General features: G+C 63.8%; 56 protein-coding genes (1 of these 56 cut by a window edge). 28 read left to right on the top strand and 28 right to left on the bottom strand.

Annotation, left to right across the window (positions count from 1 at the left end):
• Positions 1-122: 122 nt before the first annotated feature.
• Together AC0L25_RS12995 and AC0L25_RS13000 are read right to left on the bottom strand one after the other, a co-directional pair.
• Positions 123-578 carry a cyclic nucleotide-binding domain-containing protein gene (locus AC0L25_RS12995; protein WP_473595851.1) on the bottom strand — a complete coding sequence of 152 codons (456 nt, stop codon included), beginning with the start codon at positions 576-578 and terminating at the stop codon, positions 123-125.
• A 221-nt stretch (positions 579-799) separates the two neighbouring features.
• Positions 800-1,483, bottom strand: coding sequence for a response regulator transcription factor (locus AC0L25_RS13000; RefSeq protein ID WP_029349304.1), 684 nt, complete (start codon positions 1,481-1,483; stop codon positions 800-802).
• Between the two features lie 83 nt (positions 1,484-1,566).
• Between AC0L25_RS13000 and AC0L25_RS13005 the strand changes: the two genes are divergently transcribed.
• The gene (locus AC0L25_RS13005) at positions 1,567-2,163 is read left to right on the top strand and encodes a L,D-transpeptidase family protein (RefSeq protein WP_473595852.1); all 597 of its coding nucleotides are present in this window, start codon (positions 1,567-1,569) and stop codon (positions 2,161-2,163) included.
• A 137-nt stretch (positions 2,164-2,300) separates the two neighbouring features.
• Here AC0L25_RS13005 and AC0L25_RS13010 read toward each other — a convergent pair whose 3' ends face one another.
• Positions 2,301-2,552: a hypothetical protein gene (locus AC0L25_RS13010; RefSeq protein WP_473595853.1), complete on the bottom strand. Its 252-nt coding sequence runs from the start codon at positions 2,550-2,552 to the stop codon at positions 2,301-2,303.
• Between the two features lie 163 nt (positions 2,553-2,715).
• Between AC0L25_RS13010 and gcvA the strand changes: the two genes are divergently transcribed.
• A complete protein-coding gene (gene gcvA / locus AC0L25_RS13015) occupies positions 2,716-3,651 on the top strand; it encodes a transcriptional regulator GcvA (protein WP_473595854.1) in 936 nt (311 codons plus the stop codon).
• A gap of 122 nt (positions 3,652-3,773) precedes the next feature.
• Here gcvA and AC0L25_RS13020 read toward each other — a convergent pair whose 3' ends face one another.
• From AC0L25_RS13020 to tsaD, 6 genes are all read right to left on the bottom strand, one after another.
• Positions 3,774-4,196 carry a DUF1761 domain-containing protein gene (locus AC0L25_RS13020; RefSeq protein WP_473595855.1) on the bottom strand — a complete coding sequence of 141 codons (423 nt, stop codon included), beginning with the start codon at positions 4,194-4,196 and terminating at the stop codon, positions 3,774-3,776.
• 134 nt (positions 4,197-4,330) lie between these two features.
• Complete coding sequence (locus AC0L25_RS13025; protein ID WP_473595945.1) at positions 4,331-4,930, bottom strand: class I SAM-dependent methyltransferase; 600 nt, start codon at positions 4,928-4,930, stop codon at positions 4,331-4,333.
• Positions 4,931-4,983: 53 nt separating this feature from the next.
• On the bottom strand, positions 4,984-5,409 hold the full coding sequence (locus AC0L25_RS13030; RefSeq protein WP_473595856.1) for an EVE domain-containing protein: 426 nt from the start codon (positions 5,407-5,409) through the stop codon (positions 4,984-4,986).
• A 182-nt stretch (positions 5,410-5,591) separates the two neighbouring features.
• A complete protein-coding gene (locus AC0L25_RS13035; protein WP_473595857.1) occupies positions 5,592-5,888 on the bottom strand; it encodes a YciI-like protein in 297 nt (98 codons plus the stop codon).
• Positions 5,889-5,913: 25 nt separating this feature from the next.
• Entirely contained in the window at positions 5,914-6,924 is a 1,011-nt protein-coding gene (locus AC0L25_RS13040; RefSeq protein ID WP_473595858.1) for an NAD(P)H-dependent glycerol-3-phosphate dehydrogenase, read from the bottom strand.
• Positions 6,921-8,006, bottom strand: coding sequence for a tRNA (adenosine(37)-N6)-threonylcarbamoyltransferase complex transferase subunit TsaD (gene tsaD, locus AC0L25_RS13045; protein ID WP_473595946.1), 1,086 nt, complete (start codon positions 8,004-8,006; stop codon positions 6,921-6,923). Before tsaD ends, AC0L25_RS13040 begins: the two co-directional genes overlap by 4 nt.
• 105 nt (positions 8,007-8,111) lie before the next feature.
• On the opposite strand from tsaD, the gene hemC reads away from it, so the two are divergent.
• The 6 genes from hemC to AC0L25_RS13075 all read left to right on the top strand — a co-directional run bounded on the left by hemC (position 8,112) and on the right by AC0L25_RS13075 (position 14,435).
• Positions 8,112-9,038, top strand: coding sequence for a hydroxymethylbilane synthase (gene hemC / locus AC0L25_RS13050; RefSeq protein WP_473595859.1), 927 nt, complete (start codon positions 8,112-8,114; stop codon positions 9,036-9,038).
• Positions 9,039-9,040: 2 nt separating this feature from the next.
• Positions 9,041-9,757, top strand: a complete 717-nt coding sequence (locus AC0L25_RS13055) for a uroporphyrinogen-III synthase (protein ID WP_473595860.1) — start codon at positions 9,041-9,043, stop codon at positions 9,755-9,757.
• A gap of 316 nt (positions 9,758-10,073) precedes the next feature.
• Positions 10,074-11,570, top strand: coding sequence for a COG4223 family protein (locus tag AC0L25_RS13060; protein ID WP_473595861.1), 1,497 nt, complete (start codon positions 10,074-10,076; stop codon positions 11,568-11,570).
• Positions 11,571-11,580: 10 nt separating this feature from the next.
• The gene (locus AC0L25_RS13065; protein WP_473595862.1) at positions 11,581-13,182 is read left to right on the top strand and encodes a heme biosynthesis HemY N-terminal domain-containing protein; all 1,602 of its coding nucleotides are present in this window, start codon (positions 11,581-11,583) and stop codon (positions 13,180-13,182) included.
• Positions 13,183-13,227: 45 nt separating this feature from the next.
• Complete coding sequence (locus AC0L25_RS13070; protein ID WP_473595863.1) at positions 13,228-13,707, top strand: tellurite resistance TerB family protein; 480 nt, start codon at positions 13,228-13,230, stop codon at positions 13,705-13,707.
• Between the two features lie 11 nt (positions 13,708-13,718).
• Positions 13,719-14,435 (top strand): glutamine amidotransferase, encoded by a 717-nt coding sequence (locus tag AC0L25_RS13075; RefSeq protein WP_473595864.1) that lies wholly within the window; start codon positions 13,719-13,721, stop codon positions 14,433-14,435.
• Between the two features lie 91 nt (positions 14,436-14,526).
• On the opposite strand, the gene AC0L25_RS13080 is transcribed toward AC0L25_RS13075, so the two are convergent.
• A complete protein-coding gene (locus AC0L25_RS13080; protein ID WP_473595865.1) occupies positions 14,527-15,342 on the bottom strand; it encodes an oxidoreductase in 816 nt (271 codons plus the stop codon).
• A gap of 84 nt (positions 15,343-15,426) precedes the next feature.
• The gene (locus AC0L25_RS13085) at positions 15,427-15,900 is read right to left on the bottom strand and encodes a hypothetical protein (protein WP_473595866.1); all 474 of its coding nucleotides are present in this window, start codon (positions 15,898-15,900) and stop codon (positions 15,427-15,429) included.
• A gap of 88 nt (positions 15,901-15,988) precedes the next feature.
• Between AC0L25_RS13085 and AC0L25_RS13090 the strand changes: the two genes are divergently transcribed.
• Positions 15,989-16,420, top strand: a complete 432-nt coding sequence (locus AC0L25_RS13090; protein WP_473595867.1) for a winged helix-turn-helix transcriptional regulator — start codon at positions 15,989-15,991, stop codon at positions 16,418-16,420.
• 79 nt (positions 16,421-16,499) lie between these two features.
• Here the strand turns inward: AC0L25_RS13090 and AC0L25_RS13095 are convergent, their stop codons facing one another.
• The 6 genes from AC0L25_RS13095 to AC0L25_RS13120 form a co-directional block, all read right to left on the bottom strand.
• A complete protein-coding gene (locus AC0L25_RS13095) occupies positions 16,500-17,741 on the bottom strand; it encodes an MFS transporter (protein ID WP_473595868.1) in 1,242 nt (413 codons plus the stop codon).
• A 186-nt stretch (positions 17,742-17,927) separates the two neighbouring features.
• Complete coding sequence (locus AC0L25_RS13100) at positions 17,928-18,389, bottom strand: Ros/MucR family transcriptional regulator (RefSeq protein WP_473595869.1); 462 nt, start codon at positions 18,387-18,389, stop codon at positions 17,928-17,930.
• A gap of 148 nt (positions 18,390-18,537) precedes the next feature.
• Positions 18,538-19,242, bottom strand: coding sequence for an ROK family protein (locus tag AC0L25_RS13105; RefSeq protein ID WP_473595870.1), 705 nt, complete (start codon positions 19,240-19,242; stop codon positions 18,538-18,540).
• Positions 19,243-19,259: 17 nt separating this feature from the next.
• Positions 19,260-20,636: a glucose-6-phosphate dehydrogenase gene (zwf, locus tag AC0L25_RS13110; RefSeq protein ID WP_473595871.1), complete on the bottom strand. Its 1,377-nt coding sequence runs from the start codon at positions 20,634-20,636 to the stop codon at positions 19,260-19,262.
• Positions 20,637-20,652: 16 nt separating this feature from the next.
• A complete protein-coding gene (gene gnd, locus AC0L25_RS13115) occupies positions 20,653-21,669 on the bottom strand; it encodes a phosphogluconate dehydrogenase (NAD(+)-dependent, decarboxylating) (protein ID WP_473595872.1) in 1,017 nt (338 codons plus the stop codon).
• A 33-nt stretch (positions 21,670-21,702) separates the two neighbouring features.
• Entirely contained in the window at positions 21,703-24,117 is a 2,415-nt protein-coding gene (locus tag AC0L25_RS13120; protein ID WP_473595873.1) for a glucan 1,4-alpha-glucosidase, read from the bottom strand.
• Positions 24,118-24,317: 200 nt separating this feature from the next.
• On the opposite strand from AC0L25_RS13120, the gene AC0L25_RS13125 reads away from it, so the two are divergent.
• From AC0L25_RS13125 to AC0L25_RS13145, 5 genes are all read left to right on the top strand, one after another.
• Positions 24,318-25,331, top strand: a complete 1,014-nt coding sequence (locus AC0L25_RS13125) for a substrate-binding domain-containing protein (RefSeq protein ID WP_135934200.1) — start codon at positions 24,318-24,320, stop codon at positions 25,329-25,331.
• Positions 25,332-25,376: 45 nt separating this feature from the next.
• Positions 25,377-26,897 (top strand): ATP-binding cassette domain-containing protein, encoded by a 1,521-nt coding sequence (locus AC0L25_RS13130; protein ID WP_473595874.1) that lies wholly within the window; start codon positions 25,377-25,379, stop codon positions 26,895-26,897.
• Between the two features lies 1 nt (position 26,898).
• Positions 26,899-27,879: an ABC transporter permease gene (locus AC0L25_RS13135; RefSeq protein ID WP_473595875.1), complete on the top strand. Its 981-nt coding sequence runs from the start codon at positions 26,899-26,901 to the stop codon at positions 27,877-27,879.
• 3 nt (positions 27,880-27,882) lie between these two features.
• On the top strand, positions 27,883-28,830 hold the full coding sequence (locus AC0L25_RS13140) for an ABC transporter permease (protein WP_473595876.1): 948 nt from the start codon (positions 27,883-27,885) through the stop codon (positions 28,828-28,830).
• Between the two features lie 155 nt (positions 28,831-28,985).
• Complete coding sequence (locus tag AC0L25_RS13145) at positions 28,986-31,064, top strand: 3-hydroxyacyl-CoA dehydrogenase NAD-binding domain-containing protein (protein WP_473595877.1); 2,079 nt, start codon at positions 28,986-28,988, stop codon at positions 31,062-31,064.
• Here the strand turns inward: AC0L25_RS13145 and AC0L25_RS13150 are convergent.
• Entirely contained in the window at positions 31,042-31,854 is an 813-nt protein-coding gene (locus AC0L25_RS13150) for a LuxR C-terminal-related transcriptional regulator (RefSeq protein WP_473595878.1), read from the bottom strand. The genes AC0L25_RS13145 and AC0L25_RS13150 overlap by 23 nt on opposite strands.
• Positions 31,855-31,967: 113 nt before the next feature.
• Between AC0L25_RS13150 and AC0L25_RS13155 the strand changes: the two genes are divergently transcribed.
• From AC0L25_RS13155 to AC0L25_RS13175, 5 genes are all read left to right on the top strand, one after another.
• Entirely contained in the window at positions 31,968-33,104 is a 1,137-nt protein-coding gene (locus AC0L25_RS13155; protein WP_473595879.1) for an ABC transporter ATP-binding protein, read from the top strand.
• A complete protein-coding gene (locus AC0L25_RS13160) occupies positions 33,085-34,248 on the top strand; it encodes an ABC transporter substrate-binding protein (protein ID WP_473595880.1) in 1,164 nt (387 codons plus the stop codon). The genes AC0L25_RS13155 and AC0L25_RS13160 overlap by 20 nt, the downstream gene beginning before the upstream one ends.
• A 71-nt stretch (positions 34,249-34,319) precedes the next feature.
• Complete coding sequence (locus AC0L25_RS13165) at positions 34,320-35,183, top strand: ABC transporter permease (RefSeq protein ID WP_473595881.1); 864 nt, start codon at positions 34,320-34,322, stop codon at positions 35,181-35,183.
• Positions 35,183-35,995: an ABC transporter permease gene (locus AC0L25_RS13170; protein ID WP_473595882.1), complete on the top strand. Its 813-nt coding sequence runs from the start codon at positions 35,183-35,185 to the stop codon at positions 35,993-35,995. Before AC0L25_RS13165 ends, AC0L25_RS13170 begins: the two co-directional genes overlap by 1 nt.
• 10 nt (positions 35,996-36,005) lie before the next feature.
• Positions 36,006-36,767 carry an SDR family NAD(P)-dependent oxidoreductase gene (locus tag AC0L25_RS13175; protein WP_473595883.1) on the top strand — a complete coding sequence of 254 codons (762 nt, stop codon included), beginning with the start codon at positions 36,006-36,008 and terminating at the stop codon, positions 36,765-36,767.
• Positions 36,768-36,783: 16 nt separating this feature from the next.
• Here the strand turns inward: AC0L25_RS13175 and AC0L25_RS13180 are convergent, their stop codons facing one another.
• From AC0L25_RS13180 to AC0L25_RS13215, 8 genes are all read right to left on the bottom strand, one after another.
• The gene (locus AC0L25_RS13180; protein ID WP_473595884.1) at positions 36,784-38,292 is read right to left on the bottom strand and encodes an aldehyde dehydrogenase family protein; all 1,509 of its coding nucleotides are present in this window, start codon (positions 38,290-38,292) and stop codon (positions 36,784-36,786) included.
• Positions 38,293-38,312: 20 nt separating this feature from the next.
• Positions 38,313-38,657 (bottom strand): cupin domain-containing protein, encoded by a 345-nt coding sequence (locus tag AC0L25_RS13185; protein ID WP_473595885.1) that lies wholly within the window; start codon positions 38,655-38,657, stop codon positions 38,313-38,315.
• 24 nt (positions 38,658-38,681) lie between these two features.
• Complete coding sequence (locus AC0L25_RS13190; RefSeq protein WP_473595886.1) at positions 38,682-39,032, bottom strand: cupin domain-containing protein; 351 nt, start codon at positions 39,030-39,032, stop codon at positions 38,682-38,684.
• A gap of 232 nt (positions 39,033-39,264) precedes the next feature.
• The gene (locus tag AC0L25_RS13195) at positions 39,265-40,539 is read right to left on the bottom strand and encodes a glycosyltransferase (RefSeq protein ID WP_473595887.1); all 1,275 of its coding nucleotides are present in this window, start codon (positions 40,537-40,539) and stop codon (positions 39,265-39,267) included.
• Positions 40,540-40,556: 17 nt separating this feature from the next.
• Complete coding sequence (locus AC0L25_RS13200; protein ID WP_473595888.1) at positions 40,557-41,630, bottom strand: ABC transporter ATP-binding protein; 1,074 nt, start codon at positions 41,628-41,630, stop codon at positions 40,557-40,559.
• Entirely contained in the window at positions 41,627-42,418 is a 792-nt protein-coding gene (locus AC0L25_RS13205; RefSeq protein ID WP_473595889.1) for an ABC transporter permease, read from the bottom strand. Before AC0L25_RS13205 ends, AC0L25_RS13200 begins: the two co-directional genes overlap by 4 nt.
• A gap of 186 nt (positions 42,419-42,604) precedes the next feature.
• Entirely contained in the window at positions 42,605-43,447 is an 843-nt protein-coding gene (locus tag AC0L25_RS13210) for an ABC transporter permease (RefSeq protein WP_473595947.1), read from the bottom strand.
• Positions 43,448-43,687: 240 nt separating this feature from the next.
• A complete protein-coding gene (locus tag AC0L25_RS13215) occupies positions 43,688-44,752 on the bottom strand; it encodes a polyamine ABC transporter substrate-binding protein (RefSeq protein ID WP_473595890.1) in 1,065 nt (354 codons plus the stop codon).
• A gap of 236 nt (positions 44,753-44,988) precedes the next feature.
• On the opposite strand from AC0L25_RS13215, the gene AC0L25_RS13220 reads away from it, so the two are divergent.
• The 9 genes from AC0L25_RS13220 to AC0L25_RS13260 all read left to right on the top strand — a co-directional run bounded on the left by AC0L25_RS13220 (position 44,989) and on the right by AC0L25_RS13260 (position 56,124).
• Positions 44,989-45,927, top strand: a complete 939-nt coding sequence (locus AC0L25_RS13220; RefSeq protein WP_473595891.1) for a GntR family transcriptional regulator — start codon at positions 44,989-44,991, stop codon at positions 45,925-45,927.
• A 17-nt stretch (positions 45,928-45,944) separates the two neighbouring features.
• Positions 45,945-47,228, top strand: coding sequence for a glycosyltransferase (locus tag AC0L25_RS13225; RefSeq protein WP_473595892.1), 1,284 nt, complete (start codon positions 45,945-45,947; stop codon positions 47,226-47,228).
• Between the two features lie 4 nt (positions 47,229-47,232).
• Positions 47,233-48,615 (top strand): glutamine synthetase family protein, encoded by a 1,383-nt coding sequence (locus AC0L25_RS13230; RefSeq protein WP_473595893.1) that lies wholly within the window; start codon positions 47,233-47,235, stop codon positions 48,613-48,615.
• A 2-nt stretch (positions 48,616-48,617) separates the two neighbouring features.
• Positions 48,618-49,919 carry an NAD(P)/FAD-dependent oxidoreductase gene (locus AC0L25_RS13235; protein WP_473595894.1) on the top strand — a complete coding sequence of 434 codons (1,302 nt, stop codon included), beginning with the start codon at positions 48,618-48,620 and terminating at the stop codon, positions 49,917-49,919.
• 52 nt (positions 49,920-49,971) lie between these two features.
• Positions 49,972-51,177, top strand: coding sequence for a 3-oxoadipyl-CoA thiolase (gene pcaF, locus AC0L25_RS13240; protein WP_473595895.1), 1,206 nt, complete (start codon positions 49,972-49,974; stop codon positions 51,175-51,177).
• Between the two features lie 161 nt (positions 51,178-51,338).
• Positions 51,339-52,370 carry a BMP family protein gene (locus tag AC0L25_RS13245; RefSeq protein WP_473595896.1) on the top strand — a complete coding sequence of 344 codons (1,032 nt, stop codon included), beginning with the start codon at positions 51,339-51,341 and terminating at the stop codon, positions 52,368-52,370.
• Positions 52,371-52,616: 246 nt separating this feature from the next.
• Positions 52,617-54,128: an ABC transporter ATP-binding protein gene (locus tag AC0L25_RS13250; protein WP_473595948.1), complete on the top strand. Its 1,512-nt coding sequence runs from the start codon at positions 52,617-52,619 to the stop codon at positions 54,126-54,128.
• On the top strand, positions 54,128-55,183 hold the full coding sequence (locus AC0L25_RS13255) for an ABC transporter permease (protein WP_473595897.1): 1,056 nt from the start codon (positions 54,128-54,130) through the stop codon (positions 55,181-55,183). Before AC0L25_RS13250 ends, AC0L25_RS13255 begins: the two co-directional genes overlap by 1 nt.
• Complete coding sequence (locus tag AC0L25_RS13260; protein ID WP_473595898.1) at positions 55,180-56,124, top strand: ABC transporter permease; 945 nt, start codon at positions 55,180-55,182, stop codon at positions 56,122-56,124. The genes AC0L25_RS13255 and AC0L25_RS13260 overlap by 4 nt, the downstream gene beginning before the upstream one ends.
• A gap of 15 nt (positions 56,125-56,139) precedes the next feature.
• Here AC0L25_RS13260 and AC0L25_RS13265 read toward each other — a convergent pair whose 3' ends face one another.
• The gene (locus AC0L25_RS13265) at positions 56,140-56,460 is read right to left on the bottom strand and encodes a hypothetical protein (protein WP_292401055.1); all 321 of its coding nucleotides are present in this window, start codon (positions 56,458-56,460) and stop codon (positions 56,140-56,142) included.
• 4 nt (positions 56,461-56,464) lie between these two features.
• A protein-coding gene (locus AC0L25_RS13270) for a hypothetical protein (protein ID WP_473595899.1) crosses the window boundary here: on the bottom strand, positions 56,465-56,599 show its end. It continues 174 nt past the right edge of the window; only the last 135 of its 309 coding nucleotides appear in the window; its start codon lies off the right edge, out of view; the stop codon is at positions 56,465-56,467.

Here is a 56,599-nt window from a genome sequence, read left to right on the forward strand (position 1 = left end):
TGGAATCATTCCTTTGCATCTGGCCTAGGAATCACATCTCGATTCCACCAGTCTACCCCTAAGTTAGCGCCTATGGGGCGCTGTCCCTCCGGCGTTCAGAAGTCCGTACCACCGCTGCCCGCTCAGTTGTCGAAACGCGGCGCCAGTTTCTCGATGCGCCGGATCAATTCCTGAAAATCCTCGGAGATGCGCTGGTGCAGATGGACCGCGATATCGGGATATTCCTCCAGGATGCGGTGGAACATCTTGCGGCTGAGCCGCAGCACTTCCGAATCGATCTCGGCGGATGCGCTGGTCAGCCGGTTGGTGTCGGCGATCAGCGCCAGTTCGCTCAGCATCGTACCGGGGCCGGCCGTGCCTATCGGCACGCGGGCGCCATCCTGCTCGCGATAGAGCACGATGCGCCCGCTAACGACGATATAGGCGCAATCGGCTTCATCGTCCTCGCGGTAGAGCTTGTGGTCGGCCTGCAACCTGGTGGTTTCCGCGCCAAAGGCGAGCAGACGCAACTGTTCCTCCGTGAAGCCCTCGAAGAGCCTCACGGTGGACAGGATGCGGATGTCGTCATCCAACGCCATCTAGCTATGTCCCCGAACGGCCAGTCCAATCCCTCCCTTACAGCGCCGAGCCTCCCTTTGGACGCGCAAAGGACGCTCTAACGCTTTGAAATCGACGCTTTTCAAAATCGATTCCGATTTTGGTCCGATGCGTCGGCGAGCTCGATCCAGAACCACCTCCAGTCTCAGGATCGTACCCGAAAGCGGCCCCTGCCCCGACCGCTGATTGAATGATTAAATGTTTAAGGAACCAGCTTGTAGCCGCCACTTTCTGTCACAAGAATTTCTGCGTTAGAAGGATCGCGCTCGATCTTCTGGCGCAGCCGATAGACATGGGTTTCCAGCGTGTGCGTGGTGACGCCGGAATTGTAGCCCCAGACTTCCTCGAGCAGCACGTCGCGCGTCACCACCTTCTGGTCGGCGCGATAGAGATACTTGATGATCGAGGCTTCCTTTTCGGTCAGCCGCACCTTGGCGCCGCGCTGGTCGATCAGAAGCTTCTGGCTGGGCTTGAAAGTGTAGGGGCCGACCGAAAAGGTGGCGTCTTCGCTCTGCTCATGCTGGCGGAGCTGGGCACGGATGCGGGCCAAGAGAACCGCGAAGCGGAACGGCTTGGTCACATAGTCGTTGGCGCCGGCTTCGAGGCCGAGAATCGTGTCGGAATCGGTGTCGTGTCCCGTCAGCATGATGATGGGCGACTTGTAGCCGCCCTTGCGCAGTATCTTCACTGCCTCGCGGCCATCCATATCGGGGAGGCCGACATCCATGATGAGCAGATCGATGAGGCCGCCGCGGGCCGTGGCGACACCTTTGGCGGCAGTTGATTCCTGCAGGACGTCGAATTCCTCATAGAGAGACAATTGCTCGACGAGCGTGCCGCGCAGGTCGTCATCGTCATCGACGATCAGAATGGTGCGTGAAGTCATGATCAATCCGTTGTTTTGAAAAGAAAATTCAGTTGACCGCTGCCTGTTTATGCGGAAGCTGACCGACACAACAGCCGATCACAATGATTTGTTCCGTGGCACGATCATACAAGAAAAAACGCGTGTGCAATGAGGCGAGCGCATTTTTGCGAAAAGGGCTTCGTGTTCTCACGGTGCGCGCCAGGCCCGGCCACGCCAGCCAGGGGCTTCTGCAGGCTGGCAAACTGGTGTTTTCATGTGCGCTGGGACGCGGCGGCATATCGGCCGGCAAGCGCGAAGGCGATGGCGCCACGCCGCTTGGGTCGATGCGGATCCTGTCGGGATATTTCCGTAACGATCATTTTTCCGGCGGCCGCAAAACCCGGCTGGCGATGACGCCGATCGGTCCCGATCTCGGTTGGTGCGAAGTACCTGAGGACCGCAACTACAACCGTCCGGTCAAGATTCCCTATGGCGCCAGCCACGAACGGATGCTGCGCACCGATCGGCTCTATGATGCCTGCCTGGTGCTCGACTGGAACATTTCGCCGCGCCGCCGCGGGCGCGGCAGCGCCATCTTCTTTCATCTGGCGCGCCCCGGCTTCACGCCGACGCAAGGCTGCGTCGCGGTGACGGCACGCACGATGGCCCGGCTGTTGCCGCTGCTGTCGGACCGCACGGTGATGAGGGTGGTGAGGTAGGGGAATAGGGGAGTAGGGCAGTAGGGCAGTAGGGGAATAGGGTAGGAAGAAAGTGTCAGTAGGATTGCGCGTGCGTGTCGCTTGCCTTTTCGTTTTTCTACTGCCCTACTGCCCTACTGCCCTACTGCCCTACTGCCCTACTGCCCTACTGCCCTACTGCCCGGCCTCTGCCAGCCGATGTCGAGAAGACCCAACCGGCCGAGTTCCCGGTCCATCGCGCGCGCGACATCTTTGCGTTCAGCGCCGATGTCGTGCAATTGGCGGTCCGGAAGATCGTCGACGTACTCATGCGGGAGGGTGATCGCAACTTTCGCATGGCGAAACCAGTCAAGCGTCGCGCGCAGCCAGGCAGGGCGGATGGTTTCAGAGCTCAAGGCAATGTGAGACATGGTGCAATCCGCTTCTCCGGGTATCAAATCCGGTTTGATGTTATTTCGATGGTCCCATCATGCCGGATTGAAATTAAAACGAGAAACGAGTAGTTTTCTCAGCATCTTCAAATTTTATTTGAGGATTGGAAATGCTCGACCGGCCTCTCCTCGTCCTACTGTGATGGCTCGCCTGCTGCCGGGAACCCGTGCACTGAGGACGCTGGAGGCGGCCGCCCGGCACCTCAATTTCACCCGCGCCGCCGATGAGCTCGGCCTGACGCCGGCTGCGGTGAGCCACCAGATCAAGGAAATCGAGGATCAGCTCGGCATCGTGCTGTTCACGCGCACCAGCCGCACGATCCGGCTGACGGAGGCGGGCGCGGTGCTGTTCGAGGCCTCGACCGATGCGCTCGACCTGCTTGGCCGGGCCGTCTCACGGGCGCACAAGATGGCGCGCGGAACGGCGCTGCTGAAAGTGACCCTCGACGCCCAGTTCGCGACAAAATGGCTGATGCGGCGCGTCGATGATTTTCGCAAGCAGCGGCCGGGCATCGAGCTCCGCTTCGACATTGCCTCCGAATTGCGCGATTTCGACCTCGACGACGTCGATGTCGGCATCCGATTCGGCGCGGGAAAATATCCGGGCCTTTGCACCCACCGGCTGTTCGACAACATCATCATCCCTGTGTGCAGCCCCGGCCTGCTGGCCTCGGGCCCGCCGCTGCGCGAGCCGCGCGATCTCTTCCATCACACGCTCGCCCATATCGAGTGGGCGCGACAGGGCGTAACGTGGCCGAATTGGCGGATGTGGATGGCGGCGGCCGGCGTCGACGATTTCGACGACAGCCGGACGATCGTGTTCGGCACCTCGACCGACGCCGTTCAGGCCGCACTCGACGGCAATGCGGTCGCACTCGCCGATTTTGCCATGGTGGCAAACGACCTTTCCGAAGGCCGGTTGATCCGGCCCTTCGAACTTGGCATCAGGGTTCCGCCCGACTTCGCCTACTTCCTGGTCTATCCCATCGCATCCGCCAACGACGCCAGGATCGTGGCGTTCAGGGATTGGCTCCTGAACGAAGTTCACAACCCGCAGCCGGACCCGACGCCTGGATGAGCTTTAGGTCGCTCTGAGTGATCAGCCGGTGGTCGTCGACTAAAGCGCGTCCGCTGCACACCCTCGGGTCAGGGCCCGAGGGCATGCTTTTGCGCGACATGCATTATTTCGTGACGGCAGGGTCAGCCCGCGATATCCGCCGCGCCGAACCAGCCGATCACCGCGCCGATGATGAGCAGCACGCCGAGCCAGTGGCCGCAGTCTATGATGGTCAGGTCCCAGCCGAACCCTTCGTAGCGATGATTGACGGATAACGTCGTGGCGACGAATCCGAGCCAGAGAACGAAGCCGAAGACGAGCCCGGCAACGAGGCTCGGTTCGCTACCGGTCATCGCTCCGATAATCAGGGACATGACGAGCGCCATGATAAGTTCCGCAATGAAGCTGATGACGAAGGGCAGCGGCGATTTACTCATGGTCGCCGGATCAAGCTTGGCGGCCTTGAGCCAGGGCTTACTCAAGCCCATGTACCATGCAGCACCGAACAACCACGCCACCACGGCGGCGACGATCACCGCCAGCCAGTTCACTGCTGAAAAATCCATGATTTCCCTCCCCGGAAGCATGTCGCCCAAAAGCATGCCCCCGGGCCCGAACCGGAGGTGCCCGGCGGTTTTGGGACAACGACATGCGTATTCTCAAAATCGATGCGTGATGGAACGCCTGTTCGGCGATGCCGTCAAGCAAACCGCCAGACGGTCGTGCGCTTGACCAGAGCATCTTCCAGCGCCCGGGTTACCGCCACTTCGTAGACGGCAAGCGGCTCCAGTCCTGCTTTCGGCATATAGGAACGGCCGGGATCTCCGACGATGATGCCGGCGCCGCGCGCCTTCAGCGTCGCGAACCATGGCATCAGCCTGTCGGCGAAGGATTTGTCGTAGAAGACGTCGCCGGCCAGAACCACATCCCAGCCAGCATCGGTTCCGATGCAGTCCGAGCCGAGGAACTTTATCCCGACGCCATTGGCCTCGGCGTTGAGGCGGATCGCGGTCGCGCAGAACGGATCGATGTCAGCGGCGATCACCTCTGCCGCGCCGGCCTTCACTGCGGCAATGGCGACAAGGCCGGAACCGGAGGCAAAGTCGAGCACGCGCTTGCCCTGCACATCAGACGGATTGTCGAGGATGTAGCGGGCAAGGCCCTGGCCGCCGGCCCAGGCGAAGGCCCAGAAAGGCGGCGGCAGACCGATTTCGGCCAGTTCGTCCTCGGTCCGCTGCCACAATTCATGTGCCTCGTCGGCCAGATGCAGCAGGATCTCCGGCACATGCGGCGGCGCCATCAGCGCCGTGTTGTCGAGGATGAAGTTTTTCGCGCTGTTTGGCGTCAGCGCCGTCACGGAGCCGGCGTCAGGCCGCCCATGCGGCAGACCTCTTTCCATTCGGCCGGCGTCACCGGCTGGACGGAAAGCCGTCCGAGCCGGACCAGCGCCATCTCGGCAAGCTTGGGATTGGCCTTGACCTGTTCCAGCGTCACCGGCTTCGGCACGTCCTTGACGGCGCGGATATCGACGCATTCCCAACGTGGATCGTCTGATGTCGTGTCCTGATGGGCCAGCGCGCAGACCTCGACGATGCCGACCACATCGAGCCCGTCGTTGGAATGGTAGAAGAAGCCGAGGTCGCCGATCTGCATCGCCTTCATGTTGTTGCGCGCCGCATAATTGCGCACGCCGTCCCATTGCGTGCCCGCCTTGCCCTTCGCCTTCAGCGCTTCGAAGGAGAAGACCGAGGGTTCGGATTTGAACAGCCAGTAGTTCATCTCAGTTGTCCTAGTTGCCGTTTGTCAGTTCAGCATTGTTGAAGTCGGCGCCGCCCCTCACCCTTACCCTCTCCCCGTAAGGACGGGGAGAGGGGTTCGCCAGCGCTGCAACTGTCCCTTCTCCCCGTTCTTCACGGGGAGAAGGTGCCGGCAGGCGGATGAGGGGCGGCGCAAACGAACGGTCATGCGCTCGCCGGCTTGTTGAAGGTCCAATTCCATTGCCGGATCTCGACGCTTTCGAACAGCCCGGCTTTGGCGTAGGGGTCTGCCGCCGACAGCGCTTGTGCTGCGGCCAGATCGGGCGCCTCGACCACGACGAGGCTGCCGTTCGGCTTGCCGTCAGCGTCGAGGAACGGACCGGCGAAAGCCAGCCTCTTCTCGCCGTTCAATCCTTCCAGGAAGGCAACATGCTCGGGCCGCGTATCGAGCCGCACCTGCAGGTTTCCAGGCTTGTCCTTGCAAATCAACGCAAACAGCATCTTTCCATCTCCGGATCGTTCGAGGTTAGACGTCAGTTTCGGTCTTCAACGGCCTTGTCATCAGCGCCGACACAGCCTGGCGGATGGTGATCGTGCCGTCCAGTATGGCGGCGACGGCGGTGATGATCGGCGCGTCGATCTTGCGTTCGGTGGCGATGCGGGCGGCGATCGCCGCCGTCGGCACACCTTCGGCCAAGGGCAGCCCGGCAAGTGGCTTGCCTTGCCCCAGCGCCAGCCCGTAGGCGAAATTGCGCGACTGGGCGGACGAGCAGGTGAGCAGCAGGTCGCCGAGGCCGGAAAGTCCCATCAGCGTTTCCGGTTTGGCGCCGAAGGCAGCACCGATGCGGCGCAATTCGACGAAGCCGCGCGTCACCATGGCGGCCTGGGCGCTGGCGCCGAGCCCGGCGCCGGTGACGGCGCCGGCGGCAATGGCGAAGACGTTCTTCAGCGCGCCGCCTATCTCGACGCCGATGAGATCGTCGCTCGAATAGCAGCGCAGGTTCTGCGCGGAGAAGCGGGCGGCGAGGTCGGCTGCGAGATCCTCGCCGCGGGCGGCGACCACCACGGCCGTCGGCAGCCCCCTGGCGACGTCGGTGGCGAAGCTCGGGCCTGACAGGGCGGCAACCGGATTTCCAGGCAGGATTTCCTCGACGATCTTCGACAGCAGCGCGCCGGTGTCGCGCTCGATGCCTTTGGCGCAGAGAACCAGCGGGATGCCGTTCGGCATAGGGCCTTTCGCGGTGGCGAGCATAGCGCGCAGCGACTGCGCCGGCGCCACCGCCAGAACGCAGTCGGCGCCGTCGAGCGCGGCCTCGATGTCGCTCGTTGCCACGATGCCGGGCTGGAGCGCGATGCCCGGCAGATAGCGCGGATTTTCGCCACGGTCGATCGCGGCGACGGTCTCCGGGTCGCGCGCATAGAGGCGGACGAAATGACCGGCTCGCAGCATGGCCAGTGCCAGCGCCGTGCCCCAGGCACCGCCGCCGAGCACGGCAATGCGCCAGCCGCTTGGCGCCTTGTGCCCGCTACCGGTCATGCCTTGGCCCCACGTCGGCCCGAACCGACCATCGGGGCAGAGATACTGTCCAGCGGCCAGCGCGAGCGCGGCACGAACTCGGCGGCGTTCTCACCCGCGATGCCGACGCGCAGCCGTTCGATGCCGGCCCAGGCGATCATCGCCGCATTGTCGGTGCAGAGTTTGAGCGGCGGTGCGACGAAAGCAAAGCCGGCTTTCTCGCACAGGGCTTCGAGTGTCGCTTTGATCGTCCGGTTGGCAGCGACGCCGCCGGCGACGACGAGCGCAGGCTCCATCTCGCGTGGAAACTCCTGACGGAATCGGTTCAGCGCCCTCGAAACACGATCGTCCAGCGCATCCGCCACCGCCGCCTGGAACGAGGCGCAGATATCGGCGACGTCCTGGTCGCTCAACGGGGCAATGGCCGTCGCCGCCTGGCGCACGGCGGTCTTCAGCCCGGAAAAGGAAAAGTCGGGCTGCGCCGAGCCTTTCATCGGCCGCGGGAAGGCGAAGCGCGTGGCATCGCCGGTCGCCGCTGCCTTCTCGACATTCGGTCCACCGGGATAGGGCAGGCCGAGCATCTTGGCCGTCTTGTCGAAGGCTTCGCCGAGCGCATCGTCGATGGTTGTCGCCCAGCGCTGGTAGTCGCCAACGCCACGCACCGCGACGATCTGCGTGTGGCCGCCGGACACCAGCAGCAACAGGTAGGGAAAATCGAGCCCGTCGGTCAGCCGCGCGGTCAGCGCGTGGCCTTCGAGATGGTTGATGGCGATCAGCGGCTTATTCGTAGCGGCGGCGATCGCCTTGGCCGTCATCAGCCCGACGATCAGCCCGCCGACCAGGCCGGGGCCGGCTGTCGCGGCAATTGCGTCGATGTCGGCGAGATCGACGCCCGAATCGGCCAGCGCTGCCTCGATGATGCCGTCCAGCGCCTCGACATGGGCGCGCGCGGCGATTTCCGGAACGACACCGCCGAAGGCGGCATGCTCCTCGATCTGGCTGAGCACGATATCGGACAGGATTTTCGGCGCGCCGCCGCCGTCCAGCGCCACCACGCTCGCGGCGGTCTCGTCGCAACTCGTCTCAATGCCCAGAACGCGGATCAATTCGTCGCTATCCCCCAGAGATTGTGCAACCAGTCTTTCCCCGTTAGGAGGAAGCCCGGAAAACGGCCTCAATCTGCCGGGGGTTATCACGGACGGCGCGCCATGCAAACAACCTTGAAAATCGGAACACGCGGCAGCCCGCTGGCGCTGGCGCAGGCACATGAAACGCAGGCGCGGCTGATGGCCGCGTACGGCATGCCGGTTGAGGCATTCGAAGTGGTCGTCATCTCGACCAGCGGCGACCGCATCCAGGACCGGCCGCTGTCGGAAGCCGGCGGCAAGGGCCTGTTCACCAAGGAGATCGAGGAAGCGCTGCTGGCGCGCCGCATCGACATCGCCGTGCATTCGTCGAAGGACATGCCGACGGTGTTGCCCGATGGGCTGAAACTGTCCGCCTTCCTGCCGCGCGAAGATGCCCGCGACGCTTTCGTCGGCAAGGCGGCGAAAACAATCGCCGGATTGCCGCACGGCGCGAAGGTCGGCTCGTCATCGCTCAGGCGCCAGGCGCTGATCCGGCGGATGCGGCCGGACCTCGACGTGGTGATGTTCCGCGGCAATGTGCAGACGCGGCTGCGCAAGCTCGACGAGGGCGTCGCCGACGGCACCATCCTTGCCTATGCCGGGCTGAAGCGGCTCGGGCTCGAAGATGTCGTCACCGACCTGATGCCGCTCGACACCTTTCCGCCGGCGCCGGGGCAAGGCGCGATCTGCATCGAAAGCCGCATTGGCGACCTCGATGTGGAAAGGATGCTGACAGCAATCCATGATTTGCCGACCGGGCAGGCGCTGGCCTGCGAACGCGCCTTCCTGGCGGCGCTCGACGGATCGTGCCGCACGCCGATCGCCGGCCATGCGACGATATCGGGGGGAACGGTTTTCTTTGCCGGGCTGATCATCTCGCCGGACGGTACGCAGTCCCATGAGGTCAAGGCGGAAGGCCCGGTGCAAGATGCCGCCCACATCGGCGAGGATGCCGCCAGGACCGTACGGGCCAAGGCCGGCGAAAAATTCTTCGAGGGCTGGGCCTGACCATGCGTCGCGTCCTGGTGACGAGGCCGGAACCGGGCGCCTCGCGCACGGCACAGCGGCTAGAGGACCAGGGTTTTAAGCCAATCCTGCTGCCGCTGACCGAGACGGTGGCGCTGCCGGTCGATGCAGACGGGGTCGCATACAATGCCGTGGCCGTTGCCATCACCAGCGCTAATGCCGTGCGCCACGCGCCGAAGGAAATCATCGCAGCGCTCGCCGGCTTGCCCTGCCATGCCGTCGGTAAAAGGACCGCGGAAGCGGCCCACGCTGCGGGATTCTTCCCCGTCAGCGAAGGGCCGGGCGACGCCGAGGCGCTGGCGGATGCGCTTGCCGGCGGTTACCCCGCACAGAGCATCGTCTATCTGTGCGGGCGCGTGCGGTTTTCGGGTTTCGAGCAGCGGCTGCAGGCGGCAGGCGTTCACGTCCGCGCCGTCGAGACCTATGACACCGTCGCGCTGGACTATTCCGACGAAGCCGTTCTTGCGCGCTTGTCCGGCCTGCCGGTCGCGGCGGTGCTGCTCTATTCGGCCAATGCGGCCACAGCGATGCAGGCACTGGCCGGCCGGCCGGCGCTGCTTGGCGTTTTTGAGAGGACAGTTTTTTTCGCTTTGTCGGCGCGAATTGCCGCGGCGTTGGATGATGTCGCCGGCGACAGGATCCGGATAGCGCCTGAGCCCAGCGAAGATGCGCTGCTGGGACTTTTGCAGGCGCGGCACTGATCGACGCCGGCCGCTGCTGCCTGCCCGTCCCGGGCGTCGGCGCTGCGGCGACTGGCCTGGATCAGCATGTTTGTTCTTGCTTTGTGCCGGCAGCTGTGCTAAGAATTTGCTTATGGTGCCCATTCGCGCCGACGACCCGCCGCCAAGGCGGGTTTTTTTGTTTCTGATCTCCCTGAAGTGCAGATACGGCCCCTGCGGCGTTTTGCCAAAACTGACTTCGAAGTCACGGCGTCATCACGCCGCCCCTTTTCACCGCTTGGTGATGTGCTAGACCCTTTTCTGAACCATCCCGAAGCGAATTTTGCGGAGCCCAAGCATGGTCAAGACGCCGAAGATGCGGCATTCGAAAAGCCGTCGCGAGCCGGTCACCATCGAGCTCGAACCCGGCGCCGTGTCGCGCGTTGCCGACGAAGAGGCCGCCAACGGGCGGACCGACGAGGCGAAGGCGGAGGAATCGGAGAACGCGTCGCAGCCGGAGGCGCCTGAAGAACCCGTCCATGCCGACCAGACCGACATCGAGCCGTGGGAACATGCCGACGCGGCCCCGCCAGCCGGTTCGGAAGAGCCGGCAGAGGGCGGCGTCAAAGGTCCTGAAGGACCCAAACCGACCTATCCGGCCGGCGCGGAGGCGTCTGCGAACCGGGCCTTTGACTACAGTTTCGACGACGCATCGGCCAAAACCAGCGGGACAGGGACCAGCGGCACCGAAGATGCGCCGACGGAAACCCAGACAGGGAATGAAGACATGGCAGCGCGGCCGAAGCGTGGCGGCATCAACGGCATCGCTGCCGGCATTATCGGCGGCGTCATCGCGCTCGCTGCCGCCGGAGGGCTGCAGTTTGCCGGCCTGCTCGGCGCGCCAGGGACTGGCGACGTCTCCTCGGGCGGCGTGTCGCTCGATGGCATCAATGGCGAAATCGCTTCGCTGAAGAGCGAGATCGCCGGGCTCAAGGACACAGCCGGCGACAATGATGCGTCGGCCAAGGTGGAAGGGCTGTTGTCGGCGCTGGATCAGGTCAAGACGGATGTCGCGGCGCTGAAATCGGCGGTCGAGCAGGGCGGAGCAGGCGACACTGCCGGGATTGCAGCCCTTGGCGACAAGGTCAGGCAGATCGAGACGGCGGTCGCGGCCCTTGGCCAGGCCGGCAATACGACCCCGGTCGATCTCGGCCCGCTCAATGAAAAGCTGGCCGGGCTCGACGCGGCGGTGAAATCCGCCGGTGAGACGGCAAAGGCGCAGGACGGCCGGCTTGCGGCGCTGGAACAGTCGGTGTCGCAGCTTTCCGGCAAGGTCGAAGCACAGGCCGGGCAGCCGAAGGTTGCGCTCGCCATCGCCGCCTCGGCGCTGAAGGCAGCCCTCGACCGCGGTGCGCCATTCGCCGCCGAACTCGAAACCTTTGCGGCGATTTCACCCGATGCGCCGGAGATCGCGGCTTTGCGTCCCTATGCCGAAAAAGGCGTTCCGACCCGTGCCGAGATCGCCGCCGAAGTGGCCGCCGCCGCCAGTGCCATGGTCGCTGCCTCCGAGCCCGTCGACCAGAATGCCGGCTTCCTGCAAAACCTGCTGTCGAGCGCCGAATCACTGGTCAAGGTCCGGCCGATCGGCGCCGTCGAAGGCGCTGGCGCTCCGGAAACCGTCGCCCGCATGGAGGTGGCGGTCAATCAGGGCGACTACGCCAAGGCGCTCAGCGAATACGACACGCTGCCCGAGCCGGTGAAGGCTGCCGGCGCCGATTTTGCCGGCAAATTGAAGGCGCGGATCGAGGTCGAGAAGCAGGTCGACGCGCTGATATCAGGTGCGATGAAGGCGTGAGGAAAACCCGATGATTCGCATTCTGCTTTTCCTTGCCGTCGTTTTCGCGCTCGCGCTGGGTTTCGGCTGGCTGGCCGACCGGCCGGGCGAGATGGTCGTCACCTTCAGCGGCTATCAATACCAGGTCAGCCTGATGGTGGCGGCAGTGGCGGTCGTTGCCGTGGTTGCCGCGGTGATGATCGTCTGGTGGCTGGTCAAGGCGCTGTGGAACAGCCCCTACACGATCTCCCGCTATTTCCGCGTGCGCCGTCGCGATCGCGGCTACCAGGCGCTGTCGACCGGCATGATCGCCGCCGGCGCCGGTGACGGAGCGCTCGCCCGCAAGAAGACCAAGGAAGCGGCAAAGCTGATCCGCTCCGACCAGGAGCCGCTGATCCATCTGCTCGAGGCGCAAGCTTCGCTGCTGGAAGGTGACCATGAGGGTGCCCGCGAAAAGTTCGAGACCATGCTCGACGATCCCGAAATGCGGCTGCTCGGCCTGCGCGGGCTCTATCTCGAGGCCGAGCGCCTCGGCGATCGCAACGCGGCGCGGCACTACGCCGGCCGCGCCGCGGCGATGGCGCCGCAGCTGGCCTGGGCCGCCGAATCGACGCTGGAGGACCTGACCGGGCGCGGCGACTGGGACGGCGCGCTGAAACTGGTCGAGGCGCAGAAATCGACGCGCCAGATCGAACGCGATGCCGCCAACCGGCGTCGCGCCGTGCTGCTCACTGCTAAGGCGCAGGCGCTGATCGACAGCGATCCCAATGCCGCCAAAACCGCTGCTCTGGAGGCCAACCGGCTGCGGCCGGATTTCGCGCCGGCAGCGGTGATCGCGGCCAAACTGCTGTTCAGACAGAATGATGTGCGCAAGGGCGCGAAGATCCTCGAAGCGGCGTGGAAAGCCGAGCCGCATCCGGAGATCGCGGACCTTTACACCCACGCCCGGCCAGGCGATGCCGTGCTCGACCGCCTGAACCGGGCGAAGAAGCTGCAGGAGATGAAGAAGAACCACGCCGAATCGTCGCTGGCGGTGGCGCGCGCCGCACTCGACGCGCAGGACTTTTCAACCGCCCGCAAAGAGGCCGAGGCGGCCATCCGCATTGATCGCCGCGAAGGCGCCTATCTGCTTCTGGCCGACATCGAGGAGGCCGAGACCGGCGATCAGGGCAAGGTGCGGCAGCTTTTGTCCAAGGCAGTGCGTGCACCGCGCGATCCGGCCTGGGTTGCCGATGGCGTCCTCTCCGAACGCTGGGCGCCGGTGTCGCCGATCACCGGCAAGCTCGACGCCTTCGAGTGGCGGGCGCCGATGGAGCGGCTCGGCCAGCTCATCGACAGTGATGAGGACGCGCCGGACGCCGCGGTGCCGACCATCGCGACACCGATCAAGCCGGCAAAAGAAAATGTGATCGAGCTGAACCCCGCCGGTTCGGCTGAAAGACCGACCACCGCGGCGGCCTCTGAAAGTGGCGAAGACGATGTTGCGCCGGTCAACGCCACAGCGTTTGCCGCGGTGCCGCCGGATGCCGAAGCTGTCGAACCGGCGGAGGAACTGGCCCGGCTGCCCGACGATCCCGGCGTCGATCCGGACGACGAAGACCAAAAATCATCACGCAAGTTTCGATTGTTTTGATTCAGCTGAGCTTGATAGTTTTGGCCGATGGGAAGTAGGAATCAGATGTTCGAACGCGTTCTGTCGTTTCTGAAGGACCTGCCGGCAGCTGGCAGCGCCCGCAACAACGCCGATGATCCGCGCGTTGCCGCATCCGCCCTTCTCTACCATGTGATGAGTGCCGACGGCGTGCGTCAGGATGCCGAATGGGAGCGGTTCAAGGCGGTGCTGGCGGAAAGCTATTCGATCAGCGGCGATGAGCTCGACGCGCTGGCGGCTGCCGGCGAGCGGGCCGACAATGAGGCGATCGACCTCTACGCCTTCACCAGCATATTGAAGCGTCAGCTCGATCCGGACGCGCGAAAAGCCTTCATCGGCCTGATGTGGGAGATCGTCTATGCCGATGGCGAATTGCACGAACTCGAGGACAATATCGTCTGGCGGGTCGCCGAGCTGATGGATGTCGAACGCCACGACCGCGTCGAGGCACGCCGCAAGGCGGCCGCCGAAGCGCCGGGTGCCACTGGAACGTCGAGCGACGAATAGACAGGATACCCATGCCATCCACGCCGAGGCCGAGACCAAAAATCCTGATCGTGCTGCATCAGGAGAGTTCGAGCCCCGGGCGCGTCGGCCACATGCTTATCGAAGAGGGGTTCGACCTCGATCTCCGCTGCCCGCCGCTTGGCGACGCCTTGCCGGAAACACTGGCCGGTCATGCCGGAACCGTGGTGTTCGGCGGACCGATGAGCGCCAATGACGAGGACGACTTCGTCCGCCGCGAGACCGACTGGCTGAAAGTTCCGCTCAGGGAGAACCGGCCGTTGCTCGGCATCTGCCTCGGCGCGCAGATGCTGGTCAACCACCTTGGCGGCAAGGTCGAGGGCCATGGCGAGGGGCTGGTCGAGATTGGCTGGTATCCGCTGAAAGCGACGGAGGATGGCAAGAAGCTGATGCGCTGGCCTGAGATGGTCTACCAGTTTCACCGCGAGGGCTTCTCGCTGCCGAAGGACGCGACGCTGCTGGCGACGGCCGAAACCTATCCCAACCAGGCCTTTCGTTATGGCGACAATGCCTGGGGCATCCAGTTCCATGGCGAATTGACCCGGGCGATGATGCAGCGCTGGGTGGTTCGCGGCGCGCATCGCTTCGAGTTGCCCGGCGCGCAGCCGGGCCGCGATCATCTCGGCGGCCGGCTGATCTGGGACATGCATCTGAAGCGCTGGCTCGGCGAATTCCTGCAGACGATCTTCGGCAAACCTGCACTGAGCTAAACTAATCTAGCGCGTGCCGGGCGCGTGCCGGGCGCGTGCCCGCGCGCTGCCAACGCCTGCCGGCTACCGAAGCAGGATGTCATTGTCGACGTCAGACCGGCAGCCCGTTCTGCTTCCGCAGGCTTTTGTCGAATGCGGATGCGGGGACGAAACGGCGCAGGAAACTGACCTGGCGCGCCATTTTTCCCGCCGCATAGCGCCTCCTCGGAACGGATTCGGTCGCTGCTTTCAAGACCGTCTCGGCTACGATTTCGGGAGCATCGCCTGTTTCCATCGCTTTGCGCAGGATCACATCCATGCCAGCGCGCGCAGCATCATAGATATCAAGCAACTGGTCCGGCCTGGCGAGATTTTCTTCAAATGACGTGCGGGTATAGGCGGGCTCGACCAGCACGACGCGAATTCCGAAAGGGCGCAGTTCGTGGTCGAGCGATTCGGAATAACCTTCGATGGCATGTTTGGTCGATGCATAGAGCGCGGAATAGGGGGCTGGGATTAACCCCAATACCGAACTCAAATTGACGATCCTGCCCGTCCCTTGACGGCGCATTGTCGGCAGAACCGCGTTGGTCACGCGGAAAACGCCGAAGACATTCACGTCGAACAGTGCGCGAGCCTGGACGGTCGAGGACTCCTCGGCACCGCCGAGCAGGCCGACGCCGGCATTGTTGACGAGCAGGTCGATACGCCCGGTTTCGGCCAGCACGTCATCGACCAGTTTCGCCACGGACGCGTCGTCGGTGACGTCGCAGGTCAGCATGGTAACGCCGTCGGATCGTGCAGCGACCGCGCGACGGCTGGTTCCGAACACGCGAAAGCCCGCACTCTGCAGGGCCTTGGCCGTTGCGTGCCCGATGCCGGTGGACGCCCCTGTCACCAGGGCGACGCCTACATTGGTCTTGTTCATGGAAATCGCTTCTTTCTTTGTTCTGGATACCGGCGTCGGTCGCGCGCACAAATGGCGCACGCCCCGGCGATCCGATGAGGGTCATTACTCGGCGATGGCCCCAGTTGTCGGGTTGGAGCTCGACCCCACCTCGGTGACGGTAAGCTTGTCGCCCGAGCGCGACAGCTCAAGACTTTGCTCAGGCTCGCCCAATTTGCCCGGCACGGATATCGTGGTCGACTGCCCTTCAGCGAGCGTGGCCGAGAAGCGCACCGGGAGCCCGGCCTCACCATCGGCTATCGTTGCGATCACCCGATAGCCGTCATTTTCGTCGGTATAGTGCAAGACGCCGTGAAAACCGCCGAGATGGATACTCTCCCCGGCCATGGCCGACAGCTCGCCGGCATGCAACGGGGACGCAGCCAGGAGGAATGCCGCCGCGCCACCGATGAGGTTGATTATTGCGATGCTCCGTTTGGACGATGTCGATTTCGGCTGGGCCGCGGCGACACGATGCGCCGATTGCACGCGCTGACGGTTAAGTTCTGGATGGCGGACGCCAAGGTTGGTCCTGTTCATGGAAGTCACTCCTTCTTTGTGCTGGATTGCATTTCAAAAGGATGTTACTATCATTTGGATACGAAGTCACTATCAAAATGATACGAACATGAAAAATCTTTCCGATACCTCTTGCCCGATCGCCCGCGGCCTGACCTGCGTCGGCGATGCGTGGAGCATGTTGGTCCTTCGCGACGCGAGCCTGGGCCTCACCCGCTTCGACGAATTCCGGAAAAGTCTGGGCATCGCCCCCACCATTCTGACCCGGCGGCTGGCGACGCTGACGGAGGAGGGACTTCTGGAAAAGCGGCGCTACTCGGAGCGGCCTCCGCGCGATGAATATGTGCTGACCGCCGCCGGCCGCGATTTCTTGCCGGTGCTCGTCTTACTGGGTGCGTGGGGACGCCAGTACCGTGGTGAAGGCAGTTTGGCGCGATATATCGATGCTGAGACAGGAGCAGAAATCGAGCCGGTGGCCGTGGATGCTGTCACAGGGGCAAAGATCGGCACCCGCCCGATTCGCGTTGCAACGCCCGAATAGCATCTGTCCGTCGATGAGAGCAGAGACGTGGCGGTCATTCAGCGTTCGCGGGCCCGCGCCTCGATCAATATGCGCCGGATCAGTTTCGTCCGTTGAGGTGGCGCACCTTGCGCAATTGCGGGAACAGCACCGCCCACAGCCCGGCGACAACGACTGCCCCGACGCCGCCGATCACCACCGCGGGCACCGTGCCGATCAACGCCGCCATGGTGCCGGCGCGGAATTCGCCAAGCTCGTTGGAGGCGCCGACGAAAACCTGATTGACTGCGTTGACGCGGCCGCGAACCTTGTCCGGCGTCCACAGTTGGATCAGCGTCTCGCGGATATAGACGCTGAACATATCGGTGGCGCCGAGCAAGGCGAGCGCTGCGATTGACAGCCAGGTGATGGTGGAGAGGCCGAATAGCACGGTAGAGGCGCCGAACAGCGCGACGAAGCCGAGCATGACCACGCCGGCATGATTGCGGATCGGATGTCCGGCCAGCCAGATGGCAACGCAGATGGCACCGATGCCCGGCGCCGAACGCAACAGTCCCAAGCCCCATGGGCCGAGTTCCAGGATATCGCGCGCATAGACCGGCAGCAGTGCCGTGGCGCCGGACAAAAGCACGGCGAACAAATCGAGCGAAATGGCGCCGAGCACGATCTTCTCGCTCCAGATGTAGCCGAAGCCGGCAAACAGGGTCTGCATCGTCGGCCTGTCGGTCTCGCTGCGCTGGGCAGGCTTCGGGATGGTGAAGACCAGCACGGCGGCGACAAACATCAGAACGGCTGCGGTGCCGTATGCCGCTTCCGCCGAAAGCCCGTAGAGCAGGCCGCCGGCGACCGGTCCGACGATGGTCGCCGTCTGCCAGGCTGACGAATTCCAGGCGATCGCGTTGCCGAAATCCTCTGGCGGCACGAGGTTGGCGAACAGCGACGCCGCCGCCGGTCCGAAGAAGGCGCGCGCGATGCCGAACATGGCGAGCACGCCGAAGATCAAGCCCGGCCCGCTAAGGCCGCGCAACGTCAGCAGCAGCAGGGCCAGCGCGCAGATCGCCTCCAGCAGCGCGGTCAGCGCCATGATCAGGCGGCGGCCGAAACGGTCGGCGACCACCCCCGTGACCAGCACCAGCAGCAGCGAAGGCAAGAACTGGACAATGCCGACAAGGCCGAGATCGAATGGATCGCGGGTCAGGTCGTACACCTGCCAGCCGACGGCGACGGATACGATCTGGGTGGCGAATGTGGAGAGGAAGCGCGCCGCCCAATAACTCAGGAAGGGTTTGTGGCGGAAGGCGGCATAGCGCTGGTCGTGCGATGGATGCAGTTCGGATGTCATTGATCTAGGCCCCGTGGCAAAGAAGTCGGCCGGCGGGGCACTTCCACGATGGGCGCTGGTCCGACCAAGGCGTCTTTAGCGCAATTCGGCCCAGAGCGCGTGCAAAAACCTGTCCTGGATCAAAACAATTTGCGCTCCGCCGTGGCGTTACCGCCGGGCGGAGCGACCAGACCCGATGTCGTGCTGTTAGACCGTGGCCTTGGGCTTCCTGGTCTTCTTGACCGGTGCCGGCGGGGCGGCCTTGCGGCCAAGACCGATTGCCTTTGCCAGTTGCGAGCGCGAGGCCGCATAGGTGGGGGCAACCATCGGATAGTCGGCCGGCAAGCCCCATTTGGCGCGATAGGCATCCGGCGTCAGCCCGAAATGAACGCCGATATGGCGCTTCAGGGATTTGAACTTCTTGCCGTCTTCGAGGCAGATGATGTAGTCCGGCGTCACCGATTTCTTAGGATTGACCGCGGGGACCAGCGGTGCTGCCACCGGAATGGCGGGCTGTCCGAGCCCACCTATCGACGCGCTGACGCTGGCGATGAGATCGCCGAGGCCGGAAGCCGGCAAGCGGTTCTTCTCGACGTAAGCGGACACGATGTGAGCGGTCAGCTCGAGCAGGTCGATGTCCTTGCGGGCTTTGTTGCTGTCGTCGGTCAATCTATTTTCTCCGTCCGTGGGGGTCGCAGACTTCCTAGTCGGCAAATCTGCGTAACGCAATGACGCCGCACCACGTTGCCCATTATTTTGAACAACAATACTAACGGCAGGGCCGGATCAACAGGTCTGAACCCGAACGTCCATAATATCACACAACCAAGGATTTGTCGCGCCACAGTCGAAATCCCCCTTCGAAGGCGCGTGTGTTGTCACCACGCCTGCAACCGGCAGGCAATTCGTCGAGTTTGTCGATATTTCCGCCGCCGATGACCACATAGTCAGGCTGCATGGCGGCGCGTAGCCGCTCGACGATATCGAAGACGTGTTTGCGCCATTTCTTCTTGCCGCGCTTTTCAAGGCCGCGTTCGCCGACATAGTCCTCGAAGCTGCCGCCCTTCTTGTAGGGAAGATGCGCGAGTTCCATCGGCTGGGCGACGTTGTCGACAATCATGGCAGCACCGAGCCCCGTCCCCAGACCCAGGAACAGCATGCGCCCGCCCTCGTAGCTGCCGATGGCCTGCATCAGCGCGTCGTTGACCACCTTCACCGGCTTGCCGAACTGCGTTGCGAAGTCACATCCGACCCAGCCCTTGCCGAGATTAGCGGGGTCGGTCAGCGGCCTGTTGTGGTGCACCGGGCCGGGATAACCCATCGAGATGACGTCGTAGGGCAAGCGATCGGTGAGCGTCTGCACGGCCGCGATCATCTGCTGCGGCGTCAGGCCGGGTCCGGAATCGGTTCTGCGCTCCTCGCCGCCGGCGCTGGTGAGGATCTTGACATGGGAGCCGCCAATATCGATCGCAAGCACGATTTTTTCGCTGTCCGGTGCCGGCTTCTTCGCCGCTTTGGCCATTGCGTCGCCTCTCAAGTTCATTTCGCCGGATTGATCCAGCCGTTCGGCGGTCCGAACCCGGCCATCGCATCGGCCGGGCCCCATGTTCCAGGCTCGTAAAGGTGAGGCGGCGTGGTGTCGCCAAGCACCGGGCCGACGATCCGCCAAGCGAGTTCGCTGGCATCCTGGCGGGTGAACAACTGGCCGTTGCCGTTCATGGCGTCGCCGATCAGCCGCTCATAGGGCGGCATGTCGCCCTTGGTGTCGTCGAGTGCGGTGAGTTCGACCTGCTCGCCGATCATGTCGTCGCCAGGGGCCTTGCGCTGGGCGCCGACCGAGATCGCCACCTGTGGGTCGATGCGGAAGCGCACGTAGTTGGCGTCGTCGGGCTTGATCGGATCGAAGACATTAAGCGGCGGCCGCTTCAGCCGAACAATGACCTCGGTGGCGTGCACCGGCATGGACTTTCCGGCGCGAATGAAGAAAGGCACGCCCTGCCAGCGCCAGGTGTCGACGAAGAACCGCACCGCCGCGAAGGTCTCGACCGGCGAGTTTGGCGCCACGCCCGGCTCGCTGAGATAGCCTTTGAATTGGCCGCGCATGACATCGTCCTTGGTCAGCGTCCGGACCGCCCGCAGCACCTGCACCTTCTCGTCGATCAGATCGTCGGCCGAGCGGCCGACGGGAGGCTCCATGGCAAGCAGCAGCAGGATGTTGAGCAGATGGTTCTCGATGACATCGCGGATGCAGCCGACCTCGTCATAGAAGCGGCCGCGGCCCTCGACGCCGAAATCCTCGGCCATGGTGATTTGGACGCTCTCGACGAAATTGCGGTTCCAGATCGGCTCGAGAAAGGAATTGGCGAAGCGGAAATAGAGCAGGTTCTGGATCGCTTCTTTGCCGAGGTAGTGGTCGATGCGGAAGATCGACTTTTCGTCGAAAACCAGATGCAGGACCCGGTTCAGCCAGCGCGCCGATTGCAGATCGTGGCCGAAAGGCTTTTCCACCATCAGGCGCGCGCCCTGGGCGGCGCTCGACTGTTCCAGCCCCTGGATGACCGTCTCGAACATGGTCGGCGGCACTGCCAGAGAGTGCAGCGGGTGCTGTGCGGTTCCCAGCGCGCTTTTCAGTTTGTCGAATGTCGCGGCGCTGCGGTAATCACCGCTGACATAGCGAAGCAGCGACGCAAGTTTCGCGAAGATCTTTTCGTCGACCTTGCCGATGGCCTTGACGATGCCGTCGCGGGCGCGCGCCTGCAACTGCTTCACGTCCCAGGCATCGAAAGCGACGCCGATCACTGGCTCGGTCAGCGTTCCCTTGGCGACCATGGCGTAAAGTGCGGGGAAGATCTTCTTGTGGGCGAGATCGCCGGTCGCCCCGAAAAGCACCAGCGTGTCGGACCGTTCCTGGTTCATGGGCGTGCGTTCCCTGTCACGAGCTGGTCTTCGGCTTTTCGACATGGCCGCCAAAGGCATAGCGCATGGCGGACAGCAGCTTGTCGGCGAATTCGGATTCGCCTTGCGAAGAGAATCGGTCGAACAGGGCCGAGGACAGCACCGGCGCCGGCACGCCGGTGTCGATCGCCGCCTTCAGCGTCCAGCGGCCTTCGCCGGAATCCGAAACCCGTCCGCCGAACTGCGTCAGCCCCGAATCGGCCTTCAACACGCCCGCCGTCAGGTCGAGCAGCCAGGAGCCGATGACGCTGCCATGCCGCCAGACTTCGGCCACCTGGGCGATATCGATGTCGAATTGGTAATATTGCGGGTTTTCGAGCGGGCTGGTTTCAGCGTCGGCCGTCCGCTGTCTCTTGCCCGCATTCGCCGATTTCAGGATGTTCATGCCTTCGGCATAGGCGGCCATAACGCCGTACTCGATGCCGTTGTGGACCATCTTGACGAAATGGCCGGCGCCGCTCGGTCCGCAGTGGAGATAGCCGAACGGGGCCGTTCCTGCATCCTTGCCGGGGGCGGGCCCTCCGGTGTCGGCGCCCGGCGCCAGGGTGGCGAAGACCTGATCGAGATGCTGGACCGCGCTGTCGGGGCCGCCGATCATCAGGCAATAGCCGCGCTCGAGGCCCCAGACGCCGCCGCTGGTGCCGACATCGACATAGCTCAGGCCTTTCAATGCCAGGCGCGCTGCATGGTCGACAGCCTCGTGATAATAGGAATTGCCGCCGTCGATGATGATGTCGCCCGGCTCCATCAGGTCGGCCACCTGGTCGACGATCCGGCTGGTGATCGCCGCCGGCAGCATCAGCCAGGCGCTGCGCGGCTTGGTCAGCTTGCCGACGAACTCCTCCATCGAAGCCGCTCCGATCGCGCCAGCTGTCACAAGGGCTGCAACGCTGGCCGGGTTGATGTCGTAGACCACGCATTCGTGGCCATCGCGCAACAGGCGCCGAACCATGTTGGCGCCCATCCTGCCCAGTCCCATCATTCCGATCTGCATGTTTCTCGTCCTGGTTCTTGAGGGATAGAAGATCTACTGCTTGTCCGGCCCATCGATATCGATGGAAAAGTCGACATTCTCCCAACGGCCGGCATCGGGCCAGAAAAAAGTAAAGACGATCGTATTGCGCGGCGGAACATCGGCAACGGACAGGTCCGTGAGATGAATACCGAAGGCATTCTCGGTCGTCTCGGCGTCATGGACGGTCGCCCAACCGTCGCTGCTCCAATGCACCGCCGCCCGGGCCAGCAGTTCGACGCGCAGCATCTTGCCGGCGGGCATGGTGCGGACCTTGTGGTTGAAGCGCCATATCCGGCGCGGCGCCACGGTCCTGTCCTCGATGTAGCGCTTCACCCCTTGCGGCGGCATGTCGAAGACGGCGCCGTCACTGAGCGAACGCAGCAGCTTGATGTGCTCCGAATGCGCCCAGACCAGCGGCATGGCGCTGCCCGACGGCCCACCGTGCCGCAGTTCGTGTTCCGGCATGTCGGGACCATCCCAGACCTGCTCGGGCAGCAGGCCGCCGGGCCCGGCGGAGCCCTCAAACGTCTTGAGCAGGCTCGCTGCTTTGTCCTTGCGGCCCGCCGCCAGTTCGTAATGGCCGCGCTCGCCGACCAGCAGCGGCCAGGGCCGGCCCTGGCCGGTTCCGTCGAATGGCGTGCCGTCGGCATGTTCGCCATAGCCGTCGCCGATATAGCGATACCAGACGGGCCCCTGCGGCAGGTCGCAGCGCAGCCGCGCATCGATAACCTTGATCGTCTCGACGATGCGGGGGTCGTCGGCGGCCCTGAGGCCGAAGCGGACGAGGGCCAACGCATCCGGGCTGACGATCGCCTCGGCCGGCCGGTCGGTATCGCCGGGCGGCCGGTTCTTGATCGGCACATAGCCGTCCTTCGGCGACGCCGCGCCGGCGGTGTCGGGCGGCGCGATGCGGACGTAATAGCCTTCGACGCCGACCTCTTCGCAGAGTGAGGTGCCGGTGACATAGGTCCAGCGCTCGATCTGGTCGTTCCAGACATCGGCGGTTTCACGCAGATAATTTGCCGGCTCTGCTTTGCCGCAGGTTTCGAACATGTCGGCCGCGGCCAGTAGAGCGGCGACCTCGACGGCCAGCGTGAACGGGCTGTAGCCGGCATCCTCTTCCCAGCGGTCTTCGCCGGTGACGGGACCGTTGCGCACGACATAGGAAGCGGCGCGCTCGATCATCGGCATGAAGGAGAGCAACGCGGCGTCTGCCAGGCGCCCTGCGCGGCGGAGCGCGTCGGCGAGCAGCAATGGAAAGGCGCATTCGTCCATCTGGATGCCGGGCCAATAGGCTGATCCGTCGAGCCAGGCGTTCTGCGGCCAATGCCCATCCGGCTGCTGGATGGAGCGGAGATAGGCGAGAATCTCAAGCGCTCCCGCCGGATCGCCGGCGGCCAGAAAACCGCCCGCGGTTTCGACCAGATCGCGCGGCCAGACCAGATGATAGCCGCCGAGATCGTCGTCGCCCATGCTGAAGCCCCATGGGATCGACAGACTGGCGACGGCTGCACCGGATTTCGCGGAGGACCGGTGCGTCGCCAGAACCGCCGTGCTGACGCGATAGGTGTTGATCCCTGCTACATGCCGGTCCAGCGGCAGCAGGCCGATCTGCCATTTCCGCCATTTTTCGACATAGATCTTGGCGGCGGGACCGAAGCCTTGCTTCAAGCTAGCGGAAGCGACCTCCGCCGCCTCTTGCGGCGTTGCCCCAAAACCCAGCGCCAGCAAAGCCTTCGAGTTCGCGGCCGAAAAGCCGATCTCCCCGGTCAACGCCACATTGCCATTTTCGGCCCTGCGGCAAGCCGGGTCGAGCCGGCCGTTATAATGGAGTTGCTGCCAGCCGTCGGAGGCGCCGACATAGCCGGCCGAGCAGCCTCCCCAAGGCAGCGACGAGGCGAGCGCCAGGCAAACACCACGCCCCGATGCAAACAGGACAGGCTTTCCCTCGTAGTCGCCGATCCAGGCGGTGTTGCCCATGCCGGCGTTGACCAGATGCGGCGCCAGCAGCGCGTAGACGCGGTAGTCGGCAAGCGGACCTCTCAGCAGCGTGAAGCTGATTTCCTGCAGCAAAGCAGGATGTTCCGGATCCGTGATGATACGCTTTTCGATCCGGTAGGTGGCATCGGCGGCGGTGTTGACCAGCCTGTAGGCGGGCACCCCATCCTCGAACGGCTCGACGCTGTGCACGGCATCGCGCTTTTCTTCCGAGAAATAGCCGCTGGGGCCGGTGACGACCAGCCCCATGTCTCGGGTGCAGGCGCTGTCGAGGCTGGGATAATAGACCTCGTTGAGGATGCCGTGGCTGATCGTGAACCAGATAGGGCAGGCCGGAGAAAGCGCGGTTCCGACGCCGCTCTTGGCGCTTGACGTCCAGCGCGCCGGAATTCCGGGGGCGCCCAGCGCATCAGTCGGCGTCGCTGCCATCTCGATTCAGTCTCCTGCCCCACCCCTAGACCAGGAGCCGAAGCCTTTTCAATCATTGCACCGCAAGTTGATCGTCAAACCGTCACCGATCGCTGTTGACAAGTGCGCCCATCTAAATTTGTCTGACAATATTGAAACGAGGGCCGTCATAACAGCCACCAGCAGCCAACAACGACCAGCAATCCATGGGAGGATAACACATGAAGAAGATACTCGTCTTGAGTGCCCTTGCGGCGATGCTCGCGTCAGGCAACGCGCTTGCCGACACCAGCGACAAGAAGATCGCCTTTTCCAACAATTATGCCGGTAATTCGTGGCGACAGGCGATGCTCAACAGCTATGCCATCGTCACCAAGAAGGCGGTCGCCGACGGGGTGGTGGCAGCCGCGGACATCTTCACGACGGCCGACAAGGAAGTGCCGACCCAGGCGGCTCAGGTGCAGAACCTGATCCTGCAAGGCTATGACGCCATCGTCATCAACGCCGCCTCGCCGGACGCGCTCAACGGCGCCATCAAGCAGGCCTGCGATGCCGGCATCGTCGTCGTCTCCTTCGACGGCATCGTTACCGAGCCCTGCGCTTATCGCGTGGTCGTCGACTTCAAGGACATGGGCAGGCAGGAAGTCGAGCAGATGGCTAAGTTCCATCCCGAGGGCGGCAATCTGCTGGAAATCCGCGGCCTTGCCGGCACGTCGATCGACGACGCCATCCATGCCGGGATTCTGGAAGGCGTCGCCGCTCATCCCAAGTTCAAGATCGTCGGTTCGGTGACCGGCGACTGGGATCAGACCACAGCGCAGAAGGCGGTCGCGACGATCCTGCCGTCACTGCCGGAAATCGTCGGCGTCGTCGATCAGGGCGGCGATGGCTATGGCGCGGCACAAGCCTTTGCCGCTGCCGGCAAGCCGCGCCCGACGATCATCATGGGCAATCGTCAGGATGAACTGCAATGGTGGAAGGAACAGAAGGACAAGGATGGCTACCAGACCTGGTCGGCGTCCATCGCGCCGGGCGTGTCGTCGCTGGCCTTCTGGGTGGCGCAGCAGGTGCTCGACGGCCGCACGGATGTGCCACATGATCTCTTGGTGCCATACCTCGCCTTCACCCAGGATACTTTCGAGGCGGAGCTGCCGAACATCCCCAAGGGTGGTGTCGCCAGTCACGAATACACTCAGGAAGACGCCATCGCGGCAATTAAAGCCAACATCAAGTGAGCGTGGCACGTTGCCAGCTGCATCGCCAACCGGACGTCGCTAGGGATGCCTAGAGGTAACGCAGACATCGTCAGACTGGATGGCGCCGAAAAACATTTCGGCGCCGCCAATATCGACATCATCAGACTGGACGGCACCGAAAAACGTTTCGGCGCCGTCAGGGCGCTCGCGGGCGTCGACTTCCACGTTGGCGCCGGCGAATGCGTCGGTCTCGTCGGCCACAATGGCGCGGGCAAGTCGACGCTCATGCATATGGTGGCGGGCACGCTCGTGCCCGACAGCGGGCGGATCGCGGTGCGTGGCGGCATCGAGGACAATTATTCGGTGCCGCGCGCGCAACAGCTCGGCATACGCTGCGTGTTCCAGGAGCTGTCGCTGTGCCCTAACCTCAGCGTCGCCGAGAACACGCGCATCAACCATACGACGCTGCGCGGGTTCGGTTGGCGGCGCAAGGCGGCCGATCTCATTGCCGCCAAGCTCGACGAGATATTCCCGGGCCACAGCATCTCCGCCTCCGATATCGCCAGCGATCTTTCCATCGGCAGGCGGCAGATGGTCGAGGTGGCGCGTGCCTTCACGGTGACGCAGGATCCGCTCGAACTGGTCATCCTTGACGAGCCGACATCCTCGCTCGACGCGCACACGGCCGGCCAGTTGCTGGCCTTCGTCCGGCGCTTTGTCGCCGGGGGCAAGAGCTGCATTCTGATCTCGCATGTTCTGGGCGAGGTGCTCGGGAATGCCGACCGCATCGTGGTGATGCGCGACGGCAAGGTCGTTGCGTCGGATGCGGCGAAGGCTTTCGATCGCGACAGGCTGGTGACGACCATGGGTGGAGCGGAAACGCGTGAGAAGATCGCCGCCGAAATTGCGACCCAAAAGCCGGAGACCGGGCCATTGCGGGTCCGGGCCCGGCCAGCGCGGCAAGAGGACGGCAACGAACTTGTGGCGCATGCGGGCGAGATCATCGGCCTTGCCGGGCTGGCCGGTCACGGACAGACCGATCTGCTGCTGGCGATCTTCGCCGCCGCTGCCCGCGCCAAAACCGGCATCGAGGTCACCGCGCCGGTGGCACTGGTGGTCGGCGACCGGCAGTCGGACGGGATTTTTCCGCAATGGTCGATTGCGCAAAACATCGGCGTCCGCTCGCTGAGGCGATTGCGCAACGGCCTGCTGATCTCGCCGCAGCGCGAAGCCGAGCTCGCCGACTTCTGGCGCGGGAAAATCGGCATCCGCACGCCCGACATGAACAACAACATCTTCTCGCTGTCCGGCGGCAACCAGCAGAAGGTCCTGTTTGCCCGGGCGCTCGGTTCCGACGCGAAGATCGTGCTGATGGACGACCCGATGCGCGGCGTCGATATCGGCACCAAGCTCGAGGTCTACGATCTTGTGCGCGAAGAGGCTGGCCGCGGCCGCACTTTCCTCTGGTACACCACGGAAACCGAAGAGCTCGACAATTGCCACAGCATCTATGTCTTCAAGAACGGCCGGATCGTCGCCAACCTTGGTCGTGACGAGCTGACGGAGGAAAAGATCATCCAGTCCTCGTTCGGCGACGCGGCCTGAGATGACGGCAGCACCCGTCGAGACCGGTCCCAAGAGTTCTTCCGAGCGCGGCGCGCTGGCGCGGGCGCGCCTGTTGCGCGGGCTGCTGCCTGCGATGTCGCTGGTGCTGGTGCTGCTGGCGATCGCCTGGCTCAACCCGCGCGCCATCAGTTATTTCGGCTTCAGCCTGATGCTCAATTTGGCGATCCCGATCGCCCTGGCGACGATCGCGCAGATGTTCGTCATTGCCGGCAACGAGCTGGACTTGTCGATCGGCACGTTCGTCGGTTTCGTCGGCTGCGTCACGGCGACATGGCTGAAGGACGCGCCGCTGGTCGGCATCCTGATCCTGCTCGGATCGATCGGCGTCTATGCGCTGCTCGGCGCGCTGATCCATCTGCGCAATTTGCCTTCAATCGTCGTGACGCTCGGCATGAGCTTTGTCTGGCAGGGTCTTGCCATCCTCATTCTGCCGAAGCCCGGCGGCAAGGCGCCGGACTGGCTGCTGTCGCTCATGGCCTTCAAGCCGCCCTTAGTTCCCTTTCCGATCATCGCGGCGCTGCTGATCGCGGCGGTCGTCCATTTCGGGCTGATGCGCACCTCCTATGGTGTGATCCTGCGCGGATCGGGCGGCAATGCCGCCGCACTCGAACGCGCCGGCTGGTCGCTGCTCAAGACCAAGATCATGCTGTTCGCACTGGCCGGCCTGTTCGGCGTCCTGTCCGGCATGGCCCTGATCGGCATCACCACCTCGGCCGATGCCAATATCGGCAATGGCTATACGCTGCTTGCGATCGCCGGCGTCATCCTCGGCGGCGGCGAATTCGTCGGCGGCCGGGTGTCGCCGATCGGCGCGGTGATCGGCGCGCTGACGCTGGCGCTCGCCGCCTCGCCGCTGCTGACCTTCATGCACATCCCGCCCGACTGGCAGGTGGCCGCCAATGGCGCCATCCTCATCATCGTGCTGGCGGCCCGGGTGCTCATCAGCCGCAGGGAGAGGTGAGCGATGGCATCGGTGCGATTACTGCTCGCCAAACCCTGGATATGGTCCTTCATCGGCGCGCTGCTGGTTTGGCTGGCGACGATCGCCTTCACCGGCGGCTATGGCGGCGGCGGCATGATCACGGCAGCACTTTCGCTCGCCGTCTTCACCGTCATCGTCGGTGTCGGCCAGATGTTCGTCATCACGCTCGGGCCGGGCAACGTCGACCTGTCGCTGCCGGCCAATATCGGCCTCGCCAGCGCCGTCGCCATGAAGGTCATGGACGGCAATGATTCGATGATCGCCGTCGGGCTGCTGGCGGCGCTGGCCAGCGGCATGGCGATCGGCGCCGCCAATTATCTCTTGATCTGGGCGCTGCGCATCCCGCCGATCATCGCCACATTGTCGGCGAGCTTCATCATCCAGTCGATCGACATCAGCTATGGCCGCGGCCTGCAGATCAAGCCGCCGCCGGGCTTCGCCAGCTTTACAAACTGGCAGATTATGGGCATTCCGGTGCTGGCGATCCTCACCGTGCTGTTCACCATCGGTGCTGCGATCGCGCTGCAGCGCATGATCTATGGCCGTTCGGTGCTGGCGATCGGCCAGAACATCCGCGCCGCGTGGCTGGCTGGCGTCAATGTCGGGCGTATCCGCTTCCTCACCTACACGCTGTCGGGCGCGCTCGGCGGCCTCGACGGCGCGCTGCTCGCCGGCTATTTCCGCGGCGCCAACGTCGATATCGGCAACGAGTACCTGCTGGCCTCGATCGCCGTCGTCGTCATCGGCGGCACGTCGGTGGCCGGCGGCAAGGCCAACGTGCCGGGCGTCTGGGGCGCGGCCCTCTTCCTGGTGCTGCTCTTGACCATGCTCAACACGTTCGGCGTCAGCGCCGGCGTCCGGCTGCTGCTGACCGGACTGATCATCGTCGGCGTCATCACCGCCGCGGGCGGCCAGAAGGCGCTGGGCTAGTTCTTCGCTAGGCGGAGCAGAATCTTTTGATGGCGGCGCGAAGGATCACCACGGCAAGCCCGGAGCCTTTCCGCGAAACATCGCGGTTCCCATCCGGGTATCGGCCCTGTAAATCCCTCGGCATTGTCCGCCGTCATCATTGCGAGAGGTCCTGCTTGTCCAATTTCGTGAGCGTTACAAGGGACGGCGGCGTCGCGGTCGTGACCATCGACAATCCGCCGGTCAATGCGCTGAGCTTCCATGTTCGCGAGCCGCTGATGCAGGCGCTTGTCTCCTTGCGCGACGAGCCTGATGTTACGGCCATCGTCATCGCTTGCGCCGGGCGGACCTTCGTCGCCGGCGCCGATATCACCGAGTTCGGCAAGCCGGTGCAGCAGCCCGATCTGCGCGCGATCATTGCCGTGTTGGAAGCCATTGCCAAGCCGACGGTCGCCGCCATCCACGGCACTGCGCTCGGCGGCGGTCTGGAACTGGCGCTCGGCTGCCATTTTCGCATTGCCGACAGCCAGGCCAAGCTCGGCTTGCCAGAAGTCAAGCTCGGCCTGCTGCCCGGCGGAGGCGGCACGGTTCGGCTGCCGCGCCTCGTCGGCGCGCTGAAGGCGCTCAGCATGATCGTTTCGGGAACACCGATCGGTGCGGCCGAGGCGCTTGCCGCCGGGCTGGTCGACGGCGTCTTCGATGGTAATCTGAGCGCGCAGGCGGTTCGTTTCGCCAACGAAACAGCTTATCAGGGTGGGCCGTTCACGCCAGTACGCGACCGGGATGGCCGTCTCAATCAAGCCGAATTGCCTGGGTTCGACAGGCAAGCGGCTGAACTTGCCAAAAAGGCGCGCGGGCTCGAAGCGCCGATTGCCTGCGCGCAGTCGGTCCGCAACGCCATCACGCTGCCGTTCGAAGAAGCGCTGGCGGCGGAACGCGAACTGTTCGTCAAACTCGTTGCTGGTGACCAGTCGCGCGCCCAGCGGCATCTGTTCTTCGCCGAGCGCGAGGCGGCGAAGGTTGGGGCTAAGGATATCGTCAGGCGCAAGATCGCACGGGTCGGCGTCATCGGCGCCGGCACCATGGGCGGTGGCATCGCCATGGCGTTCGCCAATGGCGGCTACCCCGTGACCTTGCTGGAAACCAGCCGCGAGGCGCTGGAACGCGGGCTGGCGACGATCGAGAAGAATTATGCCGTCTCCGTCACGCGCGGTTCCCTCAGCGAAGACACCAGGCGTCAGCGGCTCGGCCTGTTCAAGGGTTCCACCGACTATGGCGATCTCGCTGACTGCGACCTGATAATCGAGGCCGTGTTCGAGGAGATGGCGGTCAAGAAGGATGTCTTTGCCCAGCTCGACGCGGTGGCTAAACCGGGCGCGATCCTCGCCACCAACACCTCCTATCTCGATGTCAACGAAATAGCCGCCTCGACCTCGCGCCCGCAGGATGTGGTCGGCATGCATTTCTTTTCGCCGGCCAACGTCATGAAGCTGCTGGAGATCGTACGCGCCGAGAAGACCGCGCCGGATGCGCTGGCGACAACCGTCGAACTGGCACGACGGATCGGCAAAGTGCCGGTCGTTGTCGGCGTCTGCCATGGCTTCGTCGGCAATCGCATGCTGGCCGCGCGGGGGGCGGAATCCGAGGCGCTTTTGCTGGTAGGTGCAACACCACAGCAGATCGACCAGGTGTTCACCGATTTCGGCTGGCCGATGGGACCATTCCAGATGGGCGATCTCGCCGGCCTCGACATAGGCTGGCGTAACCGCAAGGCGCGCGGCCAGACGGCAATAATCGCCGACACGCTGTGCGAACAGGGGCATTTCGGCCAGAAGACCGGCAGCGGATTCTATCGGTACGAGAACGGCTCACGCACACCGGCTCCCAACCCGGAGGTCGAAGCGCTGATCCGCGAAAAGGCTGCCGAGAAGGGCATCGCGCCGCGCGCGATCGGCGCTGACGAGATCATCGAGCGGACGCTCTATCCGATGATCAATGAAGGGGCAAAGATCCTCGAGGAGGGGATAGCTGCCCGCGCCTCCGACATCGACGTCGTCTGGGTCAACGGCTATGGCTTTCCGGTGGGCAAGGGCGGCCCGATGTTCTGGGCCGGCCTCGAAGGAGTCGACAAGATCATCGGACGGCTGGATCACTGGCACGAGCGAACCGGCAAGGACATCTTTCGGGTGGCGCCTCTGCTCAGGCAGATGGCAGCGTCCGGCTCCTCGTGGATTACCGAATCCGCGCGTCGATGATCTCGACGAAACGCGCGAAGAGACCGGCCTGCGACTTGATCTTGAGCTTGCGGTAAATGTTGCGGCGATGGACCTTAACTGTTCCCGGTACGATGCGCATCGTTCTGGCTATCGATTCCGTAGAATGCCCCTGAAGCACCAAGTCGACGACATGTTTTTCGCGCGGCGTGAGCGAAAGGCTCTTCCAGATATGAGCACGTTCGAACTCGCTGGCCGGAGCAACCGCCTCGTCCTGCTTCATCGCTGCCGGTTCGTCGGCCGGAAGGGCCGGCCAGCGCAGCCTGACGGAGCTGATCACCGCCGGCGCAATGTCGCGCAGCAACCTGGCATCGGCAGTTCCGAAGGAGCCTGACGTGCGCAATCGCATCAGCGAGACCACCAGCGCGTCCTTTCCCGGCAGCGGCACGAAGAAACCGACCTCTTCGGCCAGCTTGGTCTGGCTATAGTAGGAGCGGTAATATTCGCTGGCATAGAAGCGGTCCGGCGCCAGCTCGCGCATGCGCCAAAAACCTTCCTTGCGCTCGACCGCCGCATGGTGGAACGGGTCGAGCAGATAAGGCCCCTCCTGATAGAGCGCGACGAAGACGTGGCTTTCGGCCGGCGAGAACGTCTCGAACAGCAGCGGCGGGCGCGCGGCGCCGCGATAGCCGAAGATGACACAGTGATCGAAGCTGACATGCTGCCGGAGCCAAGCGACCATCGCCTTGCCGAAAAGCTCGCCGCTCGTCTCCCGTGTCGCCGCGATGAGCGTAGCGAGCTGGTTGTATTCGTCGCTACGCGATACGCTCAATCCATACCCCTCTAAACGAGAAAATAGACCAAATATACCACCCGCGAGGTATATACTAGTCACCGTTGGCTCTGATAGCGTCGCGAAAATCGCCTTCGCTGGAGCCCGCAGCTTTGACCGCAGTGCCAGATATCGAGTTTCGCGGGGTCACCAAACGCTACGGCCGCGTGACCGCGGTCAGCGGTATCGATCTTGCCATCCCGCCGTCTGCCTTTGTCGCCTTGCTCGGACCATCCGGTTGCGGCAAGACAACCTGCCTGCGGATGATCGGCGGCTTCGAGCAGCCAAGCGAAGGTGCGGTGTTCATCCGTGGCCGCGACATGGCCGGCACGCCGCCCTATCGGCGGCCGGTCAACATGGTGTTCCAGCAATATGCGCTGTTTCCGCATCTGGATGTCGAGGACAACATCGCCTACGGGCTGCGCCAGGCAAGGCCGCGGCTGGCGTCGCGGGAGATCAGCCTGAGGGCAGGCGAAGCGCTCGCCATGGTGCGGCTTGCCGGCTACGGCCGCCGCAAGATCCACGAGCTTTCCGGCGGCCAACAGCAGCGTGTCGCCCTGGCGCGGGCGCTGGTCAACAAGCCGGCGGTGCTGCTGCTCGACGAGCCGCTGGCGGCACTCGACAAGAAGCTGCGCACCGACATGCAGATAGAGTTGCAGAACCTGCAGCGCGAGATCGGCATCACCTTCGTCCTTGTCACGCACGACCAGGAAGAAGCACTGTCGATGAGCGATTTCGTCTGCGTCATGAATGGCGGGCGCATCGTCCAGCTCGGACAGCCGAGCGAAATCTATGACGAGCCCGCCGACCTCTTCGTCGCCGACTTCGTCGGCAAGACCAATCTCTTGAGCGGCAAGGTCGCCGGGCACTCGGGCAACCTCGTCGAGGTGGCGCTTGCCGACGGCACCGTCATTGCAGCGCGCAAACGGACTTCGCTGCGGCAGGACGAAGTTGTTTCGGTCAGCCTGCGTCCTGAATCTTTAAGCCTTGGCGCGCCGGGAAACGGCCGGTTCAACGGCATTGTCCGTAACCGGATCTTTCTGGGCTCGACCGCGGAATACGCGATCGAGGTTGGGGGTATCGGAACGCTGCTCGCCAAGGCCGATCACGTGATTGGCAATGGAAATCTCTTCAAGCCGGGTGAACCCGTCGCCATCGGCTTTACAGCCGGAACGCCGCTCGCGTTCCCGGACCCCAAGAATAACGGGACCAACCAGAGGGAAAATAAACATGCCGAAATCATATCGTGACGGACTGCCGATAAGCCCTGAAAAATTCGTCGATCAGTTGATGCGCCTCAAGCGCGGTTCCATCGGCCGCCGCGAGTTCCTTGGCCTCACCGGCCTTAGCATCGCAACGGCGGTGATGGCCCGCGAACTCGGCATCATGCCCTCGCCGGCATTCGCTCAGGAGGGTCTTGGCGACCGCATGTCGATCGCCACCTGGCCCAATTATCATGACCCGGCGACGTTCGAGAATTTCAAGGCCCAGACGGGCGTCGCCGTCGAGGTCAATGTGTTCGGGTCAAACGAGGAGATGCTGGCCAAGCTGCAGGCAGGCGCCTCGGGCTGGAGCCTTTTCGTGCCGACCAACTACACGATCTCCACCTACAAGAAGCTCGACATCATCGAAGCGCTCGATATGGCCAAGCTTGCCAATTTCGACGGCTCGCAGCAGGACCCGCGCTTCACCGGGGAAGGCACGATCGACGGCGCGACCTACGCGGTGCCGAAGAATTGGGGTACCACCGGATTTGCCGTCAACACCAAGAAGCTGACGAAGCCGATAACGAGCTGGAAGGAATTCTGGGACACGGCCATGGCGGAAGGCGACGGCCGGACCATGGTTCATGATTACCAGCTCACCACGATCGGCAATGCGCTGAAATATTTCGGCTTCTCGTTCAACTCGCTGAAGCCGGACGAACTCGCCAAGGCGGAGGAATTGCTGCTGAAGGTCAAGCCGCATCTGTTCGCGGTTTCCAGCGATTATCAGCCGTCGATGCGTGCCGGCGACGCCTGGATGACGATGTGCTGGACCAATGATGGGGCGCAGCTCCACCGCGACATTCCCGAGATCGCCTATGTGCTTGGCAAGGAGGGCGGCGAGATCTGGACCGACTTCTACGCCATTCCGAAAGATGCGCCCAACAAGCCCGCCGGTTATGCCCTGCTCAACTACCTGATGGACCCGAAAGTCGCGGTCAAGGAGCACCTGGCCAACGGCGCGCCTTCCACTGATGCGCGGGTCAATGCGCTGCTGCCCAAGGAGGTGCTGGACAATCCGATCCTCTACCCGGCGGCGGAATTGCTGAAGCCGCTGGAATTCGGTGCGGCTGCGACATTGACCGATCCGGCTCGGGCCGAACTGATGGCCCGCTTCAAGTCGGCTTGAACGGGCCATAGGTCCGATGCAGGCAACTCACCCGGCGGGCAGATGTCCGCCGGCACCGGGGCGGTTTTTCAATGCGCAGCAATGTCCTTCGTCATAATCTGCTGACCGCGCTGCTGCTCGGTCCGGCAACCGCGTGGCTGGTGGTGTTTCTGGTCCTGCCGTTCGTCGCGATCGCCGTCTTCAGCGTCGGCGAGCGGGCGCCGGAAGGTGGCTATCGGGCCGCTTTCACCTTTGCGCAATATGCCAATCTTCCGGCACGGGCGACCGCCTTCTGGAATACGATGGTGCTGGCGCCGGCGGGCGCCTTGGCCTGTCTTCTCGTCGCCTATCCGGTCGCCTATTATCTCGCCTTGCGCGCGCCGGAGCGGTGGCGGCTGATCCTGCTGGCGCTTGTCGTCATCCCGTTCTGGACCAGCCTGCTGATGCGAACCTACGCCTGGATGTATGTTCTGGGCGGGCGCGGCATCCCGGCACTGCTGACCTATCTCGGATTTGAAGACGTGCGGCTGATCAACACGCCGGGCGCGGTTCTGCTGGGCATCGTCTATGGCTATCTGCCGCTGATGATCCTGCCGATCTATGTCAGCCTCGAGCGGCTCGATCGTCGGCTGCTGGAAGCCTCCGCCGATCTCGGCGCAAGGCCGATCTCGACATTCCTAGGCGTGACGCTGCGGCTGTCGCTGCCGGGTGTGATGACCGGCTTCTCGCTGGTCATGATCCTGCTGCTTGGCGAATATCTGATCCCGACGCTACTCGGTGGCGGCAAGGTCTTCTTCATCGGCAACGCGCTGGTCGATCTGTTCCTGCAATCGCGCAACTGGCCGTTCGGATCGGCAATCGCCATCACCCTAGTCCTGGTCTCGGTGGTGGTGCTCATTGCCGCCAACCGCATTTCGACCCGGCTTTCGGGCGCGCGTCGGGTGGATCTGATCTGATGCGTGCCTTCGTCATAGCGGTCTTTGCATTTCTCTATCTGCCGATCGTGCTGGTGGTGGTGTTCTCCTTCAATGCGGGCCGCCACGCCAGCGAGTTCACCGGCCTGTCGGTGCAATGGTATGGCAAGGCGCTGTCGAACCCGTTCCTGGTCGAGGCACTGAAGAACAGCCTGTTCATCGCCACCACCAGCGCCTTGCTCGCAGCACTCTGCGGCACGGCGGCGGCGCTTGGCCTGGCGCGTGTCGGCGTGCGGACACGCGCCATCTTCGATGCGCTTCTCGGTGCTGCGATCGTTGTTCCGGGCGTCGTCATCGGCATCTCGACGCTGGTCGCGCTCGTCCAGCTATTTGGGGTCGTCAATCCGTTTCTCGCTTCGCTGTGGCCGAACGACCAGCCGCCACGCTTGGCGCTCGGCTACGGCTCGATCATCGCCGCGCACGGCCTGTTTTCGATGGCGCTGGTGGCGATGATCGTCGGCACACGTCTCGGCAGTCTCGACCGCAATCTGGTCGAGGCTTCGAGTGATCTCTACGCCACCCCGCTGACGACCTTCCGCAGCATCGTGTTGCCGCAGATCATGCCGGCAGTAATCGCCGGCTTCCTGCTCGCTTTCACCTTCTCCTTCGACGATTTTATCGTCGCCTTCTTCGTCGCCGGCGCACAGACGACGTTGCCGATCTATGTCTTTGCCTCGATCCGGCGCGGGGTCACGCCGGAAATCAATGCCATCGCGACGATCGTCCTCGTCGCCTCTGTTCTGCTTGTGGTGCTTGCCCAATGGCAATTGCGCCAACGCAAACCATCAACCTGAAAGTCGCGTCATGATTTTGAAAGATCGCATCGCCGTGGTGACAGGCGCCGGGTCGGGCATCGGGCGCGCCGGTGCCATGATCATCGCCAGGGAAGGCGCGGTGGTGGTGATCGCCGACAGGGATCAGGCTGCCGGCGAAGCCACGGCTTTCGACATCCGTGCTGCAGGCGGCCGGGCCGAGGCGATCGCTACCGATGTCGGCGAGGACGCGGCGGTCGAGAGACTCATTACGGGCACACTGGGCAAACATGGTCGGATCGATATCCTGCACAACCACGCCGGGGTCCAGGTCGGCGGCACGCTGACCGAAGTCGGCATCGACGGCATGGATGCCTCGTGGCGGATCAATGTGCGGGCGCAGTTCCTCGCGGCCAGGCTCGTCATGCCGTCGATGATCGAACAGGGCGGCGGTGTCATCCTGAACACCGCCTCGAATTCGGGTGTGTTCTACGACCGCGAGATGATCGCCTACGCAACCTCAAAGCATGCGGTGGTGGCGATGACCAGGCAGATGTCGCTCGACTATGCCAGGCACAATGTGCGCGTCAACGCGCTCTGCCCCGGCTGGGTCGACACGCCCTTCAATGAGCCGTTCATCGCCCAGATGGGCGGGCGGGACGCGATCGAACGCTACGTCCGCACTAAGATTCCCATGCAGCGCTGGGCCGCGGCGGAAGAGATAGCCGAAGCGATCCTGTTCCTCGTCTCCGATCGCTCATCCTTCATGACCGGCCAAGCTTTGGTGATCGACGGCGGCGAGAGCATCGGCTGACGCAGCCGTTCATATCTTATACGTGCTTGCGTCCGCCAGCCTCGCGGAACCAGCTGTCGGGATAGGGGTACCACCAGTCCTGGATCGCCGGTTTGTGGTCGATGATCACCATCTTCGAGCGGCGGAAGGCATCCAGCCCCTGGCGGCCGAGTTCGCGGCCGAGGCCCGACGCCTTCCAGCCACCGAACGGCAGTGCGTCATTGTCGATCAGCGGATTGTTGACCCAAACCATGCCGGCCTCGAGCCGCTCCGCAGCCTCATGCGCTTCGGCAAGATCGGTAGTGAAGACCGAGGCGCCGAGCCCGAACGGACTGTCATTGGCAAGCTCTATCGCCTCGTCGAAATCCTTGACCCGGCAGATCGCGGCCACCGGTCCGAAACACTCTTCACGCACGATCGCCATATCGGGGGTGACGCCGGTCAGGATCGTCGGCTCGTAGAACCAGCCGACATTGTGCGCTGGCGGAATGCGCCCGCCGGTGACCGCCTTGGCGCCGCTGCGGATCGCATCGTCTACCAGCCGCATGACTTTCGCCCGCGCCGCCTCGCTGACCAGCGGTCCGATCTCGGTCTTGTCGAGGCCGTTGCCAATGCGCAGTGCGAGGGTCTTCTGCGCAAACAGCTCAACGAAGCGGTCGTGAACGGCATCGACCACGAAAAACCGCTCGGCCGAAGTACAGACCTGGCCCGTAAGATGGAAGGCGGCGGTGACGCTGCCGGCCGCCGCCACGTCCAACGGAGCGTGTTGGCTGATGATCAGCGGATCGCTGCCGCCGGCCTCAATGATGCATGGCTTCATACGCTCGGCGCAGGCGACGGCGACGGCCTTGCCGGCGGCGACCGAACCGGTGAAGGCGACCGCATGGGTGCGTTCGGAAGCGATCAGCGCCTGTGCGGTGGCAGCGCCGCCGGGCAGGCAGGAAACCAGGCCCTCCGGCAGCGAGCGGAACACGGTCATGTAGTCCAGCGTCGAAAGCGTCGTCGCCTCGGCCGGCTTGATCACGCAGGCATTGCCGGCGGCGAGCGAGGCGGCGACGGTCCAGCACATCAACAGGATCGGGAAATTGTAGGGCATGATGTGCACCGACGTGCCGTAAGGCTCGTAGCGCGCGTATTGGAACGAACCGGCCTGCGTCGTGCCGGCGATCTTGCCGGCGTCGTCGCGCGCCATTTCGGCGTAGTAGCGGAAGATCGGCGCGCAATTGGCGATCTCGCCGATTGCTTCCGGATAAGGCTTGCCCATCTCGCGCACCATCAGCTCGGCGCAGTGCGTGAAATCGGCTGCCTCGATGGCATTGGCGACAGCATGCAGATGCTTGGCACGGCTCTTGGCGTCGAGTTTTTTCCAAGCGGCTTGCGCCTTAGTCGCCGCGGCGAGCACGGCGTCGATCTCGCCATCGCTGGCTGCGGTGATCGCGCCGACAGTTTCGAGCGTCGCCGGATCGATCACCGGTTTTGCCGCACCGGTCATCGGCCGGTAATCCGGATTGACGAAGAGGGTCGGCCGGTCAGCGGAGAATTCCATGGTCTTCCTTTCAACCCCGCTCAGCGGATCATGTAGACCTTCTTGATCGTCTCATGGACGGTGCAGACGCCTTTCCAGTCCTGCGGAAAGAAGGCCGCGGTGTCCGGTTCGATCTCGATCACTTCGCCGGATTCATGGACATAGGTGCAGCGTCCCTCGAGGAAGTGGCAGAACTCGTCACGGGTGACATGGCAGTGCCATTTGCCTGGGGTGCAGACCCACAGGCCGCATTCGGAACGACCTTCCGGCCCCTTGTGCAGCAGCTTGCCGGAGGTGCAGGATTCTCCCTCGATCATGGTGGGGATGACTCCCCAGTCGACGAGGTCGGTGATGGCGAGCGGCGATTTCATGATTGGTGTCGGCATGTCGTGAAGCTCCAGTGGCTGGCTTCAGGCCAGCATGTAGATGTTGCGAATGGTTTCGTGGACGGTGCATTCACCCGCCCAGCCGGCCGGGAACATGACAACCGTGGCGGCGGAGACTTCGATGATCTCGCCGTCGTCCGACCGATAGGTCGCGCGGCCGGCAACGAAATGGCACAATTCGTCGCGCGGAATCGCCAGCCGCCAGCGGCCGGGGGTGCAGACCCAGATGCCGGATTCCGGCTGGTTGTTCGGCCCTTTGTGGACGAGCCTGCCGGTCGAGTGCGAAGCACCTTCCAGCGCATTGGGCTGGGTGCCCCAGTCGACGAGGTCGGCGCGGGTGGAGGCTTCGTGAAGATGCGGCGCAGAGGAGGTCATGTGGGTGCTCCGCCATGCTTGTGCTTGACGTGCCCGCGCTCTACGGTGCCCCCCTCTGTCCTGCCGGACATCTCCCCCACTTGGGGGGAGATCGGCAGCTTCGCCGAGAGCGCCTCATTTATTCGGTTGGTGATTGGCGAAAGCACTGATGACAGCCAATCTCCCCCCAAGTGGGGGAGATGTCCGGCAGGACAGAGGGGGGCGCGAAGGAATGCCATACCCATCCGCCCGGTCACAGTAACTTCTCCAGCAGCCCGGCCGCCTTCTCCGGGCCGTTCTGCGATTGCATTTGCGCCGACGTTTTCGCCAGCTTGGCCTTGATTGCCGGGTCGGTCAGGCAGGTTTCGATCTTGGCGATCAGCTCGGCATCGTTCCAGTCGTAGCGCGGCATGCCGAAGCCGTGGCCGGTTTCCTCGACCCGCGTCGCGTTGTCATGACCATCCCAGACATAGGGCATGATGATTGTCGGTTTGCCGAAATAGAGGCACTCGGTAAACGAGTTGTTGCCGCCATGGTGGATCACCGCATCGACCTGCGGGATGACCGAGGGCTGCGGAAACCAGCTCTCGACGATGACGTTTTCCGGCACTTGCGCGTACTGGTCCTTGTAGCCGCCGACATTGACCAGCGCCCGGTAGCGCGTCTTGCCCAAGGTTGCGATGATGCGCTTCAGCAGATCGACATCGCCGGCGCCAAGGCTGCCGAAGGAAACATAGAGCAATGGCCCGTCGTTATTCTTCGCAAAAACCGGCACCGTGTAGGGCTTCTCCTGCCGCACGCAGCCTTCCAGATACTGAAATTTTGCCGGGTCGAGCGGATGGCGGCGCTTGAACTTTGCCGCCTCGGGATAGAGCAGCAAATTGAGGTAGGGCGAGGCTTCAAAAAACTGGCCGAGTGGGTAAGGCTCCTCGTTGTTAGCACGCAGGAACGCGTTGAAATCGTCATGGATTGGCTTGATGACGGCGTTGAAATGGTCGCGGTAACGCTGATGGCAGGCGTGGTCGTTCTCGCGGCAGCCGGATAGGTGTGGCGGGATGTCCTCGTCCTCGATCTCGTTTTCCGAGCAGGAGATGACGCGCACCCATGGCTTGCCATACTGCTTGATCGCCGGGAACAGGATGACGTTGTCGACGCAGATAACATCCGGCTTGATCGTCGCAAGCACGCCGGGCAGATCCTTCTCAGCCCATTTGGCGCTATCGACGATCGCCGTCCAGCAGTCCTTCACGTAGTTGTCGACCTGGTCGTAGGGCGATTTGCGGAAGTTCGGTATGTGGCCGTTGATGAAGTCTTCCCAGAACTTGGCCATCTGTTCCGGCGGCATCGGTTCGGACAGGTTCACCGGATGAGCCTCGAAGCCGTAGCTCTTATAGACATCGACAAAGCCGGGATCCGACAGGAACACCGCTCTGTGGCCGCGTGCCTCGACCGCCTGGGCGATGCCGACGGAATTGAGCGCCGGGCCGTAAGCGGCTTCCGGAAAAAACGCGATCGTCTTCTGCGCCATGAAAGGTTCTCCTTCGATCAATCTGCGAAAATTCTGACGTCGGCGGCATCCCAGCCGAGCTCGACCGCATCGCCTGACGAGACCGGGCGCCGGTCGGCGGCGTCGGCGGTGACGCGCACCAGGAACGGTTTTTGCGACAGAGCGGTGCGTACATGCAGCTGCAGGTCGAGCCCCTGATAGGCGAGCGCCTCGACGGTACCGGCAATGCGGTTGGCCGTTTCTGGCGACGGGAAAAGCCGGATGCGTTCGGGCCGCACCGAAGCGACGGCCGCAGCGCCGGGAGCCACAGTTGAGGGAACCGTGCCGGCGATCCGTGTGCCGTCCGCTGCCAGCACGCCATCGGCGGTGGCCTTGCCGGGCACGAAATTCATCACACCGATGAAGTCGGCGACGAAACGGTCGGCCGGATGCTCATAGACCGCGTGCGGCGTGTCGCATTGCAGCAGCTTGCCGTCCCTGAGCACCGCCATACGGTCGGCCATGACAAGCGATTCCTCCTGGTCATGGGTAACGATGACAAAGGTGATGCCGACCTCGTGCTGCAGCCGCTTCAGCTCCAGCTGCATGGCGCCGCGCAATTTCTTGTCGAGCGCGCCGAGCGGCTCGTCGAGCAGCAGCAGCCGCGGCCGCTTGACCAGCGCCCGGGCAAGGGCGACGCGCTGCTTCTGCCCGCCCGACAATTGTTCCGGCTTGCGGTCAGCGAAAGCGACGAGTTCGGTCGTTGCCAGGATGGCGTCGACACGGGAGCGGATTTCCTTTGCCGGCAAACGTTCCATTTCGAGGCCGTAGGAGACATTGGCCCTGACACTCATATGCGGAAACAGCGCATAGGACTGGAACATCAGATTGACCGGCCGCTTGTTCGGCGGGGTTTTGGCGATGTCGCGGCCGTCGAGCAAGATGCGCCCGCCATTGGGCGTCTCGAAGCCGGCCAGCATGCGCAGCAGCGTGGTCTTGCCGCAGCCCGAAGGTCCGAGCAAGGCGAAGAACTCGTTCTCGCGGATGTCGAGCGAAATGCCGTCGACGGCCGTCACCCGGCCGAAATTCTTCGACACCCTTTCGATCGCCAGCAGCGTGCGGGGCTCACTCATTGGCCGATCACCCCGCGGTTGAGCCGCTGCGACAGGGTCAGCGCGGTGATTGAGACCGTCATGACAATGGTCGCCAATGCGTTGATCTCCGGGGTGATGCCGAAGCGGATCATCGAATAGATCTGCATCGGCAGCGTGGTCGAGGCGCGGCCGGCGCCTGATGTGAAGAAGGCAATGATGAACTCGTCGACCGAAAGCGTGAAGGCGAGCAGCGCGCCGGCGACGACCGCAGGCAGGATGACCGGCAATGTCACCCGCCTGAAGGTGGTGAGCGCGGAAGCGCCGAGATCGGCGGAGGCCTCGACGATCGACCAGTCAAAGCTCTTCAGCCGCGCGCGCACCACCGAACAGACGAAGGCGAGGTTGAAGACGACATGGGCGAGGATGATGGTGTGCAGGCCGAGGGTGAAGTCGAGCAAGGAGAAGAAGCTGAGCAGCGCGATCGCCAGCACGATGTCGGGAATGATCATTGGCGCGAAGATCAGTGCCTCGAGGCCGCTCCCATACTGGCGGCGCATTTCGACGCCGATCGCCAGCAGCGTGCCGAGCAGCGTGGCGATCGCGGTCGAGACAAGCGCCACGATCAGCGTGTTGAGGGCGGCGGTAAGGATCGCGGCGTTTCCGGCGAGCGAGGCGTACCATTTCAGCGAAAAGCCCGACCAGACGGTCGGCAGCCCGCCTTGGTTGAACGACAGCGCCACCAGCACGGCGATCGGAATGTAGAGGAAGGCGAAGACGAGAACGAGGATAGTCCGCAAGGCTAAAATTCGGGGTGGAGATGAAGTCATGGCCGACGTCCGATGGTCTGGATGTGAGCGAGCGGCCAGCGTCCTTCTCCCCGTTCACGGGGAGAAGATGCCGGCAGGCAGATGAGGGGCAGCGCCCAGCATTGCCGGTGTTTGCGCCGCCCCTCATCCGCCCCTTCGGGGCACCTTCTCCCCGTGAACGGGGAGAAGGGAAAGAGAAGGGAGCGCTCAGACATCGGCGCCCCCTTTCGCTTCGACGGTACGGCCAGAGGCACGATCCGCGGCCAGCGCCTGCGCTGTCAGCACCAGCAGCATGATGACGATCAGCGCCATCGCCAGCGCCGCACCGAATGGCCAGTCATTGGCGGTCAGGAACTGGTCATAGACGAGATTGCCGATCATCTGGAAGCGGCCGCCGCCGAGCAGCGCCGGCGTGACGAAATTGCCGATCGACAGCACGAAGACGAAGACCGCTCCGGCGGCGATACCCGGCACGGTCAACGGCAGGATGATCCGGCGAAATGTGGTCATGGCCGAGGCGCCGAGATCGCGCGAGGCTTCCGCGAGCTCCGGATTGAGACGCGACAGCGGCGCGTAACAGGCGAGGATGACGAAAGGCAGATAATTGTAGACCAGGCCGGCGATGACGGCGCCTTCGGTGTAAAGCATCGACGGCGGCTCGCCGGTGTAGCCAAGCCAGCGCAAGAGCTGCGTGATCAGACCTTCGCGGTTGAGCAGCACGATCCAGGCATAGGTGCGGATCAGGTAGTTGGACCAGAACGGCAGCACGGCGAAAAACAGGAACACCGGCTGCCACCGGCGCGGTGCTGCCGCGATCGCATAGGCGGCGGCATAGCCGATCACCACCGCGATCAGCGTTGCCGTGCCGGCGATGCGCGCCGAATTGAGGAAGATGCCGGCATAGAGCGGGTCGAAGACCAGCCCGAAATTCTCCAGCGTGAAGGTGTATTCGATGCCGCCATAGATGCCGCGCCGGAAGAAGGCGAGCGCCAGCACCAACGCGCATGGCACCACCATCAAGGCGGTGAGCCAGGCCAGCGCCGGCGCCATCAGCAAGGAGGAGCGGGAGGGGGTGTAAGATTTCACGTAGCACCCCCCTCTGGCCTGCCGGCCATCTCCCCCTCAAGGGGGGAGATTAGCTGCCCCAACGTCCCGCTCACCCTCAAGCTTTGCAGGCTGGCGAAAGCGGTGCCACAGCCAATCTCCCCCCGTGAGGGGGAGATTGCCGGCAGGCCAGAGGGGGGCGCGAAGGAACGCAAGCTTGTTTCCAGTTACCGGAACGGCGGGCGTCTATTGCGCGGCCTTGATCTCGCTGACGATCTTCGAATAGTCGCGCTGAGCGTCGCCGACATCGCGCAGCTGCTCGAACTTAACCAACTCGGCCACCGGCATGCCCATATTGGGGAACTTGGCGAGAAAATCCGCCGGCAGGCTTTCCATAGCCGGCTTATTCGGCACCTTGTAGTCGATGTTCTGGGCCGCCCAGGCGTGGTTCTTGGCGTCCAGCATGAAGTTGATGAACTGGAAGGCGGCGTCCTTGTTGGCCGAGGCCTTCATCACCACCATCGTGTCGACCCACAGGTCCGAGCCTTCCTTGGGTATGGTGTATTTAATCTGCGGATTTTCGGCGATGCCGTAGTTGCACCAGCCATCCCATGCCTGCACCATCAGCGCCTCGCCGGAGACCAGCTTCGAGTAGAAGGTGGTGTCGTCATAGGCGAGCAAGGTCTTCTTGGCCGAGATCAGCAGGTCCTTGACCTCGGCGAGCTTGGCCGGATCGGTCTCGTTCACCGAATAGCCTTTGGCGAGTTGGCCGGCGGCCAGCAGCCAGCGGTCGGTTGCCAGCATCGTGGTCTTGCCCTTGAGGGCATCGGACGGCGCGAGAAGATCGTTCCAGCTGGTCGGCTCAGTCTTCACCATATCCGAGCGGTAGCAGAGGCCGGTGGTGCCCCAGGTATACGGCACGGAAAAATTATTGCCGGCATCGTGCGGCAGCTTCGTCGCCTCGGGATAGAGATTGGCAAGGTTGGGGATCTTCGCGTGGTCGATCGCCTCGATCAGCCCGAGCTTGTTCAGCACTTCGGCAAAGGGCGAGGAGACGAAGACCACGTCATAGCCCTTGCCGCCCGAAGCCACGAGCTTGCCCATGATCTCTTCATTGGTGGCGTGAACCACGACTTCGCCGGAAACGCCGGTTGCGGCCTTGAAGGCGGCCATGGCATCCGGCGCCATGTAGCCGTCCCAGTTGGAAATGACGAGGTCGGCGGCGGCCGCCGGCGCCGACAGCGCCATGGCGAGGCCAAGTGCGATCGCGGATGTTTTTAACGAACGGTGCCGCAGGGTGGTGGCGGTCATGACAGACTCCCATTCTGGTTGATCGTCGAATTCAATCAATCGTCGGACCAGCGCTTGCGACCGTGCCGCCGCTTCGTCCTGTTCCCCGGTCTTTTTGTTGCCGATTGACGTCACAGTACTATTGCAGAAAAAAGTACGTCAATCCATAATTTGGAAAATCGCCGCGAACTGGCCGATTGCGTCCGCAAGGGCGATCGGTCAAACCGCAGCGGTCAAGCCCGTTCACGAGAATCGCCATGCAAGCCGTTGCCAGACGACCACGCACCAACCATCTCGATCTCGCTCAGCGCATTCTGGATGTGGCCCGGCAACGCGGCTTCGAGGCCGGTGCTCATCTCCCGGAACAGCAGATCGCTTCGCTTTGCAATGTCTCGCGAACGCCGGTTCGGGCCGCGTTGCGGCTGCTTACGGAAAAAGGCGTCGTCCGCTGGGAAGCTGAATCCGGCTATCGGCTGGCCGTTGACCTCACCAACCAGGCGACCCTTGCCGCCGACCTGCCTGTTACCGAAGAGGACGAACTCGCGGAGATGATCCTGCGCGATCGGTCAGCGCGCCGACTGGACCAGACGGTGACCATCGGCGCGCTGATGCGGCGGTATGATGCCGAGCGAAAGACGGTACTAAAAGCACTAAAGAAACTGACAGATGAAAATCTTCTGGACCGCGCACCGGGACAGGCCTGGCTGTTCAGGCGGGCGCCTGACGATCCGGAGGCGCAAGGCGAAAGCTATGAGTTCCGCCTGCTGCTGGAACCCGCCGCCATTCTGGCGCCCGGCTTCCGGCTGGACGGGACGCGTGCGGCGGCCTTGCGCCAGGGCATGGAGGCGCTGCTGGCGCTGCCCGATGCCGGATTCGATATCAGAGAGTTCCAGCGGCTGGACATCGATTTTCACGGCATGATCGCCGACGGCGCCGCCAACCGGTTCGTCACCGACGCGCTGTCCGACCATCTCAGGCTGCGCCGGCTGCCGGGGACCTATGCCGGCGTCAACGTCTTCCGGCTGAAGCAATCGCTGCGCGAGCACCTGACCATACTCGACCAACTGGAAAGCCGGCAGTATGAGATTGCAGCCGATCTGCTTCGCGTCCATCTGCGATTGTCCCGTAGCCAGCGACCGCAGGCGGCCAGCCGCGGGGCCCCCGCATTGTTCGGCATGATCAGCCGGCCGGACTGACGAGGACCACGAGAACAGTGACGCGCAAAGCCAGCCCGACCATCGCGCTGTTTCCCGAAGCGAGCTTTGGCGCGGCGCTCAATTGCGTCGGTATCGCGCAAGCCTTGCGCGCCCGTGGCGCCCGGCCGGTGTTCATCTGTCACGCCGGCTTTTCCGGTGTGTTCGCCGACTATGGTTTTCAGGAATACCAGTTGCCGACCGACGAGCCGCTGACCGACAGCGAACGCCAGAGCTACTGGCAGGCTTTCGTGCGCCGGCATCTGCCGCATTTCAGGCTGAGCCCGATCGACCAGCTCGAAACCTACGTCGCTCCGACCTGGGAAGCGATCGTCGATACGGCGGTCAATGCCGAGGCGCCGCTGCGGCAGTTGCTGGCTAGGCTGAAGCCGGACGCCGTGGTGCTCGACAATGTCATCATGTTTCCGGCGCTGGCCGCTGCCGGCTGCCCATGGGTGCGCGTGGTGTCCTGCGCCGAAACCGAGCTTCCCGACGCCGATGTACCACCCTATCTGTCCGGTCTCGCCGCCGACGACCCGAGCCGCGAGGCCTTCGAGGCGCGTTATCTGGCAGCGGTCGCTCCGGCTCACGACCGGTTCAACCGGCTTCGCGCAGATGCCGGCCTTGCACGCTTGCAGAAGGGTCTTTTTCTGGAAGCTTCGCCCGACCTCAATCTGCTGCTGACTCCGACGATCGTGCGCAGGCAGCGCGCCGAGCCGCTCGACCCGGCCCGCTTCGTCTATCTCGAAGGCTGTGTCCGTTCGGAAGGGCCGTTCGATGTGCCGGTCTTTCCGCGCAATGACGGGCCGCTGGTCTATCTTAGCTTCGGCAGCCTGGGCGCCATGGATGTCGGCCTGATCGAGCGCATGCTCGCCATGTTTGATCGGCTTCCGGCCCGCTTCATCGTCAATGTCGGCGGTCTGCGCGACACCTACCGCGCGGTTCCGGACAATGTCTATCTCGACGCCTGGTTTCCGCAGCCGTCGGTCGTCGCGAAATCCGACCTCTTCATCCATCACGGCGGCAACAACAGCTTTTGCGAAGCGCTGCGTTTCGGCGTGCCGTCGCTGATCATGCCCTATTGCTGGGACGGGCATGACAATGCGCGACGCGCCGAGGAAACCGGCGTCGGCCGTCACCTCAGCCGCGATGGCTGGAGCGACGACGAACTGGAAAATGCCATCCTTGGCTTAATGGCCGACGGCGAAATGCGCTTTCGCCTCAAGGAGAATGCGGCCACCATGGCACGGGCGCCGGGAACGGACGCCGCCGCCGAAGCCATTCTCGCCCTCGTAAGGACGTGACCTGATGCTCAACACCACAACGGATGCACCGCAAATGACCCCAATGGAGGATCCGAAGGGATGGCTGGAGCAGCAGGGGATCAGGGAAGTCGAGTGCCTGGTGCCGGATGTGAATGGCGTGTTGCGCGGCAAGGCCCTGCCGACGGCCAAGTTCCTGAAGTCGATCGAGGACCGCGCCCTCTACCTGCCGAGCAGCGCGTTCCTGGTCTGCATCGACGGCCGCTATTCCGGTTCCAACGACGAGGGCTTCGGCTATCAGGACCCCGATATGCGGATGGTGCCGGATCTCGCGACGCTCTGCCTTGCACCCGGCGCCGGAGCGGACAAAGCTTACGTCTTCGCCGATGCGTTTCACATGGACGATCGGCCGTGGATGGCCTCGCCGCGTCATGTCTTGAGGGCCGTGCTCGATCTCTATCGCCAGCGCGGCTGGCGGGCGGTGGTGGCGCCGGAGCTCGAATTCTACCTGACCGCGCCCAATCCCGATCCCGATCGGCCGCTGACAGCGCCGGTCGGACGCAATGGCCGCGCCGAAACCGTACAGCACCCCTATGACATGGCGGCGCTGGAGGAATTCGAGCCGGTGATCCGGCGCCTCTACGACTATGCTGCGATGGCCGGACTGCCGCTCGATACGCTGATCCATGAATCGGGCACGGCTCAGTTGGAGATCAATTTCCTGCATGGCGACGCGTTGCCGCTGGCCGACAAGGTGCTGCTGTTCAAGCGGATGACGCGCCAGGCCGCACAGGAATTCGGTATGCACGCGACCTTCATGGCCAAGCCGATTGCTGCACAGGCCGGCAGCTCCATGCATCTCCACATGTCGGTCATCGACGAGGCCGGGAATACGCTGTTTGCCGGGCGCGACGAGGACGATACCGAGATGTTCGGGCACTTCATCGGCGGCCTGCAGAAATACATTCCCGAGGTGATGCCGCTGTTTGCGCCGAACGTGAATTCGTTCCGCCGCATCCGGCCGAACCACAGCGCACCCGCCAACATCGAGTGGTCGCACGACAACCGCTCCTGCGGCCTGCGCGTGCCGGCCGGTGGGCGTGCTGCTCGTCGGGTGGAAAACCGGCTGCCCGGCGCCGACGCCAATCCCTATCTGGCGATGGCCGGCTCGCTGCTCTGCGGCTATCTCGGCGTCGAGGAAAAACTGTCGCGTTCGCCCGAGGCATCGGGCAACGCCTATCGCAGCAAGAGCACGCTGCCCAAAACCATGGAGGAGGCGCTCGATCGTTTCGCCGCCTGCAGCCCGGTTCGGGAGATGCTCGGCGAGGATTTTCTCCAGACCTATCTGCGCGTCAAGAGCGTCGAGCTCGACCTGTTCCAGAGCGTCGTCACGAGTTGGGAACGCGACCATCTGCTGCTCAAGGTTTGACTATGAGCTTCGATTCTGGGGGCTTCAACTCCGGCCTGGATATCGGCAAGTCATACTATGTCGCGACGGCCAATCCGGCTCCGGACCATCCGGCGCTGCAGGGCGATAGCGACGCCGATCTCGTGGTGGTCGGCGGCGGCTGCACCGGCCTGTCCGCAGCCCTTCATGCCGCCGAACGCGGGCTGAAGGTGGTGCTGCTCGAAGGCGGCAAGATCGGATGGGGGGCGTCCGGGCGCAATGGCGGCCAGATCATTCCCGGCCTGCGCAAAGGCGCCAAGGGTCTGGTCAAGCTCTATGGGCCCGAACGGGCGCGGGCGCTTTTCGATCTCGCCCTCGAGGCGCGCAGGCTGGTGCTCGACCTGATCGAGCGTCACGCCATCGATTGCGACCTCAGGCTGACCGGCCACCTGGCCGGTGCGGTCAACGGCTCCGACCTGCGCGACCTCGAGGAAGAGGCGGAGTGCCTTGCCAGCGTAATGAATTTTCATGATGTCGAGATGCTGTCGGCAGCGCAGGCGCGTGGAATGGTGAACACGCCCTATCACGGCGCGATGTACGAAAAACTCGGCGGCCATATGCATCCACTGAATTATACGCTTGGTCTTGCACGCGCAGCTGCAGCGGCGGGCGCCACCATCCACGAAAATTCGGTGGCGCTGCAGCTGGAGCGGGAACCTGCCATCAGGGTGGCGACGGCCAAGGGCTCGGTCCGGGCCAGGCACGTCGTGCTGGCCGGCGACGCGCTGCTCCAGGGGCTCGAGCCGCGCGTCAACAGCCGCATCATGCCGGTTGGCAACTACATCGTCGCCACTGAGCCGCTGGGCGACACGAGCGATGTCATCCCAAGCAATGTCGCCGTTTCCGACACCCGCTTCGTGGTCAACTACTACCGGCTGTCGGCGGACGGCCGCCTGCTGTTCGGCGGCGGCGAGCGCTACACGCCGTCGCCGCCCGCAGACATTGCCGGCTTCGTGCGGCCGCATATGGAAAAGACCTTTCCGCAATTGCGCGGCCGCCGCATCGATCATGCCTGGGGCGGGCTGGTCTCGGTGACGACATCGCGCCTGCCGGATGTCGGCCACTATGGCGAGGTCTATTTTGCGCATGGCTATTCCGGCAAGGGCGTGATCCTGTCGACGCTGTCGGGAAAGCTGCTCGCTGAGGCGATCACCGGCGACACGTCGCGGTTGGATCTGTTTTCGACGCTGAGGCCAATGCCGTTTCCCGGCGGCACGGCGCTGCGCGGTCCGCTCTATGTGCTCGGCATGCTGTGGTATGCGATGCGCGACCGCATCAAGCATTGAGGATCGGCAAGTGGGCCCGCACCAGGGAAACGCAAGAGAGAAAGCTTCATAGATGGCCGAGGCCTATATCTGCGACTACATCCGCACGCCGATCGGACGCTTCGGTGGGCAGTTGGCGTCGGTCCGCGCCGACGATCTTGGCGCGATACCTCTAAGGGCGCTGGCCGAACGCAATCCCGGCATAGATTGGGCCGCGGTCGATGACGTCGTCTATGGCTGCGCCAATCAGGCCGGCGAGGACAATCGCAATGTGGCGCGCATGGCGCTGTTGCTCGCCGGACTGCCCGAGGAGATTTCCGGCTCGACCGTCAATCGCCTCTGCGGTTCCGGCATAGACGCCGTGATCATCGCCGCGCGCGCCATCAAGGCAGGCGAGGCGGAGTTGATGATATCAGGCGGCGTCGAATCGATGAGCCGTGCTCCCTTCGTCATGCCCAAGGCGGAGACCGCCTTTTCGCGCGATGCCGAGATCTATGACACCACCATCGGCTGGCGCTTCGTCAACCCGCTGATGAAGAAGCAGTACGGCATCGACTCGATGCCGGAGACCGGCGAGAATGTTGCGGAAGAGTACGCCATCTCCCGCGCTGACCAGGATGCCTTTGCCGTGCGCAGTCAGGATAAGGCGGTGGCCGCGCAGGCCAATGGCCGGCTGGCGAAGGAAATCATTCCCGCAACGATCCAGCAGCGCAAGGGCGACGCGGTCATCGTCTCGAAGGACGAGCATCCGCGCGCGGGTACGACGATCGAGGCGCTGGCGAAATTGCCGACGCCGTTCCGGCAAGGCGGCACGGTCACGGCCGGCAATGCGTCGGGCGTCAACGATGGTGCCGCGGCGCTGATCGTCGCCTCGGAGGCCGCGGTGAAGAAATACGGGCTGACGCCGATCGCCCGCATTCTTGGAGGAGCGGCCGCCGGCGTGGCGCCGCGCATCATGGGCATCGGCCCGGTGCCGGCCACGCAGAAGCTGTGCGCCCGGCTCGGGCTGAGGGCGACGGACTTCGATGTCATCGAGCTCAACGAAGCCTTTGCCTCCCAAGCCATCGCCGTACTGCGCCAACTCGGCATCGCTGAGGACGCGGAGCACGTCAATCCGAATGGCGGCGCCATTGCGCTTGGCCACCCGCTCGGCATGTCTGGTGCGCGCATATCAGGCACGGCGGCGCTGGAACTTCGCGAGCGCGGCGGCCGCTATGCGCTTGCCACCATGTGCATCGGCGTCGGCCAAGGCATCGCCGTGGCGCTCGAACGGCAGTAAAACGAGATCAAGCGCCGGCCGCGGTTTGCCACGGGCGGCAGCTGCAGCTCCCCCGACAAATTTGACCATGTGGACAAAGGTGCGGCTCCGTTCCATAGTTCCCCGGCTGATAGTTCAAAGAAACAGCCGGCTCGACACGGCGCCAATCAGAGGGGCATGCAATGGAAAACGGGAAGAGCAAAATGCAATCGAAACGCGAAGGGCTTTCGCGGCGCAATTTGCTGGAACTCGGCGCGCTTGGCCTGGCGGCAGCCATGCTGCCGGGCAGTGCCTTGGCGCAGGACAAGAAGCTGAAGGTGGCGGCGATCTTCGCCACGCCGACTGAGGAGCCATGGGTCCACCAGATCCATGTCGCCCTGCAGAGGGCCGAGAAGGAACTCGGCATCGAATACAAATGGTCGGAGAAGGTGCAGACGGCCGATTTCAGCCGTGTGATGCGCGAATATGCGCAGGACGGCTATGAGCTGGTGCTGGGCGATGCTTTCGCCGCCGAGCGCGAATCCCGCCGCACCGCCAAGCAGTTTCCGAAGGTCGCCTTCCTGTTCGGCTCCGGCGCCGGGCCAGCCGAGCCGAATTTCGCAGTCTTCGACAACTGGATCCACGAGCCGGCCTATCTCTCCGGCCTGATCGCCGGAAAGATGTCGAAATCAGGCATGATCGGCGCCGTTGCGGCGATGGGCATTCCGGAAGTGAACCGGCTGGTCAATGCCTTCTTTGCCGGCGCCCGTGAGGTCAATCCTAACATCAAGAGGAAGGTCGCTTTTATCGGCTCTTTCTTCGACCCGCCAAAGGCCAAGGAAGCAGCTATCGCCCAGATCGACGCCGGTGTCGACGTGATCTATGCCGAACGTTTCGGTGTCATCGAAGCGGCGGTCGAGAGGAAGATCCTCGCCATCTCCAACATGTCCGACCAGTCCAACCTCGGCCCGGATACGGTGATCACCGGCCCGGTCTGGGACATGTACCCGACGGTCGAGCACGCGATCAAACTGGTCAAGGCCGGCGTCTTCACCGCCCAGGATTACGGCGATTTCTCGCGCATGGCCAAGGGCGGCTCCTTCCTGGCGCCCTACCATAAATTCGACAAGACGCTGCCCGCCGACGTCAAGGAGCTGGTCGAGAAGAAGAAGGCCGAAATCCTCGACGGCAATTTCCGCGTCAACGTCGACGAGGACACGCCGGTTTCGGATTGAGCGCTGTCTTTTGGGGATCTGGGGCTTGTCGCACCCTCCTCTGGCCTGCCGGCCATCTCCCCCTCAAGGGGGAGATCGGATGTCACTTCGGCTTTCGCAAATCGTCAACGCTGAAGAAGAGGCGCTGGCGAAGCTGCTAATCTCCCCCCTTGAGGGGGAGATGGCCGGCAGCCCAGAGGGGGGTGCAGCGCATCCCCGGTCAAAGCTGAATCGTAAAGCCAATTCCGATCAGGAGTATCCGTGCCTTTGCCCGCCCCTCTCATCGAAATGCGCGGCATCTCCAAGAGCTTCGGCGCCGTCAAGGCGAACGAGGCCGTCGATCTCAGCGTGGCACCCGGCGAAATTCTCGGGCTGCTTGGCGAAAATGGCGCCGGCAAGACGACGCTGATGAACGTGCTGTTCGGCGCCTATGCGCCGGATGCCGGCGAGATCCTGGTCCAGGGCCGGCCGGTGACGATCAACAGCTCGGCCGATGCGCTTGCCGCCGGCATCGGCATGGTGCACCAGCATTTCCATCTCGCACCGCGGCTTTCGGTGCTGGAAAACCTGCTGATCGGTATTCCCGGAAAGTCAGGCCGGATCGACCGCGCCGGCGGGCTGGCGCGGCTCAACGAGATCGGCCGGCAGCACGGGCTCACGCTCGATCCGGACCTTCCCGTCTCGGCACTATCGGTTGGTGAGCAGCAGCGGCTCGAAATCGTCAAGGCGTTGTTTCGCGGTGCAAGGCTGCTGATCCTCGACGAGCCGACGGCGGTGCTGGCGCCGACAGAGGTCGACGGACTGTTTTCGGCGCTGCGCTCGATGGCGGCCCAGGGCCTTGGCATCATCTTCATCTCGCATAAGCTCAACGAGGTGCGCGCGCTGACCCATCGCTGCGTGGTGCTGCGGCATGGCCGCGTGACCGGGCGCGTCGACGCGCCCGCCAGCACGACGTCCTCGGAGATGGCGCGGCTGATGTGCGGCCACGAGATCGTTCCACCGGCTAGGGGACCATCGACGCCGGGTGCCGCGGTGCTGACCTTGGCCGGCATCTCGACGTCGCGCCATTCCGGCATGCCGCTGCGCGATGTCTCGCTTTCGGTACGTGCCGGCGAAATCCTCGGCATTGCCGGTGTTTCGGGCAATGGCCAACGGGCGCTGGCCGAGGTGGTCTCCGGCATTCGTGCGCCCGATGCCGGCCGGATGACGATAGCCGGCAAAATGGTCTCACGGTTCTCGCCGCGCGAGGTGCAGGCGCTCGGTCTCGGGCGCATCCCGGAAGACCGGATGACGACCGGGCTGGTCACCAATTTGCCGCTGGCGGATTCGATGGTGCTGCCGCGCATCGGCACGGGGGCGTTCAGCCGCAACGGCCTGCTCAGGCCGGACGCGATCCGCGCCTTCGCCGAAGCGCAGATCAAGGCCTATGACATCCGCTGCCCCGGACCGATGACGCGGGCCGGAGCGCTGTCCGGCGGCAATCTGCAAAAGGCGCTGCTGGCGCGCGAGCTCGCCTTCGACCCCAAGGTGCTGATCGTGTCGCAGCCGACGCGCGGCCTCGACATCGGTGCGGCGCGCTTCATCCACGAAAAGTTCCTCGACATGCGTGGCAGGGGCTGCGGCATCATCGTCCTCGGCGAGGATCTTGAAGAGCTGCTCATGCTCTGCGACCGCATCGCCGTGATGTATGAGGGACGCATCGTCGGCACGCTCAACAGCGCCGACGCCACCATTGCGCGGCTCGGCCTGATGATGACCGGGGCGGAGGGGACAGGCTGATGTTTCGCCTCGAAGCCCGCACCAGCACGCCCGGCTGGTTCAATCTCGCGCTGCCGCTGCTGGCGATCGGAGCGACGTTGGTGCTGTGCAGCGGCCTCATCGCACTGGCCGGAGCCGGCGTGATCGAGGCCTATGGCGTGATGTTTTCGGCGTCGCTGGGCGACAGCTACGCGATCACCGAAACGCTGGTGCGCGCAACACCGATGATCTTCACCGGCCTTGCCGTCGCCGTCGCCTTCCGCGCCAAGTTCTGGAACATCGGCGCCGAGGGGCAGTTGCTGGCCGGTGCGGTGGCGAGCTGCGCGGTCGGCGCGATTCCGATGCCGGGCCCGCTCGCCATGCTTCTCATGGCGGTGGCGGGTGCGGCTGCCGGCGCTGCGGTCGCCCTTATCCCCGCCACGTTGCGCGTAAAATTTAGGGTTGATGACGTGGTCAGCTCGCTGCTGCTCAACTCGGTCATCTTCTACGCCCTGATGGCGCTGATCGAGGGCCCGTGGAAAGACACGTTCAGCGGCTACCCGATCTCGCCGCCGATCGAGGATTCAGCCAATTTCCCGGTGCTGCTCGAAGGCACGCGGCTGCATCTCGGCGTTGTGGCGGCTTTCCTTGCCGCGCCGGTCATCTGGTTCCTGATCGCGCGCACGACCCTCGGCTTCAGGATAAGGGTCATCGGCGAGAATCCCGAGGCCGCGCGCTATGGCGGCATCCATGTCGAGCGGGTGCTGATCTCGACGGCGTTGCTGTCCGGCGCGCTGGCTGGGCTGGCCGGCGTCAGCGAGGTCGGCGGCGTGCATTTCCAGGTGATGAGCGACATCTCGCCGGGCTATGGCTACTCCGGCATCGTCGTCGCGATGCTGGCGAGGCTCAACCCACTCGGCGTGGTGCCGGCGGCGCTCTTCCTCGCCGCCGTCATGACCGGCGCCGAGGCGATGTCGCGGGCGACCGGCGTTCCGGCCTTCCTCAGCGATGTTATTCAGGGAACCGCGCTGCTCGCCATGCTGGTGGCCCTGCTGTTCACCGCTTACCGCGTCCGCCGCGTGGGGACAGCCAGATGAGCGTCGTGCTCGAACAGATTTTTCAGGTCGGTTTCCTCGCCGCGATCATCCGCATCGCCACGCCTTTGGCCTTTGCGACACTGGGCGAGATGTTCTCCGAGCGAGCCGGTGTGCTCAATCTCGGCATCGAAGGCATCATGCTGTTGTCGGCGATGACCGGCTTCACCGCGACCAGCCTCAGCGGCAGCCTGTGGCTCGGCGTGCTTGCGGCAGTTGTCACCGGTGCGCTGATGGGTGCTGTGCATGCGCTGTTTACGGTGGCGCTCGGCCTCAGCCAGCATGTCTGCGGCATCGGCGTCACACTGTTCTCGTCGGGGCTAGCCTATTTCCTCTACCGGCTGATCTTCGGCCAGCGATCGGTGCCGCCCAGCATCAAGAGTTTCGAAACGCTGCCGATCCCTGTTCTCTCCGACATCCCGGTGCTCGGACCAGCGGTGTTCAACCAGTTTTCGCTGGTTTACATGGCGATGGCAGCCGTTCCCCTGGCTGCCTTCGTACTCTACCGGACGCCATGGGGCCTGTCGGTGCGGATGGTCGGCGAAAATCCACGCGCCGCCGATTCGGCCGGCGTCAGCGTCATCGCCACGCGCTTCCAGGCGGTGATTCTCGGCGGTGCGCTGATGGGGCTGGCCGGGGCTTTCCTGTCGATGGTGCAGTTCAACGCCTTCACCTTCGGCCTTGTCTCCGGGCGTGGCTGGGTGGCGATCGCGCTGGTCGTCTTCGGCCGCTGGGACCCCTGGCGTTCGGCAGGAGCGGCATTGCTGTTCGCCTTCGTCGATGCCTTGCAATTGCGCATGCAGGCGAGCGGGCTTGGCCACATCCCCTATGAGGCGTTCCTGATGCTGCCCTTCATCTTCACCATCGTCGCCATGGCGGTGATGTCGCGCAATGCGGTGGCGCCTTCGGCGCTGCTCAAGCCGTTTCGCCGGGAGGAACGCTGACGGGCTTGGCGAATATCAGCCGCCGCTTAGCGCCCGCATCACATTCGGCAGCGCCGGCAGCGTCAACAAAACCGTGCCGGCAAGCCAGATGGACGAGACGACGATGCTTCTGGGGCGCGCCGACCAGCGCTCATAGAGCGCGGCCGGGACGCCGGCGAGCATGATGGTCATCGTCGACAGAATCAGCGCACTTGCCATGTAAACGATCTGGCTTAAGGGAGGCGCCCAGCCTGGATACCAGATCGGGTAGAACAGGAACACCATCAGCACCCACGGCGAAAAGATGCCGTTGACGATGGCGACCGCCATGACCGGCACGAGAGCGTTTCTGTCCATTGCCTCAACCCCCTTGTGAAGCCATCGGCGCAATGCCGAAATTGATCAGCAAGACGAGATAGAACACGCGGAAGGCCATAAGCCAGAGCACGCTGAAGACGATCAGCACCGGCTGGGTCAGGATCGTCGGCGTAATGGT

The organism is Mesorhizobium sp. WSM4813 (genome assembly GCF_055811555.1).

Coding starts and splice junctions, on each gene's coding strand:
- AC0L25_RS13000 (WP_029349304.1), bottom strand. CDS start 1,483: ATGACTTCACGCACCATTCTGATCGTCGATGACGATGACGACCTGCGC.
- AC0L25_RS13065 (WP_473595862.1), top strand. CDS start 11,581: ATGATTCGCATTCTGCTTTTCCTTGCCGTCGTTTTCGCGCTCGCGCTG.
- AC0L25_RS13025 (WP_473595945.1), bottom strand. CDS start 4,930: ATGGCGCCGCCGCATGTGCCGGAGATCCTGCTGCATCTGGCCGACGAG.
- AC0L25_RS13130 (WP_473595874.1), top strand. CDS start 25,377: ATGCCTAGAGGTAACGCAGACATCGTCAGACTGGATGGCGCCGAAAAA.
- AC0L25_RS13175 (WP_473595883.1), top strand. CDS start 36,006: ATGATTTTGAAAGATCGCATCGCCGTGGTGACAGGCGCCGGGTCGGGC.
- AC0L25_RS13095 (WP_473595868.1), bottom strand. CDS start 17,741: ATGACATCCGAACTGCATCCATCGCACGACCAGCGCTATGCCGCCTTC.
- AC0L25_RS13180 (WP_473595884.1), bottom strand. CDS start 38,292: ATGGAATTCTCCGCTGACCGGCCGACCCTCTTCGTCAATCCGGATTAC.
- AC0L25_RS13035 (WP_473595857.1), bottom strand. CDS start 5,888: ATGCTGTTTGCGTTGATTTGCAAGGACAAGCCTGGAAACCTGCAGGTG.
- AC0L25_RS13235 (WP_473595894.1), top strand. CDS start 48,618: ATGAGCTTCGATTCTGGGGGCTTCAACTCCGGCCTGGATATCGGCAAG.
- AC0L25_RS13210 (WP_473595947.1), bottom strand. CDS start 43,447: ATGGCGCCGGCGCTGGCCTGGCTCACCGCCTTGATGGTGGTGCCATGC.
- AC0L25_RS13165 (WP_473595881.1), top strand. CDS start 34,320: ATGCGCAGCAATGTCCTTCGTCATAATCTGCTGACCGCGCTGCTGCTC.
- AC0L25_RS13070 (WP_473595863.1), top strand. CDS start 13,228: ATGTTCGAACGCGTTCTGTCGTTTCTGAAGGACCTGCCGGCAGCTGGC.
- AC0L25_RS13220 (WP_473595891.1), top strand. CDS start 44,989: ATGCAAGCCGTTGCCAGACGACCACGCACCAACCATCTCGATCTCGCT.
- zwf (WP_473595871.1), bottom strand. CDS start 20,636: ATGAACCAGGAACGGTCCGACACGCTGGTGCTTTTCGGGGCGACCGGC.
- gcvA (WP_473595854.1), top strand. CDS start 2,716: ATGGCTCGCCTGCTGCCGGGAACCCGTGCACTGAGGACGCTGGAGGCG.
- AC0L25_RS13170 (WP_473595882.1), top strand. CDS start 35,183: ATGCGTGCCTTCGTCATAGCGGTCTTTGCATTTCTCTATCTGCCGATC.
- AC0L25_RS13255 (WP_473595897.1), top strand. CDS start 54,128: ATGTTTCGCCTCGAAGCCCGCACCAGCACGCCCGGCTGGTTCAATCTC.
- AC0L25_RS13030 (WP_473595856.1), bottom strand. CDS start 5,409: ATGAACTACTGGCTGTTCAAATCCGAACCCTCGGTCTTCTCCTTCGAA.
- pcaF (WP_473595895.1), top strand. CDS start 49,972: ATGGCCGAGGCCTATATCTGCGACTACATCCGCACGCCGATCGGACGC.
- AC0L25_RS13245 (WP_473595896.1), top strand. CDS start 51,339: ATGGAAAACGGGAAGAGCAAAATGCAATCGAAACGCGAAGGGCTTTCG.
- AC0L25_RS13200 (WP_473595888.1), bottom strand. CDS start 41,630: ATGAGTGAGCCCCGCACGCTGCTGGCGATCGAAAGGGTGTCGAAGAAT.
- AC0L25_RS13195 (WP_473595887.1), bottom strand. CDS start 40,539: ATGGCGCAGAAGACGATCGCGTTTTTTCCGGAAGCCGCTTACGGCCCG.
- AC0L25_RS13260 (WP_473595898.1), top strand. CDS start 55,180: ATGAGCGTCGTGCTCGAACAGATTTTTCAGGTCGGTTTCCTCGCCGCG.
- AC0L25_RS13185 (WP_473595885.1), bottom strand. CDS start 38,657: ATGCCGACACCAATCATGAAATCGCCGCTCGCCATCACCGACCTCGTC.
- AC0L25_RS13010 (WP_473595853.1), bottom strand. CDS start 2,552: ATGTCTCACATTGCCTTGAGCTCTGAAACCATCCGCCCTGCCTGGCTG.
- AC0L25_RS13135 (WP_473595875.1), top strand. CDS start 26,899: ATGACGGCAGCACCCGTCGAGACCGGTCCCAAGAGTTCTTCCGAGCGC.
- AC0L25_RS13085 (WP_473595866.1), bottom strand. CDS start 15,900: ATGAACAGGACCAACCTTGGCGTCCGCCATCCAGAACTTAACCGTCAG.
- AC0L25_RS13005 (WP_473595852.1), top strand. CDS start 1,567: ATGATTTGTTCCGTGGCACGATCATACAAGAAAAAACGCGTGTGCAAT.
- gnd (WP_473595872.1), bottom strand. CDS start 21,669: ATGCAGATCGGAATGATGGGACTGGGCAGGATGGGCGCCAACATGGTT.
- AC0L25_RS13075 (WP_473595864.1), top strand. CDS start 13,719: ATGCCATCCACGCCGAGGCCGAGACCAAAAATCCTGATCGTGCTGCAT.
- AC0L25_RS13080 (WP_473595865.1), bottom strand. CDS start 15,342: ATGAACAAGACCAATGTAGGCGTCGCCCTGGTGACAGGGGCGTCCACC.
- AC0L25_RS13055 (WP_473595860.1), top strand. CDS start 9,041: ATGCGTCGCGTCCTGGTGACGAGGCCGGAACCGGGCGCCTCGCGCACG.
- hemC (WP_473595859.1), top strand. CDS start 8,112: ATGCAAACAACCTTGAAAATCGGAACACGCGGCAGCCCGCTGGCGCTG.
- AC0L25_RS13230 (WP_473595893.1), top strand. CDS start 47,233: ATGCTCAACACCACAACGGATGCACCGCAAATGACCCCAATGGAGGAT.
- AC0L25_RS13125 (WP_135934200.1), top strand. CDS start 24,318: ATGAAGAAGATACTCGTCTTGAGTGCCCTTGCGGCGATGCTCGCGTCA.
- AC0L25_RS13040 (WP_473595858.1), bottom strand. CDS start 6,924: ATGACCGGTAGCGGGCACAAGGCGCCAAGCGGCTGGCGCATTGCCGTG.
- AC0L25_RS13190 (WP_473595886.1), bottom strand. CDS start 39,032: ATGACCTCCTCTGCGCCGCATCTTCACGAAGCCTCCACCCGCGCCGAC.
- AC0L25_RS13265 (WP_292401055.1), bottom strand. CDS start 56,460: ATGGACAGAAACGCTCTCGTGCCGGTCATGGCGGTCGCCATCGTCAAC.
- AC0L25_RS13205 (WP_473595889.1), bottom strand. CDS start 42,418: ATGACTTCATCTCCACCCCGAATTTTAGCCTTGCGGACTATCCTCGTT.
- AC0L25_RS12995 (WP_473595851.1), bottom strand. CDS start 578: ATGGCGTTGGATGACGACATCCGCATCCTGTCCACCGTGAGGCTCTTC.
- AC0L25_RS13020 (WP_473595855.1), bottom strand. CDS start 4,196: ATGGATTTTTCAGCAGTGAACTGGCTGGCGGTGATCGTCGCCGCCGTG.
- AC0L25_RS13090 (WP_473595867.1), top strand. CDS start 15,989: ATGAAAAATCTTTCCGATACCTCTTGCCCGATCGCCCGCGGCCTGACC.
- AC0L25_RS13105 (WP_473595870.1), bottom strand. CDS start 19,242: ATGGCCAAAGCGGCGAAGAAGCCGGCACCGGACAGCGAAAAAATCGTG.
- AC0L25_RS13215 (WP_473595890.1), bottom strand. CDS start 44,752: ATGACCGCCACCACCCTGCGGCACCGTTCGTTAAAAACATCCGCGATC.
- AC0L25_RS13120 (WP_473595873.1), bottom strand. CDS start 24,117: ATGGCAGCGACGCCGACTGATGCGCTGGGCGCCCCCGGAATTCCGGCG.
- AC0L25_RS13140 (WP_473595876.1), top strand. CDS start 27,883: ATGGCATCGGTGCGATTACTGCTCGCCAAACCCTGGATATGGTCCTTC.
- AC0L25_RS13060 (WP_473595861.1), top strand. CDS start 10,074: ATGGTCAAGACGCCGAAGATGCGGCATTCGAAAAGCCGTCGCGAGCCG.
- AC0L25_RS13160 (WP_473595880.1), top strand. CDS start 33,085: ATGCCGAAATCATATCGTGACGGACTGCCGATAAGCCCTGAAAAATTC.